This window comes from Micromonospora radicis (assembly GCF_003583405.1).
Taxonomy (GTDB): Bacteria; Actinomycetota; Actinomycetes; order Mycobacteriales; family Micromonosporaceae; genus Micromonospora; species Micromonospora radicis.
On record NZ_QXEC01000003.1, the window covers coordinates 229397 to 270935 of the forward strand.

General features: G+C 70.2%; 42 protein-coding genes and 4 pseudogenes (1 of these 46 only partly in view). 21 read left to right on the plus strand and 25 right to left on the minus strand.

Annotated elements, in window-relative coordinates; genetic code table 11:
* Positions 1-42 carry the start of a GNAT family N-acetyltransferase gene (locus D2L64_RS05785; protein WP_119573640.1) on the minus strand. The gene continues 549 nt to the left of window position 1, outside the view, so only the first 42 of its 591 coding nucleotides appear in the window; it begins with the start codon at positions 40-42; the stop codon falls past the left edge of the window.
* 78 nt (positions 43-120) lie between these two features.
* Positions 121-255: pseudogene (locus D2L64_RS05790) on the minus strand (DUF4241 domain-containing protein); the annotation flags it as partial.
* A 349-nt stretch (positions 256-604) separates the two neighbouring features.
* Between D2L64_RS05790 and D2L64_RS05795 the strand changes: the two are divergent.
* From D2L64_RS05795 to D2L64_RS05825, 7 genes are all read left to right on the plus strand, one after another.
* Positions 605-973: a MerR family transcriptional regulator gene (locus D2L64_RS05795; RefSeq protein WP_119573702.1), complete on the plus strand. Its 369-nt coding sequence runs from the start codon at positions 605-607 to the stop codon at positions 971-973.
* 167 nt (positions 974-1140) lie between these two features.
* Complete coding sequence (locus D2L64_RS05800) at positions 1141-2235, plus strand: alkene reductase (RefSeq protein ID WP_119573641.1); 1095 nt, start codon at positions 1141-1143, stop codon at positions 2233-2235.
* 28 nt (positions 2236-2263) lie between these two features.
* Positions 2264-3334: an extracellular catalytic domain type 1 short-chain-length polyhydroxyalkanoate depolymerase gene (locus D2L64_RS05805; protein WP_119573642.1), complete on the plus strand. Its 1071-nt coding sequence runs from the start codon at positions 2264-2266 to the stop codon at positions 3332-3334.
* Between the two features lie 102 nt (positions 3335-3436).
* On the plus strand, positions 3437-3700 hold the full coding sequence (locus D2L64_RS05810; RefSeq protein WP_119573643.1) for a hypothetical protein: 264 nt from the start codon (positions 3437-3439) through the stop codon (positions 3698-3700).
* Positions 3701-3703: 3 nt separating this feature from the next.
* On the plus strand, positions 3704-3964 hold the full coding sequence (locus D2L64_RS05815; protein WP_119573644.1) for a hypothetical protein: 261 nt from the start codon (positions 3704-3706) through the stop codon (positions 3962-3964).
* A complete protein-coding gene (locus tag D2L64_RS05820; RefSeq protein ID WP_119573645.1) occupies positions 3961-4620 on the plus strand; it encodes a hypothetical protein in 660 nt (219 codons plus the stop codon). Before D2L64_RS05815 ends, D2L64_RS05820 begins: the two co-directional genes overlap by 4 nt.
* Positions 4610-5041 (plus strand): hypothetical protein, encoded by a 432-nt coding sequence (locus D2L64_RS05825; protein WP_119573646.1) that lies wholly within the window; start codon positions 4610-4612, stop codon positions 5039-5041. The genes D2L64_RS05820 and D2L64_RS05825 overlap by 11 nt, the downstream gene beginning before the upstream one ends.
* A 99-nt stretch (positions 5042-5140) precedes the next feature.
* On the opposite strand, the gene D2L64_RS05830 is transcribed toward D2L64_RS05825, so the two are convergent.
* Together D2L64_RS05830 and D2L64_RS05835 are read right to left on the minus strand one after the other, a co-directional pair.
* Complete coding sequence (locus D2L64_RS05830) at positions 5141-5563, minus strand: (4Fe-4S)-binding protein (protein ID WP_119573703.1); 423 nt, start codon at positions 5561-5563, stop codon at positions 5141-5143.
* A gap of 35 nt (positions 5564-5598) precedes the next feature.
* On the minus strand, positions 5599-5904 hold the full coding sequence (locus tag D2L64_RS05835; protein WP_199714426.1) for a GNAT family N-acetyltransferase: 306 nt from the start codon (positions 5902-5904) through the stop codon (positions 5599-5601).
* Positions 5905-6047: 143 nt separating this feature from the next.
* Here D2L64_RS05835 and D2L64_RS05840 point away from each other — a divergent pair, with 143 nt between their 5' ends.
* From D2L64_RS05840 to D2L64_RS05850, 3 genes are all read left to right on the plus strand, one after another.
* On the plus strand, positions 6048-6512 hold the full coding sequence (locus D2L64_RS05840) for a MarR family winged helix-turn-helix transcriptional regulator (RefSeq protein ID WP_119573648.1): 465 nt from the start codon (positions 6048-6050) through the stop codon (positions 6510-6512).
* 125 nt (positions 6513-6637) lie between these two features.
* Positions 6638-7207: an NADAR family protein gene (locus tag D2L64_RS05845; protein WP_119573649.1), complete on the plus strand. Its 570-nt coding sequence runs from the start codon at positions 6638-6640 to the stop codon at positions 7205-7207.
* A gap of 178 nt (positions 7208-7385) precedes the next feature.
* The gene (locus D2L64_RS05850; RefSeq protein WP_119573650.1) at positions 7386-7802 is read left to right on the plus strand and encodes a DUF4259 domain-containing protein; all 417 of its coding nucleotides are present in this window, start codon (positions 7386-7388) and stop codon (positions 7800-7802) included.
* Here D2L64_RS05850 and D2L64_RS05855 read toward each other — a convergent pair.
* Both D2L64_RS05855 and D2L64_RS05860 read right to left on the minus strand, forming a co-directional pair.
* Complete coding sequence (locus D2L64_RS05855) at positions 7779-8411, minus strand: MerR family transcriptional regulator (protein ID WP_119573651.1); 633 nt, start codon at positions 8409-8411, stop codon at positions 7779-7781. The two genes, D2L64_RS05850 and D2L64_RS05855, sit on opposite strands and share 24 nt — an antisense overlap.
* Positions 8408-8758 (minus strand): hypothetical protein, encoded by a 351-nt coding sequence (locus tag D2L64_RS05860; RefSeq protein ID WP_119573652.1) that lies wholly within the window; start codon positions 8756-8758, stop codon positions 8408-8410. The genes D2L64_RS05855 and D2L64_RS05860 overlap by 4 nt, the downstream gene beginning before the upstream one ends.
* 109 nt (positions 8759-8867) lie before the next feature.
* On the opposite strand from D2L64_RS05860, the gene D2L64_RS27215 reads away from it, so the two are divergent.
* Positions 8868-9038: a hypothetical protein gene (locus D2L64_RS27215; RefSeq protein WP_158603459.1), complete on the plus strand. Its 171-nt coding sequence runs from the start codon at positions 8868-8870 to the stop codon at positions 9036-9038.
* Positions 9039-9045: 7 nt separating this feature from the next.
* Here D2L64_RS27215 and D2L64_RS05865 read toward each other — a convergent pair whose 3' ends face one another.
* Entirely contained in the window at positions 9046-9333 is a 288-nt protein-coding gene (locus tag D2L64_RS05865) for a hypothetical protein (RefSeq protein WP_119573653.1), read from the minus strand.
* A 325-nt stretch (positions 9334-9658) separates the two neighbouring features.
* Here D2L64_RS05865 and D2L64_RS05870 point away from each other — a divergent pair, with 325 nt between their 5' ends.
* The 3 genes from D2L64_RS05870 (at position 9659) to D2L64_RS05880 (ending at position 12301) form a co-directional block, all read left to right on the plus strand.
* Positions 9659-10435, plus strand: coding sequence for a hypothetical protein (locus D2L64_RS05870; RefSeq protein ID WP_119573654.1), 777 nt, complete (start codon positions 9659-9661; stop codon positions 10433-10435).
* Between the two features lie 476 nt (positions 10436-10911).
* Complete coding sequence (locus D2L64_RS05875; RefSeq protein WP_147376191.1) at positions 10912-11976, plus strand: hypothetical protein; 1065 nt, start codon at positions 10912-10914, stop codon at positions 11974-11976.
* A gap of 136 nt (positions 11977-12112) precedes the next feature.
* On the plus strand, positions 12113-12301 hold the full coding sequence (locus D2L64_RS05880; protein ID WP_407663055.1) for a thiazolylpeptide-type bacteriocin: 189 nt from the start codon (positions 12113-12115) through the stop codon (positions 12299-12301).
* Positions 12302-12477: 176 nt separating this feature from the next.
* Here D2L64_RS05880 and D2L64_RS05885 read toward each other — a convergent pair whose 3' ends face one another.
* The 11 genes from D2L64_RS05885 to D2L64_RS05935 form a co-directional block, all read right to left on the minus strand.
* Positions 12478-14451, minus strand: coding sequence for a TOMM precursor leader peptide-binding protein (locus D2L64_RS05885; protein WP_233558791.1), 1974 nt, complete (start codon positions 14449-14451; stop codon positions 12478-12480).
* On the minus strand, positions 14448-15203 hold the full coding sequence (locus D2L64_RS05890; protein ID WP_119573656.1) for an ABC transporter permease: 756 nt from the start codon (positions 15201-15203) through the stop codon (positions 14448-14450). Before D2L64_RS05890 ends, D2L64_RS05885 begins: the two co-directional genes overlap by 4 nt.
* Entirely contained in the window at positions 15200-16168 is a 969-nt protein-coding gene (locus tag D2L64_RS05895) for an ABC transporter ATP-binding protein (RefSeq protein ID WP_119573657.1), read from the minus strand. The genes D2L64_RS05890 and D2L64_RS05895 overlap by 4 nt, the downstream gene beginning before the upstream one ends.
* Entirely contained in the window at positions 16165-17397 is a 1233-nt protein-coding gene (locus D2L64_RS05900) for a peptidase M50 (protein WP_119573658.1), read from the minus strand. Before D2L64_RS05900 ends, D2L64_RS05895 begins: the two co-directional genes overlap by 4 nt.
* Positions 17394-18449 carry a thiopeptide-type bacteriocin biosynthesis protein gene (locus tag D2L64_RS05905; protein WP_119573659.1) on the minus strand — a complete coding sequence of 352 codons (1056 nt, stop codon included), beginning with the start codon at positions 18447-18449 and terminating at the stop codon, positions 17394-17396. Before D2L64_RS05905 ends, D2L64_RS05900 begins: the two co-directional genes overlap by 4 nt.
* Entirely contained in the window at positions 18446-21238 is a 2793-nt protein-coding gene (locus D2L64_RS05910; protein ID WP_199714427.1) for a lantibiotic dehydratase, read from the minus strand. Before D2L64_RS05910 ends, D2L64_RS05905 begins: the two co-directional genes overlap by 4 nt.
* A gap of 25 nt (positions 21239-21263) precedes the next feature.
* Positions 21264-22844, minus strand: coding sequence for a SagB family peptide dehydrogenase (locus D2L64_RS05915; RefSeq protein ID WP_119573660.1), 1581 nt, complete (start codon positions 22842-22844; stop codon positions 21264-21266).
* Positions 22845-22880: 36 nt separating this feature from the next.
* Positions 22881-24800 (minus strand): TOMM precursor leader peptide-binding protein, encoded by a 1920-nt coding sequence (locus D2L64_RS05920; RefSeq protein WP_119573661.1) that lies wholly within the window; start codon positions 24798-24800, stop codon positions 22881-22883.
* The gene (locus tag D2L64_RS05925; protein ID WP_119573662.1) at positions 24790-26967 is read right to left on the minus strand and encodes a TOMM precursor leader peptide-binding protein; all 2178 of its coding nucleotides are present in this window, start codon (positions 26965-26967) and stop codon (positions 24790-24792) included. The genes D2L64_RS05920 and D2L64_RS05925 overlap by 11 nt, the downstream gene beginning before the upstream one ends.
* Positions 26968-27032: 65 nt before the next feature.
* Positions 27033-28784, minus strand: a complete 1752-nt coding sequence (locus tag D2L64_RS05930; RefSeq protein ID WP_119573663.1) for an AfsR/SARP family transcriptional regulator — start codon at positions 28782-28784, stop codon at positions 27033-27035.
* Positions 28785-29117: 333 nt separating this feature from the next.
* Complete coding sequence (locus D2L64_RS05935) at positions 29118-30380, minus strand: amidohydrolase (protein ID WP_119573664.1); 1263 nt, start codon at positions 30378-30380, stop codon at positions 29118-29120.
* Between the two features lie 221 nt (positions 30381-30601).
* Here D2L64_RS05935 and D2L64_RS05940 point away from each other — a divergent pair, with 221 nt between their 5' ends.
* Together D2L64_RS05940 and D2L64_RS05945 are read left to right on the plus strand one after the other, a co-directional pair.
* Positions 30602-31642, plus strand: a complete 1041-nt coding sequence (locus tag D2L64_RS05940; RefSeq protein WP_147376192.1) for a helix-turn-helix transcriptional regulator — start codon at positions 30602-30604, stop codon at positions 31640-31642.
* Positions 31643-31912: 270 nt separating this feature from the next.
* On the plus strand, positions 31913-32893 hold the full coding sequence (locus tag D2L64_RS05945) for an HNH endonuclease (protein WP_119573666.1): 981 nt from the start codon (positions 31913-31915) through the stop codon (positions 32891-32893).
* Between the two features lie 307 nt (positions 32894-33200).
* On the opposite strand, the pseudogene D2L64_RS05950 reads toward D2L64_RS05945, so the two are convergent.
* Positions 33201-33437, minus strand: a pseudogene (locus D2L64_RS05950) (DUF2306 domain-containing protein); the annotation flags it as partial.
* Between the two features lie 63 nt (positions 33438-33500).
* Positions 33501-33668, minus strand: a pseudogene (locus tag D2L64_RS05955) (response regulator); the annotation flags it as partial.
* Positions 33669-33732: 64 nt separating this feature from the next.
* On the opposite strand from D2L64_RS05955, the gene D2L64_RS05960 reads away from it, so the two are divergent.
* From D2L64_RS05960 to D2L64_RS05970, 3 genes are all read left to right on the plus strand, one after another.
* Positions 33733-34194 carry a nuclear transport factor 2 family protein gene (locus D2L64_RS05960; protein WP_233558792.1) on the plus strand — a complete coding sequence of 154 codons (462 nt, stop codon included), beginning with the start codon at positions 33733-33735 and terminating at the stop codon, positions 34192-34194.
* Positions 34195-34354: 160 nt separating this feature from the next.
* Positions 34355-35815, plus strand: a complete 1461-nt coding sequence (locus D2L64_RS05965; protein ID WP_119573667.1) for an SDR family oxidoreductase — start codon at positions 34355-34357, stop codon at positions 35813-35815.
* A 378-nt stretch (positions 35816-36193) separates the two neighbouring features.
* A complete protein-coding gene (locus D2L64_RS05970; protein ID WP_119573668.1) occupies positions 36194-36622 on the plus strand; it encodes an SRPBCC domain-containing protein in 429 nt (142 codons plus the stop codon).
* A 63-nt stretch (positions 36623-36685) separates the two neighbouring features.
* Here D2L64_RS05970 and D2L64_RS28465 read toward each other — a convergent pair.
* From D2L64_RS28465 to D2L64_RS05990, 5 genes and pseudogenes are all read right to left on the minus strand, one after another.
* Positions 36686-36992: pseudogene (locus D2L64_RS28465) on the minus strand (GNAT family N-acetyltransferase).
* 69 nt (positions 36993-37061) lie between these two features.
* The gene (locus D2L64_RS05980) at positions 37062-38006 is read right to left on the minus strand and encodes a DUF5996 family protein (protein WP_119573669.1); all 945 of its coding nucleotides are present in this window, start codon (positions 38004-38006) and stop codon (positions 37062-37064) included.
* A 48-nt stretch (positions 38007-38054) separates the two neighbouring features.
* Positions 38055-38360 (minus strand): hypothetical protein, encoded by a 306-nt coding sequence (locus tag D2L64_RS05985; RefSeq protein ID WP_199714429.1) that lies wholly within the window; start codon positions 38358-38360, stop codon positions 38055-38057.
* Positions 38357-38857 (minus strand): hypothetical protein, encoded by a 501-nt coding sequence (locus tag D2L64_RS27040; RefSeq protein ID WP_147376193.1) that lies wholly within the window; start codon positions 38855-38857, stop codon positions 38357-38359. The genes D2L64_RS05985 and D2L64_RS27040 overlap by 4 nt, the downstream gene beginning before the upstream one ends.
* 487 nt (positions 38858-39344) lie before the next feature.
* The gene (locus D2L64_RS05990) at positions 39345-40259 is read right to left on the minus strand and encodes an AEC family transporter (RefSeq protein ID WP_119573670.1); all 915 of its coding nucleotides are present in this window, start codon (positions 40257-40259) and stop codon (positions 39345-39347) included.
* A gap of 215 nt (positions 40260-40474) precedes the next feature.
* Here D2L64_RS05990 and D2L64_RS05995 point away from each other — a divergent pair, with 215 nt between their 5' ends.
* A complete protein-coding gene (locus tag D2L64_RS05995; protein WP_158603460.1) occupies positions 40475-41299 on the plus strand; it encodes a pentapeptide repeat-containing protein in 825 nt (274 codons plus the stop codon).
* Positions 41244-41480: a tetratricopeptide repeat protein gene (locus D2L64_RS06000; RefSeq protein ID WP_158603461.1), complete on the plus strand. Its 237-nt coding sequence runs from the start codon at positions 41244-41246 to the stop codon at positions 41478-41480. The genes D2L64_RS05995 and D2L64_RS06000 overlap by 56 nt, the downstream gene beginning before the upstream one ends.
* The last annotated feature ends 59 nt before the right edge of the window (positions 41481-41539 follow it).

Below are 41539 nucleotides of genomic sequence, written 5' to 3' on the forward strand. Positions count from 1 at the left end.
ACGGAGCTCAAGGCGTTCGGTGCGCAGGTTCGTAATCCCCACGCGGTGGGACGGTAGCCACTCGTACCACCGCGACACATCCGAATTAGCAGCCGACCGCTCGCGGCGCGCCACGGGCGGCTACTCGATCGGTACGACCCGGAAGTCGGTGACGAAGCTGGCGACGCGCCCGTCCGAGGTGCGGCCCACGTAGGTGGCGTACCCGCCGTCACCCCAACCGGATCCGACCACGTACACGTTGGCTCCGGTCCGCTCCTCGACCTCGACGGCCCGTGCGACCGGGCCGGCACCACCTACGGCACGTCACGCCCGCTGCCCACGCGCGAGCCGTCCGCCTGACGCCGCGGCATCTGACGCAGTCCGTACCGCCCTCGTCGATGCGGTGGTCCGACGCCGTGCCGGCCCGGCCGGTCAGAGTTCGGGTCGGCTGTCATCCGCAGCCGAGCCGGGCAGCTCTCGATGAGAACGGCCCTCGCGCCGCGCGTCAGTGCCGCCACGTCACCGCCACGTGTGACGCGGCGGCACTGACTGCCCGTCCGAGGCGTCGGTAGCCTGAATCTCACGCAGAATCAGCTAGCGACGGGGGGTAGTGATGACCGCCACCATCCGGATCGGCGAACTCGCCGCCCGCACCGGGGTCAGCGTGCGATCGTTGCGCTACTACGAGGAGCAGGGGTTGCTGACCAGCCTGCGCAGTCCGAGCGGTCACCGCCGCTACGCAGAGGATCAGGTCGAGCGGATCCGCCTCATTCAGCGACTGTTCTCCGCCGGTCTGAGTAGTCGGACGATCGTGGACCTGCTGCCCTGTATCGATTCCCCGGCCGAGGAGACCTCGGCGGCGGCGCTGGAGCGCATGCGCCAGGAGCGCGACCGGCTCGATCGGCACATCGAGGACCTGATCCGCACCCGGGCGGAGCTCGACGACCTGATCGCCGCCAACCGCGCCCACCAAAGGCAACTCGCCCGCGCGTGAGCCGGGCCACAGGCATCTCGCCCGCGCGTGAGCCGGGCCACGCCCCGGGCCACACCTGCACGCCTTGGTCGCGGACTCCGCCGGCCGCAACGCCGGAGGGTGAGCCGCGCCACCTGATCGACGCCGAACTTGCATCTCACATCAATGTCAGATTTTACGGTGACCTCATGACATCACTCTTCGACACAGTTGCCCTCGGCAGGCTCCAACTACCCAACCGGATCGTGATGGCCCCGATGACGCGGGTGCGATCCGACCGTGAAGGGCTCGCCACCCCCGCCATGGCCACGTACTACACGCAGCGCGCCACCGCCGGCCTGATCGTCACCGAGGGGATCCAGCCCAGCCTGGTCGGGCAGTCCAATCCGCGTACACCAGGGCTGTACACCACGAAGCAGGTCGGCTCCTGGCGGCACGTCACCTCTGCGGTGCACACCAACGGGGGCCGGATCTTCGCCCAGCTCATGCATGCCGGACGGATCAGCCACCCGGACACGACCGGACACCAACCGGTCGCGCCCTCCGCGGTCGCCGCACACGGGGCGTACGTCTTCACCCCCACCGGGCCACAGCTCGCGCCCACGCCACGGGCGCTGGCGACCGACGAGGTGCCGGGTGAGGTGGCGTCCTTCGCGGCAGCGGCACGGGGCGCCGTCGAGGCCGGCTTCGACGGCGTGGAACTGCACGGCGCGAACGGTTACCTGATCGCCCAGTTCCTCTCCGGCAACGCCAACCTCCGCACCGACCGCTACGGGGGATCCGCCTCCGGGCGCATCCGGTTCGCCGTGGAGGCGGTCGCGGCGACCATCGACGCGATCGGCGCGGACCGCGTCGGGATCCGCCTGTCCCCCGGCGCGGGCATCTGGGACGCCATCGACATCGACATTCCCGAGGTGTACGGCGCGCTGGTCGCCGAACTCGTTCCGCTCGGTCCGGCATACCTGCACCTGACCGGCACCGACGACGAGATCCTGCGCCAGTTGCGCCGGGCGTGGCCCGGCACGCTCATCGTCAACCCGTCGACCCCGAGCAGCCCCGTACCGGCGACCCGCGACGCCGCCGAGCGCTGGCTGACGCGCGGCGCGGACCTGGTGTCGTTCGGCCGCGCCTACCTCGCCAACCCCGACCTCGTCGAACGGTTCCGGTCGGCCCTTCCGCTCGCGGTCGCCGACCCGGACACCTACTACACCGGCGGTGACGACGGCTACCTCACCTATCCGACGTACGACCAACCACGCCTGACCACGGAGACCTCCGTCTGACGCGGCACCCACACGAAAGAAGGCCCTCGTGACGTCCCCGCTTTCCTCGCCGAACGCCGAAAGCAAGCCCACCGGCCCCCGGCGACGCCGCCGCTGGCTCCCGATCGCCGCCGGCGTCCTCGCCACCCTCGTGGCCGTCGCCGGCCTCGGCATCGGCGCTCTCCAACTCGGCCTGCCGTGGCAACTCGGCGAGGGCGACCGCAACCACGTCTACGAAGGCGACGCCGGTTCGCAGCGCTACCAGGTCCATCTCCCGCCCCGATACGACGAGACGGTCCGGCTACCGGTCGTCATGGCCATCCACGGCTGCGGCATGACCGGCTACGGATGGAACTCGATGAAGGCCACGACACAGTTCAACCGCCTCGCCGACCGGGAAGGCTTCATCGTCGTCTATCCCACGCAACTGATCTCCCGCAACGTGATCGCCTGCTGGAACTCGGCCGATCCACGGCATCAGCAACGGCGCGCGGGTGAGCCCGCACTGCTCGCCGGGGTCGCCCGCCAGGTGGTCGAGAAGTACCACGCGGATCCCGCACAGGTGCACGTTGCCGGCGCCTCGTCCGGGGCGGGAACCGCCGTCATCCTCGCCGCGACCTACCCCGACGTCTTCGCCACCGCGACCTCGGTCGCCGGCGGCGAGTACGGGCTCAACCAGGTCGATCCGGACAACCCGGACGCCACGCCGCCGTTGGAGACGGCACGTCAGGCCTGGGCGCAGATGGGCGAGCGGGCCCGGCGGGTGCCGCTGCTGGTGGTTCAGGGCGAGCAGGACGACGTGGTGCCGACCCTGGTCGCCACCCGGCTCGTCGCCCAGTGGACCGCGGTGGGCGATCTCGTCGACGACGGGCTGCCCAACGACAGCCTCGGCCTTACCGAGAAGACCGTATCCGTGCCGGCCGCCGCGGGCCGGCACGCGTACGCCCATTCGACGGTCACCGCCGCGGACGGCTCGTCGATCGTCGAGTCGTACGTCGTGCAGGACATGGGGCACGCCTGGCCGGGCCCGGACGGCGACGGCCGCTACACCGACCACGCCGGCCCCGACGCCACCGCGCTCGTGTGGGAGTTCGCCAAACGTCATCCGATGCCGCAATGACGTCGGGCGGGGCAGCGGAAGGGGATTCATGTTGGCTAGTGTCTGCGTCGCTACAACTTGTGCAGGACGTCACCATTCCTCGCAGCGGATCGGAAGGACGGCATGGCCAGCATCGAGCAAGTCAAGGCCGAACTTGCCCAGGCAGCCGAGCAGTGCAACGCGACGACGAACCAGATCCGAGCCGCCATCGAGGGCACCGAACAGGTAATCTCCCGGCTTCGTGCGGTCGCCGCCGGCACCGGGCATCCCGCGATCTCGGAGGCGATCAGCCGGGCCGAGCAGAGCAAGCAGCGGCTCGTCGAGGACGCCACCGTCCTCCAGGGCAGCACCCAGGCGGCCCGCCAGTACATCAGCATCCTTGGCTGACCGGTGAGCATCGGCGAGGTCAAGGCAGCTCTCGGCGAAGCACACCGCCTCCTCGACCAAGGCAGAACCACGATCGAGGGGGTGGGTACGGCCCTGGATGAGGTCTCCGCGCTCGTGCTCGCCACCCTGCACGACAGTCAACGGTCCGAGGCAGCGCAGGCCCGCAAGGCCATCGCCGATGCCATACGCGAGGTGAAGCTGGTTCTACGGGCCGCTGTGGCCGCGCAGGAGAACGGCGACGCGTATCGAAAGGTGCTGGGATGAGCGGCCTCCTCGCCCAGGCCATCGCGCAACTCAGGTCAGCCGTGGATCAACTGGATGGGCTGGCGGTGCGCGCTGCACGAGCCGCGACGGATGTCGCCGAAGGAAACACTCGCTACTCACAGGTCGGCACAGACACCGATCATCCGAGGCTTCGGGCCGCTGTGATGCAGAGTGGTGTCGGCGTCGACAAGGCTCACCGGCTTGCGCGGTTGAGTAGTGAAGCCGCCCGGCATGTCGTCGCCTATCTGAACGCCATTGCGCCCGCTTCAGTCGCCCGACCGGTCAGCTCAGGGCCACCGTCTGGCGAGGACCTGCTGGCCGACAGCGACCAGCGCGACCTGAGCCGCGCGAAGTTGCGAGGGTTCCTCAACCGGGCCGCTCGTAAGGCCGACGAGGTGCAGGACCATGCGACCGCGACCGCCAATACGATTGAGCAGTTCACCAGCGTGTTCCGGGACCGCAACGGCCCCAGCGGGACACACTCCACCGGGACCGCCACCCCGACGGCCCCAGCCGCATCACCACGGCCGAAGTTCGACGCTACGGAAGCCGCAGGAAATCTCGCGGTACTCGGCCTCCTGGCCGGCGTGGCGGCACATCGGATCACGACGGTGATCAGCGAACGGATAGCGAGGTTCAGAAGACGTGGACGTTGACCCTCTGAGCGACCTGATTCGGGCTCTGGCCAGGGCCGACTGGGATGCCGCCGACGCCGTGGCAGCCGGCATCAGGCAGCACGGCCTGCCCGGTAGCCTGCGGGTTGTCGAGGCCGCGTTCGCCATCGCGGTTCACCGGCACCTCGGCGCCAATGCCACACCGACTGACATCGCCGCGTTCGTGTCGTCAGCTCGCGCTCACTACCATAAGGACGACACCCCACCGGCCCTCGCGATGGAGGGCGTCATCCGGGCCGCTGTGGGCGAGCCGGAACTGGTAGACGACATCCCTGCCGAAACTGTACTAGGAGTCGAGATCTTCGTTCTCGGCCAGATTCTCCTTGAGTCCAACCTGACCCCGGCCGAGTTGGACGAGTTCGTCACCGAGGCCGAGCAGCTCGCGGCCGAACACCTGTCGTAACACCAACCGGTCGCCGCGCTGACCGAATCTTCTCCCGCCGTCGGCAGCCGTACCTGGTTGGCCTGCTCTGGGTAGGTAGCTAGCGGCGAAGGCGGTGGGTCAACTCATCGGCGTCTGACCACAGGGCCCCGCGTGGTCGCAGTACGGCTGAAGTCGACTCTGCCCGCATCCGCACAGGATGACCCTGGTCTCGTCGCGGGGGCCGTCCGGTGTGTCCACGCTCAACTCGCCGCGCGCGACCACCTGGCCGACGGAGTTGCGGGCGATCCGCGCGGGCCGGTCCGGGGTCTCCGCTCCGCCGTCCACGAGCTGGTACTGCAGCGCCCCCGACGGGCAGCGCCGCACCACTTCGGCCAGCCGGTCGGCCGCGGCACCGTCGGGCCGGATCCAGGGGCGCTCGCCCGGGTCGAAGACCTCAGGCAGGCCGCGGACGCATTCGGCGGCGTGCAGGCAGCGCCTGGCCTCGAAGGTCACGGTGATCGACTGACCCTGGTACGCCTTCTTTACGCTTCCGCTGCTCATCCCGGCCTCCGTCGCTGCCATGTTGGAAAACTTCGCTAGTCGCTGACCCTGCTGCGGGACTGGTACACCAGGTCCTGGTACTCGGGGTGCCGGGCGATCCATCCCGCGAAGAACGGGCAGGTGGGCAGGACCAGCAGTTTCGCCGCTCGCGCCTCGTCCAGGGCGGTACGGGCCAGCGCCGCCCCGATTCCCTTGCCCTCGTGCTGCGGCGAGACCTCGGTGTGCACGAACGCGATGAGTTCCGGGGTGCGGATGTACTGCGCGATCCCCGCGACCTCGGATTCGCCCTCGATCCGGGCCTCGTACTGCCTGGCTTCCGGAGCGTCGCTCACTGTCACCATCACGTGTCCTCCAGGTGTGCCTCGCGTCGGCGGTGGTCAACTCCAGCCACTCTAGTTGACACATCAACTTTCTGCCAACAGGCCGGTCGGGCCGCCTCGCCGCCACGACCTTCCGCACCCGCCGCCCTGGTTACGCTCCCCCCATGAACGCAACGCCTCGCTGGCTCACCGCCGAGCAGAAGGCCGCCTGGGACAGTTTCATCCGCATGCAGGAGAAGCTCATCGGGCGACTCGCCCGCCACGTCCAGGCCGACTCCGGCATGTCCGCCGCCGACTACATCGTGTTGGCCAAGCTCACCGAGGCCGGCGGGCGGATGCGCTTCATGGACCTGGCGAAGCTGGTGGAGTGGGAGAAGAGCCGCATGTCTCATCAGGTCGGGCGAATGGCGAAACGCGGACTGGTGGCCAAGGAGGAATGCCCTGACGACGGACGGGGAGCATTCATCGTCGCCACGCCGGCCGGCCACAAAGCGATCGAGGACGCCGCGCCGGTGCACGTCGAACACGTCCGCCGGCTGTTCGTCGAAGCCCTCACCCAGGACGAGCTCGACACTCTCGCGAGAATCTCGAACCGGGTCGTCGCACACCTGGAGATGCAGCCCGACTGACCCACTCCGGAAGGCGTGAACCCGCCAGGGAGAAGCGGCCAGTGCGGGCTCCCGTTCTGTCGCGACACCGACCGACCGGCAAACCCGATCGCGCGTGACCACAGACTTCTGGCACCCTACCGAGCATGTCCGACGCTGCCGCCACGCCGCGGAGCCTGCCCGAGCTGCGGAGGCTCGCCGCCGCGGGCGGACGGGTCAGGTACCTGTTCTTCTGGGGGCATCAGCCCCAACCGGACGGCCGCGTCGGACCGGGTTGCCTGAGCCAGTGGTGGCCGGCCCCGTTCGTCGTGGACGGGATCCGGTACGCCACCGCCGAGCACTACATGATGATCGGCAAGGCACGGCTGTTCGGCGACGTAGCGGTTGCCGAGCAGATGCTCACGGCACCGCACCCGGGTGCGGTCAAGGCCCTGGGCCGAAAGGTCCGCGACTTCGACCAGGCCACCTGGGATGCGCACTCCTTCGACCTGGTCGTCGCCGGCAACGTGGCCAAGTTCAGCCAGCACCCCGGTCTCGGCCATTACCTGTCCCGCACCGGCAACCGGGTGCTGGTGGAAGCCAGCCCGGCGGATCGGGTCTGGGGAATCGGTCTTCCCGCGACGGACCCGCGCGCACATGATCCCGTTCAATGGCACGGCCGCAACCTCCTCGGGTTCGCGCTGATGCGCGTCCGCGGGCAGCTCGCCCCGGCATGAAACCGGAAGGTCCACGCACCTCACGGGCAGCTCGACGCCGATCGATGCGGTGTCGTCCGCCCCGGCCGCCGCCGCTGCCCGGTGTGTCGATCGCCATCCCGGCACCGTGACTGCGGTTCGGTTCAACCTGTCGGTGGCTGGTGTGAGAATGCCCCGCAACCGAGATCTGGGAGGCTTCGTGGGGACCTGGGACAGCGGACCGTTCGACAACGACACCGCCGCCGACTGGTGTGGTGACCTTGATGACGCCGACCTGGCCAAGCGCCCCACGCTGGTCCGCGAGGCGCTGAGCCGGGCCGCCGACGAGGACGGCTACCTCGACTCCGACGTCGCCTGCGAGGCGATCGCCGCGGCAGCGATCGTGGCCGCGCAGCAGCCCGGCGGGCCGCCGATCGCCTCCGCGTACGCGCCGGGTTTCCTCCTCGACGGCGGCCGGTTCGAACTGCCCGACGACCTGGTGGTGCTGGCCGTACGGGCGCTCGACCGGGTCATGGCCGCAGACTCCGAGTGGCACGACCTGTGGCAGGACGCCGCCGGGAACGTCAATCCGGCCTTCGATGCCGTCCGCGGCCTACGTGGGGTCCTGACGGCATAGCGGCGCTGATGCCCGGGCGTACGTCGTTATCGGGGCGTCCGGGCAGTCGTGGGCCCCACCGGGATCTCCGCCGGTTCCTGCGGTACGGCCCGTTCGGCGCAGGCACAATCCCCACCGCTGCACCCGGGGTGGTGCCGGCGCACCCGCCGAGCCGCCCACCGCCATGCGGCACCCGCCGCGACGGCCAGGCCGACCGCGACGCCCGGCATCATCCGGGTGGCGGCGGCCCAGCCGGCGCCGCCGACGAGCCCGGCCGCCAGCAGCAACGGCAACACGCAGCGTGTCCCGGATCACGGTCAGGTCTGCGATCTTCTGCTCGACCTCGACGAGTTTGGCCTGCGCGCGGGCCGGCAACCCGGCCTCCGGCCGTCGGCCGTGCCGGTGAACGCTCACACTCAACAACTCGGCGACCTCGTCGAGAGTGAATCCGAGCCGCTGCGCGGTCTTGATCACCCGCAGCGTCGTGACCGTCTCCGGCGGGTAGAGCCGATGCCCGCCCAACGTCCGATCCGGCTCGGCCAGTAGGCCTCGCCGCTCGTAGTAGCGCAGTGTCTGCTGGTTCACCCCCGCCGCCTCGGCCACCTGGCCAGACCGTAGGCCGGAACTCACGAGCCGCCGCCCAGCCCGGCGCGTACGACGAGAGCGTCCAGCACGGCGTGCTGGCCGGTCGGCACCGTGACGTCCAGGATGAGCCGGTCGCCCGTCGCCGTCAGGCTGAAGCTGAAGAACGAGCAGCAGCCGGTCTCCCGCGTCATCAGGTCCGCCGCTCGCGCAGCCACTTGGGGCTCCGGCCGCAACGTCAGCCGAACCCGCAAGGGGTCCGGCCGTTGCACTGCGCGCACCGCCGAAACGAACAGATCGTCGAACTCGGTCAGCCGTAGCGGCTGCTCGGCCGCCGGCAACGTACACGCCTGCGGCACCCACGCGCCGCTGGCCAGGGGTTTCGTCTCGGTCATACGCTGACGGTAACCCTGTACCGAGGTACCGGATGCAAGCCGTTACGGAGGCGGCGCCCGGCAGCTACGGCCGAGGTTACAGGGTCGACGCGGCCACCCTGCGGACGGGTTGCCCGAGGACGCCGCCCCCGCGGTGTCCTCGGTGCACGTCCGCAGCGAGGCAGCGGTGGACGAGCACGTCCACGCCCACCTCGACACCTACCCCGCCGCCGCGCCACCGGCCGGCGACGGGAACCGCCCGCCCGCACCGTCACCGCCACCCCCGCCGGCCCGGCCGTGACCGCCGGCTAGTCCTGCCAGACGTTGAGGGCCCAGGCGAGGACATACCAGACGCAGACGTACTCCCGCCCGGAGGCGATCCCGGCGATGTGGCAGGTGATCGGGTCGGGGAAGACACCCTGCAGACCCCAGCCACCCGCCGCGGCCAGCGTGACCGGCGCGCTACTGGCCGGTGCCTTGACGGCCGGAACCGGGGCGGCCTGGGCAGCCCCGACCGTCGTACCCACTCCACCGGCCACCAGGGTGATCACCACGATCGTCCGGGCCAGTCGGTGCCGCAGCGATTGTTTGCGCATCGGGTTCTCCTCCCACCTGCCCGGGCCGGGTGTCCGGCCGGGGCGTTTGTCGATGAACGATGCGTTACATGCTGCGCCGAAGACGGGCTGCGGTCGTCGGCCCACGACCTGACTGCCGCGTACACCGGACAGCTGAGTCCAGCCGCCCGCATCCGCCGGCAGGTGGACCCGGCAGACGGCCGGGCGGGGAATCCCCAGCACCGCACCGCAGGGACTCGACCCCGCGCCCCGACTGCCCTGGAGCTTTGTGGAGGGTCGATGCGAAGACCCGGAACTCCTTGGCGAGCACTGCCGCAGCGCCGGAACCGGCGGGCAGAATACGTCCATGATCGATAAGGTGTTGACGCTGCTCCCGGGCTGCGAGCCTGAGTTCGCGAGCGGCGTAGTGGGTCGAGACTACTTTCGGTCTGCGCACCGGACGGCGAGTCTGCGGCTGTTCGAGGCGAGTGTGGAGCAGCGGTCCGAGGAGGGTGACCGGGTCCGGGCGGCTGAGGTCGTGCCTGCGATCGTCCCGGTCCTCGACAACGACTACAACGAGCAGGCGCTCGCGGTGATCCTGCCGGACGCTGACGGTGCTGTCCGGCTCGAGAACCAGGTCGGCTGGCTTCCCGACCGGCGGTGCGCGACTCTCCAGCCCCGTGTCGTGTCACTGATGCGCGCGACCAACGCCTACGTGGGCGCTGCTGGGACGGCTTCGTACTGGTGGTCAGGCCGCAGCTGGGACAAGTCGGATGCAAGGCTGCGTCTCCGCATCGCGCAGTGGGAGGACGTCCACCGGGCGGCCATCGAGATCACGCGTAGGGCCGAGCCCGACGTCGAGCAGCCGTGGGTGGGACACTACGCGCCGCTGACCGACCTCGCCCGCAGGTGGTATGCGCAAGGGCGCGGACGGAGCGAGGCGGACCTGCTACACGTACGGTACGAGATCATCGACGATGCGCTGGTCGCCACCGTGGACGGGGAGATCGTCACCGACATGACCAGAAGCGGTCGGGACTTCTTCGATCCGCTGCGCGCCCGGGTTGAGCAGCAGGGCCCGGTGTGGGGCTGGGTGCGCCTTCACCGAGGGGCGGTCGAGGTCCGGGCCGAGGAACTACCGTGACCGTCGGACACCAGCCCGCGGGACTCGCCGCATGCCGCCAGGCCGGTGCGGGCGGTGCGTGGCACGGCGGCGGCCAGAGTCGGGCGCCAGGATCTGCCCGGCGGGCGGGCAACAACGTGCCAGGCAGCTCTTTCCGTCTATCCGTGGGCGGTGGCCTGACCGCAGAGTGAAGGCGTTCCGAACGGATCAGCCGGACGGACGAGGTCAGGGACCTGGGGAACAGATGACGTGGATTGCCCTATTCGCGAACGCACCGGCCGTCACGGTGGTGATCGTCCTCCCGACCCCCGCGATCGACGACGTTCGCGTCCGGTCGCTGCCGGGATCGCTGTCGCGGACGGCGGCTGCTCGCCGGCTTGGGACTGAACGCGGCGACCGTCACTCGTCCCCTGCCGGCCTGGCCGGTCCCACAGTCGCGTAAGCGGCCCGCCGAGGACGCCGACGGAAGGCAGTAGACCGATGAAGGCAGTGGACCGATGACTGAAGCGGTGCCGGTCACCCCCATCGCGGGATTGATCGTCGTCGGGCCTCGTTGGGGACTCCCCCACCTGCATGATCTGTTGGCCGAGCGCGCCGCGGCCTGGCGGCAGGCGCGGCTGCCGAGCGGTTCGGTGAGCGGCGTGCCGTGGACCGCCGGATCGGTCGAGGCCGCGGTACGCGACGCCGTTCGGTCCGTGGACGGTGCCGGCGGCGGCACCGCGGCGATCGTGGACCCGCAGCGTCGGGTCACGACACTGCTCGTACTGCTCGGCGAGGGCCGGACGCGCTGGACCGGCATTCGGAGTCTGGCGGATCTGGAACTGTCGCCGACGGCCACTCATGTGCCGGGTGACACCTTGGCGATGCTGGCGCCCTGGGCTGGACTACTTGCTCCCGAGCCGCTGGCCGAACACGACACGACACGCTTCTCCGCGGTTGCGGTACGCACGTCCGACCCCGTACAGCCCCATTGCGGGCTGGGCTGGGCGAGCCGGCGGGATCTGGCGCTGCGGCACGCGGTACTGGACAGTCTGCGGTCGATGTCCTCGGATGCGGCGCCGACCGCCGGCCGCGTGGTGGCCGGCGCCTCGGGCTCGACGGAGTGGACGTGGCTTCTCGACGGCTCGCTCAACCTCCTGTCCGCGTACAGCCGGGACACCCAGCGGCATTCCCTGCCGGACGGCGGTTTCGACGTCGTCACCCGCCACGTCCCGCAGCTCGGCGGCCCGTTGCGGCTCGCCGCAGTGGTACGTCGGTCCTCGGGCGCCGTCGTCGCAGCCGCCTGGGGCCGGCAGACGGACGAGGCGATCGACTACGCCCTCACCTCGGCCCGCACCCGGGATCTGCTGCTTCCCGGCACCGCCCGCGCAGCCGACCCGGGTCTGCCGGACACCGCCTCCCTGATCAGCGCCCTGTCTCCCGGTGATGTCCGGCGGCTGCTGCACGACATCCACACCGCCGTCGTCGGCGACACCGGCCGCCGGGTCCTGGGAATCCGGGTCGAGGCCGATGCGCTGCTCGGCCCGCAGGAACTGGCCTGGGGGCCGGTCTGGCTCGGTTGAGCCGGTGACCGCCCACGTCAGTGCGGTGACAGCGGAACGTAGGTCGATCGGCCAGCAGCAGCCGATGGAATGGTCTCAGTCACCACGGCGGGCCGAACCCCCAGCGGGACGGCCCAGACCTCGCTGAGGAGTGAGCATGAACATCGACGACAAGAGCGACCTGGCCGATCTGGCGAACGAGATCCTCGAACTCGAGTCGGAGACCTTCGAGATCTCGGACTACGCGGACGCGAACGGCGTCCTGCTGGCCGTGGCCGCCTCGTGCAGCACGAGCTCCACCAGCACCTGCTCCAGCACCACCAGCACCACCTCCTGCAGCGCCTGATCGTTCGTCGGCCAACGCCGGCAGACCGGTTCTGCCGAACAGCCCTCCTGGACGAAGACCGTCCCGGAGGGCTGTTCGGCGTGGCGACCACACCGGCATCCAGGACCGGTGGCGGCGAAGCTGCGTGGCGCCGCGCCGGTGTGGCACCGACGGGCGCCACGCGCCGTGGCGGGTGTTCAGGGGAACGGGTGCGGGACCATCCGCAGGTCGGGTGCGGCCAGGTCGCCGTCGCGCAGGCCGGCCCGGTGGGGCGCGTGACGCAGCCGAGGCATCTGCAGGGCTCGTTGCCGGGTCCAGCCGAAGTCGATCGGTAACAGGCCGGGGACGATCGTGCACACCGTGTGCAGGCCCATCCGGCGCTGTTCCGGTGTGGTCTGGTCGACCACGATCACGTCGAAGCCGGCGCGTTCCAGTTCCCGCTGGCATGTTCGTAGGTCGCGCAGGAGGTCTCGGGTGTCCGGGTCGCCCGGGGTGCGGATGTCGACGATCGTGCAGTGGTCGGCCGGTGCGAGGTAGGTGTGGGCGTGCTCGGTCATCCGCGGCAGGCCGAACAGTTGGGGATGGTCGCCCAGGTTGGCGCAGCGGGTGTAGTCGTCCGCCATGGCTTCGAGTTCGTCCCGGCGCTCGTCGACCTGCCGGGACAGGTGGGGAATGTAGGTGAGCACCTCCGACAACGCACCCTCGACGGCTGTCTCCGGGTTGAGGCTGGCGCCGGCGGCGAAGGCGAGGGTGCCCGCGCCGCCGTCCCGGCGGACGGCGAGGCCGGTGACGACCGGTACGGCCAGGTCGACGCGGCTGTCGAAGGCGTGGACGTCGTAGCCGCGGAAGGCGGCCCGGTCCACCATTGCCCGGACGGCGGGGCTGCGGCACGAGTCGAGGTCGATCTCGGTGAGTTCCAGGTTGCCGTACCAGCCGAGCAGGAACGCGTCGCGTTCGATGAGTTCGAGCAGGCCGAAGAGGATCGCCTCCTCGAGACAGCTGCCGATCGCGCAGCCGTTGGAGGATTCGTAGACGAAGTTGTCGGACGCCTGCCCGGAGGCGTAGTAGGTGAGGCGGGCCGGCACCAGCACGGGCCGATCGTCCCGAAGGGAGTAACCCCACACCCACGGTATCGGGCGGTCCGGGTCGAACGGGGCGACCGTCGGGTCGGTCAGGTACGTCTGCGCCGGGTACTCCCCGCAGGTGCGCGGGTCGAGCGCGGTGTCACCGAGGTCGGTGAGGGCGGCGACGATCGGCTTGGCGCGGCGCCGCTGGTGGGTGCCGGCGTACCGCTCGAGCCCTTCCAGGAAGGCGAGGTCCTTGCTGGTGCGGAAGGAGTTGGCCTGGCCGCTCCAGGTGAAGTTGACGAGTCCGGCGTACCCGCGGATGAGCACGCTGCCGGTGACCGGGGAGGTGGTGGGCGAGGTGACGTCGAGCCAGGTGCCGGCGCCCAGGCTGCCGCAGACCGGGTTGGCCATCGCCCCGGTGGTGAGCGGGTACGACGTGGTCGAGGTGAGCCGGTAGCTGCCGGGGTCGGGCTTGGGGCGGGATACCAGGTCGAGCGTGGCCGGTTGTGGGGTGAGCTCGTCGACCGGTGCACAGTGGGGGCAGAGCGGATCGGTGAGCAGCGGGAACGTCATCACGTGCAGGGTCTGGAGGTCGATCCGGGTGACCTGCGGCAGGTGGAGGTCGGCGGCCGCGTGCCAGCCTCCGGTGGCCCGCCGGCCGGCCGGGGCCGAGCGGTCGAGGACGACCGCCTGGTACACCGACCAGACGGCGTCCAGGACGTAGTCCGGGACGAGTGGCCAGGTGCCGGCGGGGATGACGGGCGCGCCGTGTTCGAGGGCCTCCCGTTCCGATCTGGTGCGTAACCGCTGCCACCGCATGGCGAGGCAGTGGCCGCAGGCCCGGGCGTCCGGGGTGCCGCCCCATGGGCCGACGAGCACGGCCTGGGCGGTGAGATGTACGTCCGCGGCTGCGCGTCGGGGCGCGAGTCGGGTGGCGGGTGCGCCGAACACGTCGACTGCTCCGACGGTCTCCACCGCGGGACCGCGGCCGTGCGCCGCGTCGCCGGTGTCGCGCCGGAACCGTTCGGTGAGCGCTTGCTGCAGGGTCAGCCGGGCAAACTCCATGGGAACCGGGCGCGGGTCGGAGCGGGTGGTGGTGTTCACGAGTTGTTACTCCAGCGGAAGGTCTTCACCGCGAGGACGCCGAAGACGAGGGTGAAGCCGGCCAGGGCCGCGCTGCTCAGGCCGATCGTGGCGAGATCGCCGCTGCCGGTCAGGGCGGCCGAGATGCCGTCGTTCATGTAGCGCAACGGCAGGGCACGGGAGAGGTTCTGCAGCCACCCGGGCATGAGATCGATCGGCAGGAATGATCCTGACAGGAACGCCATCGGCACCATGATCGAGTTGGCGATGGCGGCGACGGCCTCGGGAGTGTTGGCGCGGGAGCCGACGACGACGCCCATGGACAGGAACGCCGTGACGCCGAGCAGGAGTACGGGCAGGGCGAGGGGCCAACTGTCGGCCAGGCGGAGGCCGAACATCGGCAGCAGGGCCACGCCGACGAACAGCACCGCCTGCACCAGGCCGATGACGAGCGCGCCGGTGTAGCGTGCGCCGAGCACCGTGGTCAGCGGGGTGGGCGTCATCCTGATCAGGCGTAGCAGGTCGTCGTTGCGCCACTGCATGAGCGTGAACGCGATGCCGAAGAGCGCGGCGTTGCCGACGCCCCAGGAGAGCACGCCGGGTGCGATGTAGTCGATGTAGCCACGTCCGGAGCCGGCCACCTCCTGCCCCTGGAAGATCAGGCCGAAGACCACCAGGAAGAGCAGCGGGAACGCGAAGGTGAAGAACACGGTGGTCTTGTCGCGTACGGACGCCTTGTAGTTGGCGGCGCTGAGGGCGGCGAATGCACTCACGAGTGCGGCTCCGATCCAGTGAGTTCCAGGTAGACGTCCTCGAGGGTGGCGGTACGGGTCTGTACCTCGTCGAGGCCGACGAGGTCGCCGACGGCTGCCAGGGTGGGGCCGGCGGTGGAGGTCTCCAGTACCACCGAGCCGCCTTCGACGGTGACGCGGACGACGCCGGGTAGGGACTGGGCCCGTTCGGTGGATAGCTGGCCGACCGGCACCATGACCCGGGTGGGTGCGTGCGCCGCACCGACGAGCCGGTGCGGGGTGTCGAGGGCGATGACGGAGCCGGCGACGACGATGGCGACGCGGTCGCAGAGCGACTCGGCCTCGTCGAGATGGTGGGTGGTGTAGACGATCGTGCGGCCCTGCGCCTTCAGGTCGCGCAGGACCTGCCACAGGTCGCGGCGGGCCTGGGCGTCGAGCGCCGCGGTCGGTTCGTCGAGGAAGACGAGGTCCGGCTGGTGGACGAGAGCACCCGCGATGGCGAGCCGCTGCCGCTGACCGCCGGAGAGGTCTCCCACCCGCTGGTCTGCCTGGCTGGTCAGTCCGACCGTGCGCAGCGCGGTGTCGGCCGCCGTGGCCGGCAGCCCGTACAGGGCGGCCACGGTCGCGAGGTGCTCCCGGGCCGTCAGCCGGGCGAAGAAGGCGCTCTTCTGTGTCTGTAGCCCGAGGCGCGGCAGCAGTGCCGCGTTGCGGGGCCACGGGGGCATCCCGAGGACGTGGACGGTGCCGGCGTCCGCCTGGCGCAGGCCCTCCATGATCTCGATCAGGGTCGTCTTGCCGGCGCCGTTGGGGCCGAGGATGCCGAAGAACTCTCCGCGTCGGATGGTCAGCGAGACGCCGTCGACGGCCGGTAGGTCGCCGTACCGTTTGCGGACGCCGTTCAACACGACGGCCGGTGCGGCCTCAGCCGGCACGGTGGGTTCCGCGCTGCTCGGTGTCGACGTCTCGGTGGCGTGCGTGGTGGTCATCTCTGCACCTCTTTCGCGCGGCTGTCGGCCGGCGTGCGGATTCCGGTGAACGACGTGCGGGGCAGCACGAAGAGCATCCCGATCAGTACGGCCAGTCCGGCCGAGACCGTCCCGGCGACGGGTCCGAAGTGGGCGGTGGCGACCCGTTGCGCGGTCAGCGCGACGACCGTCAGGATGCCCACGATCAGGGCTGCGGCGCCCAGGGCGTACGCGGTGAAGGCGATCCGGGCGGCGCGGGGATATCCCGCCAGGCCCGGGCGACCGACCAGGGCCGCCACCGCGCGGCCGGCGAAGCGACGGCTGCCACTGGCGTAGTGCAGGATGCCCAGCGAGTGGGCGAGCATCTGGTAGCCGTCCAGCGGTGGTAGTGGTAGCAGGTACAGCGCGGCCTGGGCGAGTCCCAGCAGCATCAGCGCGCCGAGCAGCGTGCGGGCCGGTTCCCCGGCCGGCAGCAGCAGCCAGGCCGGCAGGACCGGCAGCAGCAACAGCAGGTTGACCAGGATGCCGGCCGACGCGGTGGCCACCTGCTGGCGGCGGCTCGGCAGGAACAGGTAGTCGTCGACCCGGCAGTACATGACGACCATGGGTAGTTGCCAGCGGATCCCGATCTCACCGACGGTGCCGCCGAAGTGGTGTGCCACGACGCCGTGCCCGAGTTCGTGCAGGCCCATGGTGACCCACAGGATGGTGGCGACGGTGGTGAGCGCGTACGGGTCGGCTAACACGGTGGCGGTGTCGGCGACCAGGGCCGGTCCGTGCCACAGCGTGGCGGCCAGCATCGCCAGGACCGCCGTGGTCGCGGGGATCAGGAACCAGCCCCGGAATGCGAAGCCGAGTAAGCGGTGCAGTCGTGCGGTGGTGACGGTGGCGTCGCTGACCAGCCGCAGCGAGCCGCCGAGGACGTTGCGTCGGGTCGCCACCGGCGGGAGGTCGGCCGGCGGTGGGCTTCCTTCGATGAGGCCCCGGGCGGCCAGCAGGGTGAGGAGTTGCTGCCAGGCGGCTGGCCCGAGGGTGCGCCGGAACTGTCCGGCGTACGCGGCGGCGATCTCGTCGCGTGAGGTCGTCCCGTCGAGTCGGACGAGGACGAAGTGCTCCTTCACCCCGATCTCGAACGTCCTCCCGGCGACGGGGTCCCGGACGAGGTGGACCGGCGTACCGTCGCGCAGGTATCGCCCGCTGATCTGGATGTCCGTTCGTCTTGCCGGTGCGACGGCGACGGCGGTGCTCACGCCGGCTCGCCGTGCTCGGGTAGCGCCCGGCCGAGCAGGTACGACAGGTACGCCTCGTCGGTGATCGTGACGTGTAGCCGGTTGTTGGTCATGTGCATGTACGGCGACAGCAGCAGTGGCAGTGCGGTCCGCGGGTCCGTGGGGATCTCGTCGCGGGTGCCGTCCCAGGAGCGGAACACGAGCTGCCCGCGTTCGGCCAGGTCGGCCGCCCGGTGGCGCAGTTCGAGGCAGTGTTCGGCCCAGTCGCGCAGCAGCCCGGGCAGGTCCTGACCGCCGGTCGTGCGCAGGGAGTGCCGGATGGCGGCGAACCGTCGGCCGATCTCGGGGCCGGTGGCGGCGTACTGCTGCTGGTACTCCTCGGCGCCGGCGTAGTTGGTGTCGGGGAAGGCTGCGCGCCAGAACGTGTGGTACCGGTTCAGGTAGTCGACCAGGTCGTCGGTGTCCGGCAGGAAGCAGGCGGACATCACCATCATCAGCTGTGCGGCGGTGCCGAGCAGCACGGTACGCAGGTGCAGGTTCTTCGTACGGATGGCGGTGGTGACCATGCGGCTGGAGTGGGCGAAGTGCCACTCGGCGAGTGCGATCCCGGCTTCGCCGCCGTACTTGCCGTACTCCGGTTCGTACGGCTCGTAGCTGTAGGTGTTGTTCTCGCGCAGGTTCATCCGGCCGTCGCCGCGGAGGTAGCGGGTCTTCTCGTCGACGGAGAACTCCATGTCGAACAGGGAGTTGTAGAACTCTTCCAGGAATCCGGCGTCCACCTGGTACAGCGCGGGCCGGACGCGCAGGTACTCGGTGATGGCGGCCTCCGCCCTCCGCTTCACCTCGGGGGTGGCCGCCACGGTGGCCGGTTTGAGCCGTAGCCGGACGTGCGGCCCCTCAAGCCAGTAGTTGATGAAGAAGTGGCCGGTGATCAGGCCGTCGGCTTCGAGTCCGCTGATCAGCGGATGCACGCACTGCACGATCAACGGTTGCGGGTTGGCCGCGTAGTAGATGTGGATGGCCTGCCAGTGGCCGGCGGCCACGTCCGCCGGACGGCTGAGGGTCTGGGTCATGGCTGCGGGTCCTGTCGGGGTGCGGCGGGCAGGGTCGAAGGGGCACGAAGGGTCTCGACGGCCAGCTCGGCGACGTGCGCGCCGCGGTTGGACCGCGTGTGCAGGGCGTCCTCGTCGGGGAGCATCTCCCGGAACACCACCCGGGCCTGCGGGTCCTGCAGCAGGCCGTTGAGGGCGTACAGGGACAGGTAGCTGGCGAAGTCCACGTACTGCGGCTTGCCGCTGCGTGACCGGCCGTCCCCGGCGGTCGCGGTGACCGTCGCGAAGGTACGGGCCGGCAGCGCGTGGGTGCGCCGCCACCGCTGCCATGCCAGGAACCAGTCCTCGTCGGTGTCCGTTGGCGAGAGCCGGGGCAGGTCCTTGCCGTCGACGGTCCAGGAGCGGCGGCTCAGCACCAGGTTGCGGTGGCGCACCCGCGGCCGGTACCGCACCCCGTCGCGTGGTTCTCCGTCGGGCACGCCGCCCCACAGGTTGACCGGGGCCAGCGACGAGGGCGACAGCAGCAGCAGGGTCCGGGGGATCTCGGGCAGTGCCAGCGGCACCAGGTAGCCGAGGTAGACCGGGATGATCTCCCGGGCGAGCCGGTGCGAGCGCAGCACCAGGCGCGCCTCGGTGACGTCGTGCTCCAGGTAGAGGTCGTCGAGGTGTAGCTGGTCCTCGGCCGGTACGGAGCTGGTCTCGCCGGGGCAGACGATCTGGTAGCGGGTCAGCCGCCCGTGCAGGTTGAGATTGGTGACCACCGCTCCGCCGGTGATCTCGGCGAGGACCGCGCCAGCCGGTGCCGTCTGGGCGGACTGCCGCAGGAGCTGGTGTGCCAGGCCGTCCGTCTCCGGCGCGTCGTGGGGTGCGTCGAAGCAGTGGGTGAAGCGGCTGAACGGGAAGTACAACCCGCCGTAGGACTGGTTCAGCACCGCGACCGGGTCACCGGGCCGGTCCTGTACCTGGAGGAAGTGGCTCTGCGGGCCGAACCGGGTGGTGACCGGGGCCAGGTGCGCGGCCACGGCGGCGACGGTCGGCTCGTCGAGCCGGACCTCCTCCGCCTGCCCGGACGTGGCCCAGATGTCCCGCATCCGGACGAGCAGTTCGCGGCGGGCGTCGTCGAGCGCGGTGATGCCGGGCAACCGCAGCCAGTTCACCTCCGGGACGTACTCGCCGTCCTCGAACGCCTTGGGACGTCCGTTGAAGGTCAGGTACTGGTCGAAGAAGTCCTCGTGGAAGTCGTGGACCAGCTTCAACAGGTCGTCGCAGCGTCCACCGTGGCCGTAGCGGGCCAGGAAGTAGCCGGTGAACGTGATGCGTTGGGGCAGGGTCACGTCGAAGGCCGGCAGGATCCGTTCCACCGACCGCAGCGAGTCCGCGAGCAGTCCGTGCCACGCCTGCCGGTCGAGTGTCAGCTCGTCGGTGCCGGCGCGCACATCCTCGTACAGCAGGGTGCGGGGCAGTGTGGCGTCCTGGTCACCGAGGTTCGTCTGCAGCTCGTGCAGGCTGGTGCGGAGCTGCCCGAGCAGCTGTCGACGTTCGGCGTGGCCGGCGAGTGCGTACCGGTCGACGTAGGTGATCGGTGCGGCCAGTCCGTCGGCCAGTTCGTCGGCCCAGGGGCGCGCGATGCCCCGCAGGGCCGCCTGGAAGCCGCGCAGCGGGTCACGGGTGTGCACATCGGTCTGTAGGCACGGGAACTGCAGCATGCCGAGGTGTAGGAGCGCGGCGAGGTACCGGTCGCACTCGTCGGGGGTGGCCCGCTCGGTGGCCCCGAGCCACTCGGTGAGTTTGCCGAACGTGACGCCGGGGGTGTGTGCCATCATCCGCAGCATGCGTTCGAGGACGCCGGTGCGCTGCAGGAAGTAGAGCCGGTCGGAGGAGGCGTCGAAGGTCACTGCGGCGTTGTCGTCACCGGTGGTGACCCAGCGGCGGACGAACCGTACCCGGTCTTCGTCGTTGCGCCATCCGCTGGCCGCCTGGACCGGCAGGTCCGCGCGACGCCGCGGATCGGCCAGGACGGTTTCGGCGAGGCGACCGAGCACGACCACGTTCACCCGGGGCTGGCTGGGCCAGTCGTCGGCCACCCGCACGTGGTGCCCGGCGTCGGCGGCCTGCGTGAGCCGGCCCACCCCGACCGCGGTGAACGTGCTGAACGGGCTCGGCTTGCAGGCGGTGCGGTACAGGTAGGACAGCACGGAGCGGATAGTGCGCCGTTCCTTCTTGTCGGGTCGGTCGGCGCCACCGTCGATGAACGCGTCGAGTTGCGCGTCCAGCGACGGCGAGGCGAGCAGCACGCCTCGGCGCAGCCGGTCCTCGGCGGCCAGCTGGCGCAGTCGCGCGGTCGTGCCGGCCACCTCCGCACCGACGATCCGCCCGCCTTCGGCGCGCAGCTCGTCGAGCCTGCGCCGGGCCGCCAGCCAGCGGGTGAGCCGTTCGGCGGTGTCTGGGTTGAGCCCTGCCACCAGGGTGACGGCGGCGCTGGGGTGTGCCGGCAGCCGGTTGTTGAACACCTGTCGGCGTAGCCGCAGCAGCTGCCGGCGGACGAGGTCGTCGTCGTTGTCGTTGACCAGGTCGTGCAGCAGGTCGCTGAGGACGCCCGCCGTCTCGGTAAGCGATTGCTCCGCCCGCAGCGTCTGCTCGGCCCAGCGGTAGCTGTCCGGACAGCGGAGGGCGCCGACGGTGGCGAGGGGCAGGCCCGCGACCCGGGTCATCAGGCGGTCCTGGAGGGTCCAGTGGGGGTCCGCCGGTCGTGGTTCGGGTCCGCCGGTGGTGGCTGCCGGCGGGCGGTGGGACTCGGTGGTCAGGGTCATCACGGGCTCCGTTCGACTCGGTCTGTCAGGCGATGTCATAGCGAAAGTCCGCGGGACGGGCCCGTTCCCGACCGAGCATCATGATCAGTAGGGGTGCTTCGCCGGTGGTGTGCAGGTCGAGTTCCTCGACGAAGGAGATGTTGTCGAAGCCGAGTGCGACGCCGGCGCCGATGTCCATCGCGGCCGCGGCGGTGTAGAAGTTCTGCGCGACGGCGCCGATGGTGGCGTTGACCAGCCGGTAGCCGCGATCGCCGACGGCGTCGAGCACCGCGGTGGTGCGGACGGTCGGCACGATCACGACGCCCGCCTGTTCCAGGTTGTAGTTGGAGAGGAAGTAGTTCCGTTGCAGGAACGGCCCGGACCGGCCCGCCTTGACCAGGTGGAGGGCGTGTCCGTGCGGGTCGTACTCGTACTCCCCCGGCGGTACGCCGTCGACGTGGTTGACGAAGGCGTAGAGCTTCGCCAGCCGGGCCGTTCCGGCGCCGCTGGCCGTGTCGGTGAAGGGCGCGTGGGCGCTGGCGGCCAGTCCGGTGGCGAGTTGCGCCGCGGTCAGTGGCACGGTCGCGTCGAAGCGGCCGAAGCTGCTGCGTCGGCGGCGCAGTGTGGTGCGTACCGGCGCATCGAGGGCGAGTGGGGGCGGCAGCGCGACCCGGGTGCGGTCCGGCTGCGGCGGGTGGGCGGCAGCCGCGGCCAGGGTCCCGGGGGCGGGCGCCCGGGTCGCGCCCGCCACCGTCCCCGCGTGGATTCTGGCGATCGTGTCGAAGGTCAGCACGGTCCGGGACCGTTCCTGGTCGCGGTGGCGGACCGACACCGGGGCCGTCCGGTTCCCGGGGCGTCGCGCCGCGTCCCAGGCGAGCGGGACGACGGCGAAGATGCCTTCCTCCTCGTTCGCCACGCCCAGCAGGTCGGCGATGCGCGGTTCGTCGAACCATAGTTCCGGCTCCACCACGCGGCCGTGGGCCCCGGCCCAGAGTCGCCAGGTCTGCACGATGGTGCCGATGTCCATGGTGACCGCGTGGAAGGAGAAGCTGTTGTACTTGAAGGCGTTCTGCCAGTACTTGACGCCGAGTACGAGGAACTGGTCGCCGTCCTGGCCGGCGCGGGCGCCGAGCGCTTCGCGCAGGATCGGTGTCACGTCGCCGGTGAGCAGGCGCTGCATCGCGTGGTGCTTCGTCGAGTAGTGGTAGAGGCCCGGTGGCATCGGGCCACTCGGCCCGCAGACCCAGTACACACTCACCGGGTAGAGGCCGCCGCCCGACGCGGTGCCCCGGTGCCAGTTCGCCGTCGGGTACGTGGGCAGGGCGCGCAGGTCGGTGTTTGCCTGGATGCCGAGGCGGCGGCCGACCAGCCCGTACGAGTCGTGCAGCATCGCGGCGAGCAACGGCAGGTCGAACGGGAGCGACCCGGTGTGTCCCGGGCCGTCGAACCCGTCCTGGACGGTGGCGTCTGCGGGTGGGTTGGCTTCGGGCAGCGGGAAGGTCTCGACGCCGGGGAAGAACTTTCCCTTGCGGGGCTGGTCCGGCCAGTTCGGGGTGAACTCCGTCGGCTCCATCGGAACCCGACCGCGGTGCAGGATGGCGCTCGCGTAGTCGTGTGCGTAACCCATGTCGGTCCTTGTCTCCTCGCGTGGTGGCTCGGGCACTCACGGGAACGGATGCGGGACGAGGTGCAGGTCGGCGACCTCCAGGTGGTGGTCCCGCAGGCCGGCGGTGGCCAGCGCGGTGCGCATGCGCGGCAGGTGGGGCGCCCGCTGGCGGGCCCAGCCGAAGTCGATCGGCAGGAGTCCGGGTACCAGGACGCGGACCGTGTGCAGGCCCAGATCCCGCTGTTCGGGCAGCGTCTGGTCGACGACCACCACGTCGAACCCGTGCGCGGTGACGTCGGCCACGCCGCGCCGCAGGTCCACGGCGAGGTCGTCGGAGAGCAGTTCGGCGTGGTCGGCGGCCGGGTAGACCTCGGCCATGGCTCGGGATTCCCGGGGTGCCACGAAGAACGCCCCGTGCTCGGCCATCTCGGGCAGGCCGTACACCAGCGGGTGGTCGTGCAGCGCCTCGACGTTGGCGAAGTCGGCGACCATCGTCCGGTACCGCGTCTCGTCCCGGGTGGTGCGGCTGCGCAGGTTGACCGAGTCGGTCGCGATCTCGCAGAGGGCCGCCGCCATCGCCGTCTCCGGGTCGAGACTCGCGCCGGCCCCGAAGCAGATGGCGCCCATGCCGCCGTCGATGCGGGTCGCCACGCCGATCACGATCGGGATGTCGAAGGTGATCCTGGCGTCGAAGAACCGGGCCCGGTATCCGCACATCTCCAGCCGGTCGACCATCCACCGGGTGTCGACGCGGGCGCTGGTCCGCGGGTCGAGCTCCGGCAGTGTGACCCGGCCGTACCAGGAGAGCAGGAACGCGTCGCGCTCGACGACCTCCATCAGGCCGTGGTAGATCGCCTCCTGTGCGCTGCCGCCGGAGGCGCAACCGTTCGAACTCTCCTGCACGAACCGGTTCTCCAGCCCTGGAGCGTGGTAGTAGGCCAGGATCTCCGGTACCAGCACCGGCCGGTCGTCGCGCAACGAGTGACCCCAGACCCACGGGATCGGCCGGTCCGGTGTGAACGGTGTGACCCACGGGTTGGCCGCGTGGAACGCGTCGGTGTAGAGACCGCAGACCCGTGGGTCGACCGCCGTGTCGCCGAGTTCGTCAAGTGCTGCGCGGACCACGGTCCGCTTGGCCTTGGCGCGCATGCCGGCGATGCGTTCGAGTCCTTCCAGGACGCCGATGCGGGCGCTGCCGGCGTAGCTGTCGGCGTGCCCGCCCCAGTACGTCTCCCGCAGGTAGTGGCCGGAGCGCAGCAGGAATGCGCCGCTGACCGCCGAGGTGGACGGTGACAGCGGGTCGTAGGCGACCATGGGGCCGACCGGCCCGCACAGCGGGTTCGCGAAGGTCTCCACGGTGAACGGGTAGTCGTCGACCGACCGCACCCGGAACGAGTCGGGCGCGGGTTTGCGGGCGACGCCGGCCGGGGGTCGCGCGGCCTGCGGTGTGTCGGGTGTGCTGCGGCCGCAGGACGGGCACTCGGCGTCGGGCACCACCGGGTAGCGGCGTACCACCAGCACGGCGAGGTCGACCACGTACACCGAGGCGTACCCGTCGCTGCTGGTGCGTGGGTCGTCGGCGCGGGCGTGGTGGGCGTCGACGAGCGCGGCGATGGCGTCGCCGGTGAAGGCCGAGCGGAAGGGTGACGGTCCGGCCTGTCGGGTCGGACCGCCCAGTTCCAGGGCGTCGCGCAGGGATCGTTGCCGGACCGCCTGCCATCGGCGGGCGAGGCACCGGGGGCACGCCGGGTGGGTGGCGTCGGCCGCCGGGAAGGGGCCGACGAGGGCGTACTGGCCGTACAGGTGCACGGTCGCCGACGCCGGTTCCGGGCCGTGCGCCACGGCCAGTTCGTCCCGTACGCCGAGTGGTGCGACCGAAACCGTCACGTCCGGGCGGAGTCGCCTGCGCAGCAACTGTGCCAGTGCGGTGCAGTCCTGTGCCCAGTGTTCCGGGGCGCCGACGAGGTCAGGCCGCATGGGTGGACCCGCCGGTCAACACGATCCGGGCGGTGTGGATGCCGCCGGCGAGCAGGTCCGGCGGGGTGGTGCGGATCAGCAGCACGTCACCACCGGTGTCGCGGACCCCGTCGAGCAGGTCGTCGAAGGTCACGTCGGGGATCTCGGCCGGGCCGCCGGTGACCGCCAGCACGGTCGGGTCGAAGTCGGCGACGAGTTCGTCTCCCGGGTCGACGTCGGCGCCGCGTTCCCGGCTCAGTTGGACCCGGCCGAGCAGGTCCCGTACGGCGGTCGCCACGGCGGCGTGCCAGGTCAACTCACTGCCGGCGGTCCACCAGACGTCGCCGGTCCGCGGGTCGGTGGTGTGGGCGATCACCACGGGCGAGGTGCCGAACCGGCCGCCGGTCAGGTCCAGCACGGTGAGGTCCAGGCCGGCGTTCGCGGTGGACCGGCGCAGGAACACGATCTCCGGGTGCTCGGTGTCGGACAGTCGCGCCGGTGTCACCTGGGCGTGGCCGCGGACCGCGTCGATGATTCGGGTGTACGCGATGGCCGACAGCAGGCCCCGCGCGGCGGCCTCGGCGGGCGATGCGCCCGCCCCGGCACCTGCCGGGGTGGCGATGATCGGCCGGTCGGTGTTGTGTTTCCCGAACGGCCGGACGGCGGCGGCCGGTACGCCGACCTCCTCCTTCGTGAGCAGCGATGTCGCCGTCACGACCGGCCCGGTGGCGGGTGCCGTGCCGCTGCCTGTGACGATCTCGGCGGCGGTCACCGTTCGGGCCGGGGTGGCCGGTTCGGCGGGCAGCGGGACGCCGTGGTCGACGTAGCTGACCGCGGCCGTGCGCAGCGCGGCGAGCCGGGCGCCGGCCAGGGTGTGCAGGTCGAACGTCGCGATCTCCCGGGTACGTCCCGGGCTGGGCGAGAACCGCAGGGTGCTCGCCTTCAGTGGGGTCTGGGTCCACTGTTCGTCGCTGAACTCGGCGAAGACGCCGGTGTGGGGCTGGATCAGTATCTCGCGGCTGGTCAGTTCGGCCAGCAGCTCCGACGCCTCGACCTGGGCCTCGACGATGCGGGTCTGCGCGATGGCGAGATCCGTGGTGACCGGTTCGTCGGGTGCCGTGTCACTGGAGCAGAATCCGCAGGCCGGGTGCGGCAGCAGTGGTTCGGCGACCACGTCGAGCGATTCGAGGTTCTGGATGATGACCTGGCCGGCCGTCTCGGCCGGCAGGGCGCCGGTCAGGGTCCGGAACACCTCGTACCCGAGGAGGTTTCCGATCATTGCGGCGAGCGGTCGGCCCATCGTGGTGCCCTGGCGGGCCGTGTCCAGGGCGATGTCCTGCCACAGGTCGGCGGCGGCGGCGGGGTCGCCGTTGGCGGCGAGGCGCAGCGCGGCGCAGAGCCAGCAGCCGGTGCTGCCGGCGGTCATGTGTGGGCCGATCACGGCCTGCCTGCCGAACGTCCAGGCGGTCAGCAGGTGGCGTCCGGCCGGTACCCGCTCGGTCAGCAGGTCCAGCGTCTGTCGGGCGCCGAGGGGTCCACAGGTCACGACGACGTCGTACGCCGCGAGGTCGGTCCAGGTGTAGCGGGTGCCGCGGGACGGGAGGGTCTCGACGTCGACCGGACAGCCTTCGTCGGTCAACGCCCGCGCCTCGGCCCGCACCTCGTCGAACCGGTGGTGAGGCTGGTCCAGGCCCGGCGTGATGCCGATGCTCGCCGAGCCGTTGCGGATCAGGCTCAGGACACACCAGCGCGCCACCGGGTCGTCGCCGAGCACCGCGACCCGGGCGTCGCGGAAGGTCGTGAACCGGTCTTCCGCGCCGTCGACGTAGTGGTCCACGTAGGCGATCTGTGGTGCGAACCGTTCGGTGACCGCCGGTTGTCCGCGGCCCAGGGTCCGGGCTGCCGGCGGCACGTCGCGGGCGAAGCCACGCTCGTAGAGGGTCCCGACCAGGTTGGCGACCATGGCGCGTTGCGGGGCGCCGAGTGCGGTGCCGAGGTCCGCGAGCCGGTGGTCGCCGGTGAGGTAGGGGACGATCAGGGTGGCCAGCCGGTACGCGCTGCGGCCGCTGAGGTGGAAGCCGCCGACGGAGTTGTGGAACAGCACGCCGTCCGGGGTCTGGGTGTAGAGGACGTCCCGGCGGATGCGTGGCCGGGTCTGGGCGATGTCGTCGAAGGTCACTGCGGCCATAGCGGAGGCACCTCTGTTCTTGTCGTGCGGCGGCGGATGCCGCGGAGCGGGGTGGACCGGGCCGGTCAGGCCACGAGAGCGCCGCTGCGTTGGCCGTAGTCGTGGACGGCGAAGGCGCGGACCAGTTCGTGCATCGTGTAGATGCCGGAGCCGCCCTCGATGGCGCCGGCGTCCGCCAGGAGGTCGAGGATCTGACCGGTGGCGGGGACGGGCCGGTCGAGGACACCGGCGAGGTCGTCGGCGGTCATCGAGCCGGGGTAGGAACATCGGGCGATCCGCACGAATGCCGCACTGAGCCGCGGATCGAGGTCGTCGAGCCAGGCCCCGAAGGTCTCGGTGATCGACATTCGCGGGTCGCCGACCAGGGACATCCGGGCGAAGCGGTCGCCGCGCAGCCACGTGACACAGTCGGCGATCCGGGTTCGCGGGTGAGCCTGCAACCGGGCTGCCATGATCCGCAGGGCCAGGGGAAAGTTCCCACACAACGCGGCGAGTTGGTGCACCGCGTCGGGTTCGGCGGCGATGCGGTCTCGTCCGAGCAGGACCGAGAGCAACGCGAGCGCCTCGTCGTCGGTGAACGGGTCGAGCCGGTGCATTCGGCCGCCGTGCGCCGCCACCAACCCGGTGAGGCTCATCCGGCTGGTGATGAGCACGGTGTGTCCGCGCTCGGCGGACAGGGCTGCACGGATCTGTTCGGCGTCGAGCACGTCGTCCAGGATGAGCAGGGCGGACTCTGCCACCCCGGCACGGCGCAGCCGCGCCAGCTCGGCGGTCAGTTCCCCGGGTGTGCGGGCCGTACCGTCGGGCCGGCGCATCCGTACGGTGGCGTGGCCTGGTCGGGAGTCGGTCCGGAGTTGGTCGGCGACGTGTAGCGCCAGGGCGGTCTTGCCGATGCCCGGTGCGCCGGTCAGCACGATCGTCCGGGGGGCCGGCCGATCGTCGCCGAGCCATCCGGCCAGCAGCGCGACATCCGCCGCCCGGCCGGTGAAGTCGCTGGTGGCCATCGGCGGAGGCGGCTCTCCCGTCCCCGTGCGGTGGCCGGTGACGGCGGGGACGTCGCCGGCCGGGTCGGCGGGTGCCAGTTCGGCGCCACGCAGGATCGCGGCCTCCAGCTGTTGCAGCGACGGTCCGGGGTCCAGGCCCAGTTCGTCGCGGAGGTACCGCTTGATGTTGCGGTACTCGACCAGCGCCTCGGTCTGCCGGCCGGTGCGGTACAGCGCCTCGATGAGCTGTTCGGCGAAGCGTTCGTGTCCGGGGTGCGAGCGGGCGGCGCGCCACAGGTCGGGCAGGACCTCCCGGCAGCGGCCGAGCGCCAGTTTGAGGTCGTGCAGGCGTTCGGAGGCCCGCAGCCACTCCTCTGTCAGCCGCGGCGCCTCGTCCCGGCACAGCACCTCGGAGGGCACGTTGGCCAGTAGCGCGCCCCGCCACAGCCGCAGGCCCTCCGTCAGGTGGTGCAGCTCGGACTCGGGATCGGTGTCGTGCTCCGCCGTACGCACCAGTTGGCGGAAGCGCAGGAGGTCGAGCGAGTCGGCGTCGGCGACGATGCGGTAGCCGCCCGGTACGGATTCGATCAGGTTGCCGGCGATGCCGTGCTTGGCGAAGAGCCGCCGCAGGCGAAGGACGCAGGTCTGCAGGGCGGCCTTGGCCGACGCCGGTTGTTGTTCGCCCCAGATCGCGAACAGCAACGAACTCGTCGACACCACCGCGTTGGGGTGCAGCAGCAGGGCCGCCAGCAAGGTGGTCGGTTTGGCTGGCGGGAGCACGGCGACGTCCCGCCCATTGGTCAGGTTCAGGGTGCCCAGGATCTGGAAGCTCATGCGCCGGGATCGGGCTGCGCCTGCGGTTTCGGTATTCGCGAGTTTCGTCATCGCGCCGTCCTGCTCAACAGAGACACACCATTTCTCCCCCACTCGCACCGATTACTGTCGCGGGATGATGTCGACCACACTTCCCTCTTGCGGGAATGGCTATCTCGCGCTGCCGCGCTGACACCGAGTCTGTTGACTCCGCAATAGAGGGTCAAGGAGCGGCCGGGCGGCAGGAACCTGCATGGCAGCTTTCTCACGAAAGGCCGGGCCGCCCCGTTGCGGGATCGTCGCTGGTGACGGATGGCGGGCCAGGCGACGCGCGGTGTCGTCGGCGGCCGGCGGTCACCGCCTCAGGTGGGCGAGTGCGGCGAGCGTCATCGCCGAGATGCCGGTCGGCAGGGCCAGCGCCACGTGCGGGGCGAACACCGGAGAGTGGTTGGCGGGCACCGGGACCGTCGTGGCCGTCGACCACTGGCGAGGGCTCGCCACGCCCAGCAGCCAGTAGACCGTCGGTACGCCGCAGTGGCCGTGCACGTCGCTGCCGGCGTCGCCGAAGAGCGGGAAGTCCTCGGTTGCCGTGGCACGCGGCCAGGTCGCTATCCGCGCGGCGCCGAAGGTGGCTTCGTGGGCCGCGCGCACCACGGCCGTCGCCTCGGCGTCCGGCAGGTTCACCGGGGAGGAGGAGACGCGTCGGATCTGCGGTTCGCGGTCGGCTCCGGAGGCCACGCACTCGGCCCTGACGATCCGGGTGACCGCAGCGACCACGCGGTCCAGGGTGGCGGGATCGAACGCGCGAATCGTCAACCCGATCACGGCCTCGGCGGGGATGACGTTGCCCGTCTCGCCGGCTCGCAGCGAGCCGACGGTGAGTACGACCTGCTCAGCGGGGTCCACCTCGCGGGAGACGACCGTCTGCAGGCGGAGTACGACGGCCGCGGCGATGACCACGGGGTCGACGGTGAGGTGCGGCGTCGCCGCATGACCGCCTCGGCCGAGGATCGTGATGTCGAGGGAGACGCTGCCGGCCATCACCGGCCCGGCGCCGAACGCCAGCATTCCCGCGAGGAAGGGGGCGCTGTGCTGGGCGAGGACGACGTCGGGTCGACCGGTCAGGTGGTACAGGCCCGCGCTCAGCATGGCGCGGGCGCCCTCCAGGGTCTCCTCGGCGGGTTGCCCGACGACGGCGACGGTCCCGCGCCAGTGCGCACGCTCCGCGGCCAGCACGCTGGCGGCCCCGGCCAGACAGGCCAGATGCAGATCGTGCCCGCAGGCGTGCATCACCGGCACCTGCCGGCCGTCGGCGCCGGTGGCCACCTCGCCACTGGCGTACGGCAGGCCGGTCTCCTCCTTGACCGGCAGCGCGTCGAGTTCGGCGCGGAGAAGGACGGTGGGGCCGGCGCCGTTGCGCAGGATACCGACCACGCCGTGGCCGCCGATGCCGGTGGACACCGCATAGCCGGCACGGTGCAGTCGCTCGGCGAGCTTGCCCGCCGTACGCGCCTCGGCGCCGGACAGATCGGGGTGGGCGTGCAGGTCGAGGTAGAAGACAGCCGCCTCCTGCAGGACCGCGCTCACGCCGGACAGTAGCTCAGCGGCTGATTTCATCCAGAAGTCCTTTTAATAAAATTGATGACCATATCCGTGAAAGGTCACTACAGAAAGGGCGATACAACTCTGCCCGTACGGCTGAATCTGCCCACGTGAGTCGCGCCATCGGCGGATGCGCGGAATCGGATCGCTCGATCGGACCTTGCATCGCAGCATGCCCAAATGATAGCTTTCGGGCATTTCAATATGCAGGTCTGTCGGGGTGGTGAGGTGACCCGGTGAAGGCTGAAGAGCACCGACAGGGCAACCAGCCAGCGGGCGCAATCACTGCCGAGGCGGCCAATCTCTACCAATGGATTCTGCAGCAGGGGCAGGTATCCAGCGGAGGCCTGGAGGACGCTACGACCCTCCTGGGGCAGTCCGCCGAGGAACTGACCGAGGCCGTGACTGCGCTGCTGGCCCTGCGGCTGCTGCGGCGCGCCCCCGAAGAGCCCGACGTACTGGTGGCGAACAGCCCGGACGCGGCCGTCTCGGAGCTCATCGCCCCGCTGGAGTTCGAGGTACGGCAGCGCCAGCACCGCATGGAGGCGCTGCAGGCGACCTTGCTCGCCTTCAACCCGATCTACTTCAACACCCGCCAGGTCCGCAACCGGCGTGAGGCGATCGACATCATCGACGAGGTGGACCGGGTACGCGCCACCCTCGCCGGGATCGCCCGACGCTGCTCGGTCGAGGTCTTCAGCGCGCATCCGGGCGTGTTATCGGACGGCGCCATCGAGGAGTCCCTGCCGAAGGACCTCGAGATGCTGGCGCGTGGGATTCGGATCAGAACGGTCCACCAACATCCGGTACGTGTCCATCCGCGCATGCGCCCTTTCCTCAAGGAGCTCGTCGATGCAGGCTGCGATGTGCGTACCCGGGAAGAGATCACCGACCGGATAATCATCTTCGACCGTGAGATCGCGGTCATTCCGAACGTGCTCGCCAGGGGCGCGGTCGTCTTACGGGAGCCTTCCGTGGTGGACTACCTGTACCGCTCGCTGGAGCAGGTCTGGGCCTCGGCTCTGCCCTTCGACGACGAGACCACCCCGAACGGCGGCTACGGTGTGGCCGGCGACGATCTCAAACGGGCGCTACTCCATCTGCTGGCGGCCGGCCGGAAAGACGAGTTCATCGCCCGCAAGTTAAGCATCTCGGTGCGCACCTGCCGGCGGCACATTGCCGACATCATGCATGACCTGGGTGCGGAGAGCCGGTTCCAGGCCGGGGTGCTCGCGCGGCAACGCGGGCTGCTGGATGATCTCACCGAAGCGGGGTGAGAACCGCCGCGCCGGTCAGTCCCAGCCGGTGGAGTTTCCGCCACTGAGGATCCGCATCTCGCCCTCCTTCCGTCGGCACCCTTCTTAGCTCATCTCATCTGCCACACCCCAATTCTGTGCGCGCCGGACAGCGCCGAACAGCCGCAGGAAGCTGCGTGACATGTTGTTCCGCCGCCGGTCGCGGCACGGACGAATACCGGTCAGGCGGACGTCCCGTTCGTGCGCCGGTGATCTACGCTGAGGCTGCTGACTGGGCTTGCGGGAGGGTGGATGCCTGCGGCGGCGGACTATCTCGCGATCACCCCGTCGGCGGCCCGTACCCAATGGCGCTCGATCGTCGTACGCCCGTGGGCGGCCGAGGGCGGTCGGCAGGTCGCCTTCACCCCGGTGGAGACGCTGCTGTGCCTGGCCGCGAGCCTGCTGGTCAACCACCGCCGCTACGGCGGGTCCACCGCGCACCGTGCCGAGGAACCGGTCCCCAGCCTGGCCCGACTGTTCAGACGCCCCAACAGCAGCATCCTGGCGAAGATGGCCAATCTCGATGGCAGCCGCCGCAACGGCGCCCGACACGAGGTGGAGGTCGCCGCCCGCCTGCTCGGCGGTCAGGACGAACTGGCGTCCGTGTACCGGATCATCGTGCGAGCGGCCCGCGACGTCGGCGTCACCGCCGAAGACCTGCCCGACTTCCTGTACCTGGAACACGACGACGCGCCGCTGATCCTGCTCGGCCAGGACGAGCTGAGTACCAGCGACATCGTCGACGCCGTACACACCGAGCACCCTGGGATCACCGACCAGGTGACCGAGTTGCTCCTGATCGCCGCAGCGCGTGTCGGGCAGCACCGCTTCGCCCGCGACGTACTACGCAACCACGGCCACCGCTGCGTGTTCTGCGGCCTGGCAGTGACCGTCGACGACCGACGGGCCCCGCGGATGCTCGTCGCCTCACACATCAAGCCGTGGCGGGAAAGCGACCCGCACGAACGCCTCGACGTCGCCAACGGGCTCACTGCCTGCCCGACACACGACGTCGCGTTCGACACCGGTCTACTCACCGTCAACGGCGGGCTGCGCATCCACATCCACACCGACCTGCACCGCAAGGTCGACAACGACCCGGCCCTACACGCCGCATTCGGCCGGCCGCCCCTGGCCGAACGCCTCCTCCTGCCCGCCGACGCCCTGCCACCCCAGCGCGCCTACCTCGACTGGCACCGAAACCACGTGTACCGCGAGACGGCAACGACTTGAGCGAGTCTCTCGTAGCGACCGCGAGCATCGGCGGTCGGGGGCGCCCCTGTCGGCCCATGCTGTCGGGTCGGGAGAAGGCGGTGGACCGGGCCCACGCGAAGATCCGCGGGCTCGACGAACGCGCGATCCATGGATAGTGGGCGCGGTCCCGCGCATCTGTGGTGGTGCATGAGGCGTACCGGACGGGAGCGGAGCGGTTGGACGACAACGCGAGAGCCAGGTTCGGCGAGTTCGCGCAGAGCCGGACCTGGCTCTGATCAGGGCTGCCTACCTGCTCACCGGTGACCAGCATGCCGCCGAGCATGAGGACGGCGGCGATCAGGCGGGACGCGTTTGTCAGCCGGCCGTCGAGGGCGGGCAGTTCCTGGAACAGCGTCATCCAGATCCCGGATCCGGCCACGGCGATCCCGGCCGGCACCAGCACCCGCCCGGCGTGGCGGTGCCAGCGCCGCCGATGCTGGCGCAGGGTCGGCGCGAACTGCAACGCGCCGAACAGGCAGTCGGCGATCCCGCCGATGATCTGGACCATGATCGGCACTGGCATGGCGACGTAGCGGGTGTTGTCGGCCGTGACCTCGGGGTCGCCGGCCAGTTCGGCGCCGCGTACGCCCTTGGCCCCGGCGCGCAGCGCCGCGTGCACGTACTCGTCCAGGTCGAAGGTGGTGATGACGACGACCGCGAGGGGGTCGGGCACGTCCGGTCCGGCCAGCAGTCGGGTCGCCTCGATGCCGTCCACGCCGGGCATGCGGATGTCGAGCAGGCACACGTCCGGGCGGTCAAGGTTCGGATGCACGGCCACGGACCAGCTGAAGTCCCGGCTGGTCACTGCCGAGCCCGTCATGCGCCAGTCGCTGAACTCGCTGCCGGCAAAGGCGCCGATCGAGGCCGTTCTGCCGCGAGCGAACCCGGTTGTCTTGTTGCGGCGCGCTGCGGAGGATCGGTGGGTGGATCTCCTCACCGCGGAACGGCAACTCCAGGCCGCCCAGCGCGCCGCCGACATCGAGTCCCTCGACGCGCTACTGCACCCGAAGGTCGTGGGTGCCGGACCGGACGGCACGGTATTCACGAAGGAGGACGACTTGGCGAGCTACCGCTCCGGTGCGCTGCGAATCACCAGCCTGGTGGAGGAGTCGCTCGACGTCCAGGAAGACGGTCAGACCGGAGTGACTCGCATGGTCGCCGCGGTGGATGCCGTTCAGGGCGGTGCCGCGGTGTCCGCGCGGCTGCGCTACACCCGACTGTGGGTGCGTGAGGACGGCAACTGGCGGGTGTTGGCCGCCACCTTCGTCCCGGTCTTCTGACCTGAGAATATGGGCCTGGTCGGGGCTTGGCCTCTGCGGCCCTCGGGCTGGTGAACAGGGACGGGATGCGTCGGAGGCCGTGCGGTGCGTACAGTTCCGGGTCGGACTTGGGGTGGGCCGGATGGATCCGGCGCAGGGAACGGGACGAGACTGCGACAACATGACGGCGGACAAAACTACGGAAACCGGTCAATACCGCATTGACCCGGCCCGGCTGGAGACCTGTCTCAGCGTCTTTGATGCGTTGGAGGACCTGCCTCCCGATCACCCCGACGTGGTGCGGGTGCAGCGGGCCACCGCGAAGCTCTACAAAATGATCAAGCAGCGGCGACGTGAGGAACGGCGGGATACCATCGCGGCGGCCGACCGCGCAGTGACAGCCGCCACCGCCACCGGCGCCCCGGGCCGCATCGACGACGAGACCCAGGGCAACCCGCTCTCCTCCCCCACCGTAGGTGCCACGGCCGGCGTCCTGCACAAGCCGCGTGGCTGCTACATCTGCAAGCAGCGCTACCGCGATGTGGACGCCTTCTACCATCAGCTCTGCCCGCCCTGCGCCGCACTGAATCGGGAGCGCCGCAACGCCCGCACCGACCTGACCGGCCGACGGGCGCTGCTCACCGGCGGCCGGGCGAAGATCGGCATGTACATCGCGCTGCGGCTGCTGCGCGATGGCGCGCACACCACGGTGACCACGCGGTTTCCCCACGACGCGATCCGCCGCTTCGCCGCGATGCCCGACAGCGGGGAGTGGCTCCACCGCCTGCAGATCGTCGGGATCGATCTGCGCGACCCCGCCCAGGTAATCGCCCTCGCCGACTCGGTCAGCGGCCAGGGACCACTCGATATCCTGATCAACAACGCGGCGCAGACCGTACGCCGCACACCTGCGGCGTACGCCCAACTCATCGCCGCGGAGGCGGCGGCCCTGCCGGACGGCCCACTGCCGGAGATGATCACGTTCGCCAAGCCGGCCGACCGGGACGGCCCGGCGGGCAGCCTGATCGCCCCACTGAACTCGCCCACCATCACCCCACAGGCGCTCACCGCGCTGGCACTGACCAGCGGCTCCGCCTCGCCGGAACGGATCGCGACAGCCAACGCCATCGACGCCGGCGGTCTGGTCCCAGACCTCGACCCGGTCAACAGTTGGGTGCAGCGGGTGCACGAGGTGAACCCGGTCGAACTACTCGAAGTGCAACTGTGCAACGTGACCGCACCGTTCGTACTGATCAGCCGACTGCGACCGGCAATGGCCGCAGCGACCGCCCGCCGCAAGTACGTGGTGAACGTGTCAGCAATGGAGGGCCAGTTCACCCGCGGCTACAAAGGACCAGGGCACCCACACACCAACATGGCCAAGGCCGCGCTGAACATGCTGACCCGCACCAGCGCCCAGGAGATGCTGGCCGACGGCATCCTCATGACCAGCGTCGACACCGGCTGGATCACCGACGAGCGACCTCACCCGACGAAGATGCGGCTGGCGGACGCCGGCTTCCACGCCCCACTGGACCTCGTCGACGGCGCGGCCCGGGTCTACGACCCGATCATCCGCGGCGAACAGGGCGAAGACCTGTACGGCTGCTTCCTGAAGGACTACACACCCTGCGCCTGGTGACCGGTGCCGCCCTGCCGAAGAACGCGGCCCCAGAAACGACAACGGCGAACCGCACAACAGCAGCCACACCCGGGTGTTCGACCGACGTCCCGCCGGGTCGAGCGCCCGCTGGATGATCGTCCTCGTGACCGCTTCGGCCCAGTTCACAAAGCGCAGCGGCGTCGCCGTCGGCCGGTGCCGAGATGGCGGCTGGCGGCGCCGGCTCGCCGCCCCCGACGCGAACAGTCGCCACGGGTGCGAGCCCGGTGACCCGACGACGACTGACGGCGATCGGATCGCCAGACTTCATTCCCGAAACAACCTGGAACTATGCGACCCTATGTCGCACCACCGATCTGGCCACCGAGCCGCCTCAGGCCAGACCACGAGAGGACCTCCATGCCTACCATCAGCCACACGATCGACATCGCCGCGCCCGCGGATCGCGTGTGGGCGATCCTCACCGACACCACTGCGTACCCGGAATGGAACCCATTCATCACGAACCTTGACGGCAGCCTGACCCGGGGATCTCAGTTGGCGGTGACCATCGCTCTTCCCGGTGCCAAGCCGCGCCGGTTCACTCCCACCGTCACCGCCGTCGAGCCCGAGCGGCGGCTCGCGTGGCTCGGTCGTTTGCTCATCCCGGGCATCTTCGACGGCGCGCACTCCTTCGACATCGAACCGCTCACTCCCGAGTCGACCCGGTTCACCCAGTCCGAACGCTTCTCCGGACTGCTCGTGATGATGCTGCCCGGCATGTTGCGCTCGACCGAGTCAGGCTTTGCGGCAATGAACACGGCCCTCGCCGCGCGGGCAGAGGAATGACGGCCGTGTACGAGTTCGTACGGCTGCTCGTATCGACAGCCCACCGCTGCCTTACCTTGAAGTTCAGTCGCTGACTCTGCTGCGGGACTGGTACACCAGGTCCTGGTACTCGGGGTGCCGAGCGATCCACCCCGCGAAGAAGGGGCAGGTGGGCAGGACCAGGAGGCGCGCGGCGCGCGCCTCGTCGAGCCAGCGCGGGCAAGGGCCGCCCCAACTCCCTGCCCTCGTACTCGGGCGAGACCTCGGTGTGCGCGAACGCGATGAGTTCCGTGGTGCGGATGTACTGCGCGACACCCGCAACTTTGGACTCTTCTTCGACCCGAGCCTCGTACTGTTTGGCCTCGGGGACATCCTTTACGTTCACTACCATGTGTCCTCCTTCAGATCCCAGCTCCGATACGGGCTGATCAACCCAGGATCGACTAGGGAGATCTGCGGCTCAGCTAGACCGTTGGGTGTGGTGCCACCGGCCTGGGTTGTCCTCCAGCGCGGAACGGTCCCAGCGCCCAAGGTCCGCGGCGGCTTGGTATGTGGTGCGGAGGAACTCGGCGACCGCGCGGTTCGGATCCGGTGCGGCACGCGCAGCCTCGTACGGCAGCAGGAACTGCTGGAACTCGGTACTGAAGTACGCGCCTTCCGGGCCGATCTGCTGCTCGGCGAAGCCGTCCGGCGCGGGGTAGGCATAGGAGTAGAAGGCGCCTTCCTCGCCGCCGCCGGGCCAGAACCCGCAGCTGGACAGCTCACGGGAGTAGCCCTCGACCATGACCCAGTCTCCGCAGTTGGGCACGCCCCCGGGGTGCGGTGGGGCCGATCGGCCGGAGAAGCGGGTGCAGGCGAGGTCCATCCCGCCCCAGAAGAAGTGCACCGGGCTGACCTTGCCCACGAAGTGTGATCGGAACTCGCCGATCACCCGGTTCGCCTGCAACAGCTGTCGCCAGAACAAGGCGGCCGCCGCACCGTCGTAGGAGGCGTGTTGGTGGTCCTCGGCGAACGGGATCGCCGGGTCGACCTCGTTGGGGTGCGGCCGGATCGGTGCCTCGATGCCGAGCTCGTCGAGCATGGCCATGACCCGCGAGTAGAACTCGGCGACCGACATCGGCCGGAGCGGGAGACTCCGCGCGCCACCATCGCTGGTACGGACATCGAGCCGATGGCCGATGAAATCGAACTCGACCTCGAAGGCCCCCGTGCCGTACGGAATGGCGGACGTGGTCAACCCCCGCGGGCTCACGTACAGGGTCACCTGCCACCAGTGATTGACCAACGGAGCGTGGGCCATGCGGATCTTCCCCACGATCTGGGTCCACATGTGCAGGGTGTCGCGGGTGGCGGTCCAGTCCGCGACCCGCAGACTCGGCCAGCTCATCGTTGCCGGAATTGTCATCGCTACTCACATCCTTGGCACTGACAAAAGAGGGTGACGGTCGTCGGATCAGCGGTACTCGGGGTTGGCGGCGTCCGGATGAACTCCGGCGTCCCAGGCAGTGCGCTGGTTGCCGTAGGCCGGGAAACCGCCGGCACGACGGATCATCGACGCGAGGTGGAGCAGGTTGTAGGTCGTGAACGCGGTATTGCGGTTGGTGAAGTCGTTCTCCGGCCCGCCGGAACCCTCGTCGAGGTACGACGGCCCGGGGCCGACCTCACCGAGCCAACCCGCATCGGCCTGCGGCGGGTGCCGATCCAGCGATCGACGATGCCGTAAAAGACCCGGTCCTTGCCTCTGCGCCCCTCGGGTCAACGTGCATGCTCCACCTCTTCCGTCATCGTGGTGGCCCGCCAGGTCATCGGTCCGCGGAACTCAGCAAAGGCCGCGTCTGTCGCCCGGATCGGAGAAGACCGAGCAGATAAGAGTTCTTCTGGGTGACAGGGCGAGACCAAGATCAGGCGCATGGATCTGCCGCGACCGCGCCGCAGTCCCGCCCCCGCGGCGGCTCCGCTCAGCTGCCCAGATCGGTGAACGACAGATCGTAGCGTTGAAGCCGGATGCCGAGCACATCGTAATGCGAGTACGTGGATGTCGTCGGTCGTTTCCAGCAGCAGCGCCCGGTCACCACGTCGCCACACCGCTCGGTAGGTGTCGTACGCACCGGTCACCACTATCTCCGGGGTAGCGAGACGGGAAGTGATCAGCGCGGTGAGGCGATCCCGCTCGGCATGAAACTCGGCCCGCTTTGCGTCCGGCCGTCGAACCCACAGCGGCGGCATGTCCTCGTCGTACTCGTCCTCGTCATCCACGTCGTCGGGCTCTTCCGCCCCGAACGCTGGCCAGTACAGGGGCGCATGCTAGGTGCACCCAGATGACCGGATCCGGGGTGCCGCCCGGAGTTCGACCGACCACCCCGGACGGTTCCCCATCGGCGTCGACGGCGAACTGTGGTGCTGCCGGGCCACCCTCCCACTCGACGCCCTCGCCGGGACGGGCGAGACCCCACTCCACGAACATCGCCTCGACCATCGCCCGTTCCCACGGCACGCTGCACAGCCGGAGCATACGGTCCACCCATACCTCGTCGACGGGGAGCAGCTTGAGTGGCATGAACGCCGACCGCACACGGCCGCGCTCGCCGAGTCCTCAGGGCAGCGTGCGCCTGGTCGAGGACGGCGAGCGGGTCGGCATCCTGCATCCGCTCGTGCCGCCGGCATGATCGTGGCTGCGGACCTGCCGGCCAGCGCCATGCCTGGCGTGACTGTGCATGGTTGCTGGAGGAGTCCGCTGACGGACCTACCCGAGCAGCGCCGCCGCCGCGGCCAGGGTGGCCAGCGAGAGCGTCGTGGTCACTATCACCGCCCGGTTGGCCAAGTCCCCGCCGACGCCGTACTCCTGGGCGAAGATGAACGTGTTCTGCGCTGTCGGTAGGCCCGCGTACACCACCACGGCGAGCAACTGCGGCGCGGTCAGGTGTAGGGCCAGCCCGGCCGCGTACGCGATGACGGGCTGTGCGACGAGCTTCAGCGTGGTGATCACGGCCAACTCGGCCGGCTCGGCCGGGGCCGGCGTCGTGCGGTGCAGCGACGCGCCGAGCGCGACCAGGGCGGCCGGGACCGCGGCGCCCGACAGCAGGGTAAGCGACGTGCTGGCCACCGACGGCAGATGTAGGCCGGCGGCCGAGCATGCGACACCGAGCAGCGACGCCAGGATCACCGGGTTGCGTACCGGCAGGGAGGCGATACGCCGGACCCGTACCCGCCTGGCCGGGTCGCTGTGCCGGTCCAGGGCGACCAGGATCACGGGCGTCACCACCAGCACCTGCAGCAGTACCACCTCCGCCAGGAACGACACGTTGCCGAGAACCTGCGTGGCGATCGGGATGCCGAGGTTCGCCGAGTTCACGTACCCGGCGGCCATGCCCCAGATCGGCCGTTCGCCGGGATCGCGACCGAACAGCCGGCTCGCGCCGACCCACCCGAACCCGACGACCGCGGCCGTGCTCACGCCAAAGGCGAGCAGCGAGCGGCCGGCGAACCCGGAGAGCGGCATTCGGGAGAGGGCTAGGAACAGGGCGGACGGCATCGCAAGATGGAACACGAACCGGCCGAGCACCGACGCCACCGCCTCACCCAGCAGGCCCCAGCGACAGGCCGCGTAGCCGACCGCGGTAAGGATCCAGATCGGCACGAACGCCGACATCAGTCTCATACGGGCGTCACCGGCTCAACATCCTCCTCTGCCGCAGCGTTCGCGATGCCCGGCAGCGCAGCTGTCACCGCCTATGCGACGAGTTGTTAACCCTCGGTGTGTCGGTGCCTGTCGGTCATTCACCATCGCACCAGCCACCGCTGATTCCGTCTACGCCGGCATCCGACAGGGTGGGGGGATTGATGCCTCGTCCGCCGTCAAGGACCATCGAGGGGATGAGGCGGGTCGCGAAGTTCACGAAGCTCAGCGCCGCGGCGAGCCTGATAACCCTGCTGGCCGGCGCAGCGGTTCTGCTGTTCCTGTTGCTGGGGCCGATCGCTTGGTGGGCGACGCCGGCCAAGCACCTAGCCGGCAAGGACAAGGCCGACGCGCGCAACAACACACGGCAGGTCCTCCTGGCAGGGGTCGGTGGGATCGGCCTGCTGGTCGGCGCAAGCTTCACCGCCCGTACCTATTTCCTCGCCCGTCGCGGCCAGGTCACCGAACGGTATGGAAAGGCGGTCGCCCAGCTCTCCTCCGAGAAGCTGGTCGAACGTCTGGGCGGCATCTACGCGCTGGAACATGTGATGGCCGACTCGGTCACCCACCACGAGACGGTCTGCTCGGTCCTGGCCGCGTTCGTGCGCGAAGAAGCCCGAGGTGAAGCTGGAGGGGATGCCGGCGACCGTGTCGCGACCGACGTCGAGGCGGCGGTCGTCGTGCTCGGCCGCAGGCCCCGCCGCCGAGAACAGACCCTCGTCGATCTGACCGGCGCGCGGCTAACGGGCGCCGATCTGACGGGTGCCGACCTGGAGGGCGCCGTCCTGGGGACAAGCGCTGCGGACCTGCGAGCGGACCTACGGCCCGGAGCATCCCCGTACGGCCGCCGTCCGGAGCGCCTTCGGCAACGCGTTGCTCCGGCTGGGGCAGCCGCGAATGGCCGCGGCCGAGCAGAGGACCGCCATCGACGACACGGAACCGAGATACGGAAGTCGCCATCATCGGATGGCCATCTACCGCAACAATCTGGCCCTGGCGATCCACGCTCTCGACCATCATGACGAGGCACGCCGGGAGTTCGCCGAGGCCGAGCGGATCATGGTCGCGAAGTTCGGTCCCGACCACCCGGGCGTACGATCCATCAGGGGGAACACGGTCCGGCTGGACGGGGGCGAGCCTCCGGTCGCGGCCCTCAACGTCACCCTGCGCATCCACCAGCGGCTGCGCGCGGTCGACGGCTGATCCCAGAGCTCGACTATGCCGCGTACGCAGCCAAGGACACCCTGCTGCGACTGGTCCGG

What these genes read in the sequence shown, in the direction of transcription:
- D2L64_RS05845 (WP_119573649.1), top strand. Translation starts at nt 6,638, where the DNA reads ATGTCCGACGCTGCCGCCACGCCGCGGAGCCTGCCCGAGCTGCGGAGG.
- D2L64_RS05980 (WP_119573669.1), bottom strand. Translation starts at nt 38,006, where the DNA reads ATGACAATTCCGGCAACGATGAGCTGGCCGAGTCTGCGGGTCGCGGAC.
- D2L64_RS05870 (WP_119573654.1), top strand. Translation starts at nt 9,659, where the DNA reads ATGATCGATAAGGTGTTGACGCTGCTCCCGGGCTGCGAGCCTGAGTTC.
- D2L64_RS05840 (WP_119573648.1), top strand. Translation starts at nt 6,048, where the DNA reads ATGAACGCAACGCCTCGCTGGCTCACCGCCGAGCAGAAGGCCGCCTGG.
- D2L64_RS05800 (WP_119573641.1), top strand. Translation starts at nt 1,141, where the DNA reads ATGACATCACTCTTCGACACAGTTGCCCTCGGCAGGCTCCAACTACCC.
- D2L64_RS05865 (WP_119573653.1), bottom strand. Translation starts at nt 9,333, where the DNA reads ATGCGCAAACAATCGCTGCGGCACCGACTGGCCCGGACGATCGTGGTG.
- D2L64_RS05965 (WP_119573667.1), top strand. Translation starts at nt 34,355, where the DNA reads ATGACGGCGGACAAAACTACGGAAACCGGTCAATACCGCATTGACCCG.
- D2L64_RS05830 (WP_119573703.1), bottom strand. Translation starts at nt 5,563, where the DNA reads ATGAGCAGCGGAAGCGTAAAGAAGGCGTACCAGGGTCAGTCGATCACC.
- D2L64_RS05995 (WP_158603460.1), top strand. Translation starts at nt 40,475, where the DNA reads ATGAGGCGGGTCGCGAAGTTCACGAAGCTCAGCGCCGCGGCGAGCCTG.
- D2L64_RS05930 (WP_119573663.1), bottom strand. Translation starts at nt 28,784, where the DNA reads ATGAGCTTCCAGATCCTGGGCACCCTGAACCTGACCAATGGGCGGGAC.
- D2L64_RS05960 (WP_233558792.1), top strand. Translation starts at nt 33,733, where the DNA reads ATGCGCCAGTCGCTGAACTCGCTGCCGGCAAAGGCGCCGATCGAGGCC.
- D2L64_RS05875 (WP_147376191.1), top strand. Translation starts at nt 10,912, where the DNA reads ATGACTGAAGCGGTGCCGGTCACCCCCATCGCGGGATTGATCGTCGTC.
- D2L64_RS05810 (WP_119573643.1), top strand. Translation starts at nt 3,437, where the DNA reads ATGGCCAGCATCGAGCAAGTCAAGGCCGAACTTGCCCAGGCAGCCGAG.
- D2L64_RS05895 (WP_119573657.1), bottom strand. Translation starts at nt 16,168, where the DNA reads ATGACCACCACGCACGCCACCGAGACGTCGACACCGAGCAGCGCGGAA.
- D2L64_RS05915 (WP_119573660.1), bottom strand. Translation starts at nt 22,844, where the DNA reads ATGGGTTACGCACACGACTACGCGAGCGCCATCCTGCACCGCGGTCGG.
- D2L64_RS05860 (WP_119573652.1), bottom strand. Translation starts at nt 8,758, where the DNA reads ATGACCGAGACGAAACCCCTGGCCAGCGGCGCGTGGGTGCCGCAGGCG.
- D2L64_RS05905 (WP_119573659.1), bottom strand. Translation starts at nt 18,449, where the DNA reads ATGACCCAGACCCTCAGCCGTCCGGCGGACGTGGCCGCCGGCCACTGG.
- D2L64_RS05910 (WP_199714427.1), bottom strand. Translation starts at nt 21,238, where the DNA reads ATGACCCTGACCACCGAGTCCCACCGCCCGCCGGCAGCCACCACCGGC.
- D2L64_RS05925 (WP_119573662.1), bottom strand. Translation starts at nt 26,967, where the DNA reads ATGGCCGCAGTGACCTTCGACGACATCGCCCAGACCCGGCCACGCATC.
- D2L64_RS05880 (WP_407663055.1), top strand. Translation starts at nt 12,113, where the DNA reads ATGAACATCGACGACAAGAGCGACCTGGCCGATCTGGCGAACGAGATC.
- D2L64_RS05970 (WP_119573668.1), top strand. Translation starts at nt 36,194, where the DNA reads ATGCCTACCATCAGCCACACGATCGACATCGCCGCGCCCGCGGATCGC.
- D2L64_RS06000 (WP_158603461.1), top strand. Translation starts at nt 41,244, where the DNA reads ATGGCCATCTACCGCAACAATCTGGCCCTGGCGATCCACGCTCTCGAC.
- D2L64_RS05835 (WP_199714426.1), bottom strand. Translation starts at nt 5,904, where the DNA reads ATGGTGACAGTGAGCGACGCTCCGGAAGCCAGGCAGTACGAGGCCCGG.
- D2L64_RS05920 (WP_119573661.1), bottom strand. Translation starts at nt 24,800, where the DNA reads ATGCGGCCTGACCTCGTCGGCGCCCCGGAACACTGGGCACAGGACTGC.
- D2L64_RS05935 (WP_119573664.1), bottom strand. Translation starts at nt 30,380, where the DNA reads ATGAAATCAGCCGCTGAGCTACTGTCCGGCGTGAGCGCGGTCCTGCAG.
- D2L64_RS05820 (WP_119573645.1), top strand. Translation starts at nt 3,961, where the DNA reads ATGAGCGGCCTCCTCGCCCAGGCCATCGCGCAACTCAGGTCAGCCGTG.
- D2L64_RS05990 (WP_119573670.1), bottom strand. Translation starts at nt 40,259, where the DNA reads ATGAGACTGATGTCGGCGTTCGTGCCGATCTGGATCCTTACCGCGGTC.
- D2L64_RS05945 (WP_119573666.1), top strand. Translation starts at nt 31,913, where the DNA reads ATGCCTGCGGCGGCGGACTATCTCGCGATCACCCCGTCGGCGGCCCGT.